Annotated in this window: 54 protein-coding genes, 1 tRNA gene and 1 other RNA gene (1 of these 56 only partly in view); 40 read left to right on the forward strand and 16 right to left on the reverse strand. The window is 65.8% G+C overall.

All coding sequences use genetic code 11. The annotated features are described in order from the left end of the window. The 5 genes from AAG612_RS00005 to AAG612_RS00025 form a co-directional block, all read right to left on the reverse strand. The coding region (locus AAG612_RS00005; protein WP_342505990.1) for a hypothetical protein at positions 1-1,875 on the reverse strand (1,875 nt) is incomplete at its 3' end. A 52-nt stretch (positions 1,876-1,927) separates the two neighbouring features. Continuing rightward, positions 1,928-3,082, reverse strand: coding sequence for a beta-barrel domain-containing protein (locus AAG612_RS00010; protein ID WP_342505993.1), 1,155 nt, complete (start codon positions 3,080-3,082; stop codon positions 1,928-1,930). Positions 3,083-3,092: 10 nt separating this feature from the next. Further along, entirely contained in the window at positions 3,093-5,255 is a 2,163-nt protein-coding gene (locus AAG612_RS00015) for an ATP-binding cassette domain-containing protein (RefSeq protein ID WP_342505995.1), read from the reverse strand. After that, complete coding sequence (locus tag AAG612_RS00020) at positions 5,213-6,556, reverse strand: TolC family protein (RefSeq protein WP_342505997.1); 1,344 nt, start codon at positions 6,554-6,556, stop codon at positions 5,213-5,215. Before AAG612_RS00020 ends, AAG612_RS00015 begins: the two co-directional genes overlap by 43 nt. 108 nt (positions 6,557-6,664) lie before the next feature. After that, positions 6,665-7,699, reverse strand: a complete 1,035-nt coding sequence (locus AAG612_RS00025) for a CDP-alcohol phosphatidyltransferase family protein (protein ID WP_342505999.1) — start codon at positions 7,697-7,699, stop codon at positions 6,665-6,667. A gap of 112 nt (positions 7,700-7,811) precedes the next feature. Here AAG612_RS00025 and AAG612_RS00030 point away from each other — a divergent pair, with 112 nt between their 5' ends. Further along, entirely contained in the window at positions 7,812-8,681 is an 870-nt protein-coding gene (locus tag AAG612_RS00030) for a CDP-alcohol phosphatidyltransferase family protein (RefSeq protein ID WP_342506001.1), read from the forward strand. Here the strand turns inward: AAG612_RS00030 and AAG612_RS00035 are convergent. Next, positions 8,654-9,778, reverse strand: a complete 1,125-nt coding sequence (locus AAG612_RS00035) for a glycosyltransferase family 4 protein (protein WP_342506002.1) — start codon at positions 9,776-9,778, stop codon at positions 8,654-8,656. The genes AAG612_RS00030 and AAG612_RS00035 overlap by 28 nt on opposite strands. 250 nt (positions 9,779-10,028) lie before the next feature. Here AAG612_RS00035 and AAG612_RS00040 point away from each other — a divergent pair, with 250 nt between their 5' ends. From AAG612_RS00040 to AAG612_RS00085, 10 genes are read left to right on the forward strand one after another with little or no spacing between them, the layout of a single operon-like run. Next, entirely contained in the window at positions 10,029-11,135 is a 1,107-nt protein-coding gene (locus AAG612_RS00040; protein ID WP_342506004.1) for an inositol-3-phosphate synthase, read from the forward strand. Continuing rightward, complete coding sequence (locus tag AAG612_RS00045) at positions 11,132-11,905, forward strand: phosphocholine cytidylyltransferase family protein (protein WP_342506006.1); 774 nt, start codon at positions 11,132-11,134, stop codon at positions 11,903-11,905. Before AAG612_RS00040 ends, AAG612_RS00045 begins: the two co-directional genes overlap by 4 nt. Next, complete coding sequence (locus AAG612_RS00050) at positions 11,902-13,128, forward strand: glycosyltransferase family 4 protein (protein WP_342506008.1); 1,227 nt, start codon at positions 11,902-11,904, stop codon at positions 13,126-13,128. The genes AAG612_RS00045 and AAG612_RS00050 overlap by 4 nt, the downstream gene beginning before the upstream one ends. Continuing rightward, the gene (locus AAG612_RS00055; RefSeq protein ID WP_342506010.1) at positions 13,116-14,216 is read left to right on the forward strand and encodes a KpsE/RkpR family capsule polysaccharide export protein; all 1,101 of its coding nucleotides are present in this window, start codon (positions 13,116-13,118) and stop codon (positions 14,214-14,216) included. The genes AAG612_RS00050 and AAG612_RS00055 overlap by 13 nt, the downstream gene beginning before the upstream one ends. Continuing rightward, entirely contained in the window at positions 14,213-15,031 is an 819-nt protein-coding gene (locus AAG612_RS00060) for an ABC transporter permease (protein WP_342506014.1), read from the forward strand. The genes AAG612_RS00055 and AAG612_RS00060 overlap by 4 nt, the downstream gene beginning before the upstream one ends. Continuing rightward, positions 15,028-15,726, forward strand: coding sequence for an ABC transporter ATP-binding protein (locus tag AAG612_RS00065; protein WP_342506016.1), 699 nt, complete (start codon positions 15,028-15,030; stop codon positions 15,724-15,726). Before AAG612_RS00060 ends, AAG612_RS00065 begins: the two co-directional genes overlap by 4 nt. Positions 15,727-15,755: 29 nt before the next feature. Then, positions 15,756-16,628 (forward strand): class I SAM-dependent methyltransferase, encoded by an 873-nt coding sequence (locus tag AAG612_RS00070; RefSeq protein WP_342506018.1) that lies wholly within the window; start codon positions 15,756-15,758, stop codon positions 16,626-16,628. 14 nt (positions 16,629-16,642) lie between these two features. Continuing rightward, positions 16,643-17,959, forward strand: a complete 1,317-nt coding sequence (locus AAG612_RS00075; protein WP_342506020.1) for a glycosyltransferase family 4 protein — start codon at positions 16,643-16,645, stop codon at positions 17,957-17,959. Continuing rightward, entirely contained in the window at positions 17,959-19,137 is a 1,179-nt protein-coding gene (locus AAG612_RS00080; protein WP_342506022.1) for a polysaccharide biosynthesis/export family protein, read from the forward strand. The genes AAG612_RS00075 and AAG612_RS00080 overlap by 1 nt, the downstream gene beginning before the upstream one ends. 9 nt (positions 19,138-19,146) lie before the next feature. Beyond that, complete coding sequence (locus AAG612_RS00085; protein ID WP_342506024.1) at positions 19,147-20,211, forward strand: YeiH family protein; 1,065 nt, start codon at positions 19,147-19,149, stop codon at positions 20,209-20,211. Here the strand turns inward: AAG612_RS00085 and AAG612_RS00090 are convergent, their stop codons facing one another. After that, entirely contained in the window at positions 20,212-20,688 is a 477-nt protein-coding gene (locus AAG612_RS00090) for an Lrp/AsnC family transcriptional regulator (RefSeq protein WP_342506027.1), read from the reverse strand. 108 nt (positions 20,689-20,796) lie between these two features. On the opposite strand from AAG612_RS00090, the gene AAG612_RS00095 reads away from it, so the two are divergent. The 5 genes from AAG612_RS00095 (at position 20,797) to AAG612_RS00115 (ending at position 25,244) form a co-directional block, all read left to right on the forward strand. Next, positions 20,797-21,033: a DUF6356 family protein gene (locus AAG612_RS00095; RefSeq protein WP_342506029.1), complete on the forward strand. Its 237-nt coding sequence runs from the start codon at positions 20,797-20,799 to the stop codon at positions 21,031-21,033. 101 nt (positions 21,034-21,134) lie between these two features. Further along, positions 21,135-21,545 carry a hypothetical protein gene (locus AAG612_RS00100; protein ID WP_342506031.1) on the forward strand — a complete coding sequence of 137 codons (411 nt, stop codon included), beginning with the start codon at positions 21,135-21,137 and terminating at the stop codon, positions 21,543-21,545. 92 nt (positions 21,546-21,637) lie between these two features. Further along, positions 21,638-22,654 carry a glycosyltransferase family 2 protein gene (locus AAG612_RS00105; RefSeq protein WP_342506033.1) on the forward strand — a complete coding sequence of 339 codons (1,017 nt, stop codon included), beginning with the start codon at positions 21,638-21,640 and terminating at the stop codon, positions 22,652-22,654. Positions 22,655-22,669: 15 nt separating this feature from the next. Continuing rightward, positions 22,670-24,331 (forward strand): hypothetical protein, encoded by a 1,662-nt coding sequence (locus AAG612_RS00110; protein WP_342506035.1) that lies wholly within the window; start codon positions 22,670-22,672, stop codon positions 24,329-24,331. 1 nt (position 24,332) lies between these two features. Next, complete coding sequence (locus AAG612_RS00115; RefSeq protein WP_342506037.1) at positions 24,333-25,244, forward strand: hypothetical protein; 912 nt, start codon at positions 24,333-24,335, stop codon at positions 25,242-25,244. A 9-nt stretch (positions 25,245-25,253) separates the two neighbouring features. On the opposite strand, the gene galE is transcribed toward AAG612_RS00115, so the two are convergent. Together galE and AAG612_RS00125 are read right to left on the reverse strand one after the other, a co-directional pair. Beyond that, the gene (gene galE, locus AAG612_RS00120; RefSeq protein WP_342508563.1) at positions 25,254-26,285 is read right to left on the reverse strand and encodes a UDP-glucose 4-epimerase GalE; all 1,032 of its coding nucleotides are present in this window, start codon (positions 26,283-26,285) and stop codon (positions 25,254-25,256) included. Between the two features lie 124 nt (positions 26,286-26,409). Then, entirely contained in the window at positions 26,410-27,411 is a 1,002-nt protein-coding gene (locus AAG612_RS00125; RefSeq protein WP_342506039.1) for a diguanylate cyclase domain-containing protein, read from the reverse strand. A gap of 361 nt (positions 27,412-27,772) precedes the next feature. On the opposite strand from AAG612_RS00125, the gene AAG612_RS00130 reads away from it, so the two are divergent. The 4 genes from AAG612_RS00130 (at position 27,773) to AAG612_RS00145 (ending at position 33,744) form a co-directional block, all read left to right on the forward strand. Next, positions 27,773-28,357, forward strand: a complete 585-nt coding sequence (locus AAG612_RS00130; RefSeq protein WP_342506042.1) for a response regulator transcription factor — start codon at positions 27,773-27,775, stop codon at positions 28,355-28,357. Between the two features lie 99 nt (positions 28,358-28,456). After that, positions 28,457-29,668 (forward strand): acyl-CoA dehydrogenase family protein, encoded by a 1,212-nt coding sequence (locus tag AAG612_RS00135; RefSeq protein ID WP_342506043.1) that lies wholly within the window; start codon positions 28,457-28,459, stop codon positions 29,666-29,668. 14 nt (positions 29,669-29,682) lie between these two features. Beyond that, a complete protein-coding gene (locus AAG612_RS00140) occupies positions 29,683-30,747 on the forward strand; it encodes an acyl-CoA dehydrogenase family protein (RefSeq protein WP_342506045.1) in 1,065 nt (354 codons plus the stop codon). A gap of 255 nt (positions 30,748-31,002) precedes the next feature. Further along, positions 31,003-33,744 (forward strand): TonB-dependent receptor, encoded by a 2,742-nt coding sequence (locus AAG612_RS00145; RefSeq protein ID WP_342506047.1) that lies wholly within the window; start codon positions 31,003-31,005, stop codon positions 33,742-33,744. 113 nt (positions 33,745-33,857) lie between these two features. Here AAG612_RS00145 and AAG612_RS00150 read toward each other — a convergent pair whose 3' ends face one another. Together AAG612_RS00150 and AAG612_RS00155 are read right to left on the reverse strand one after the other, a co-directional pair. Beyond that, positions 33,858-34,151: a GNAT family N-acetyltransferase gene (locus AAG612_RS00150; RefSeq protein WP_342506049.1), complete on the reverse strand. Its 294-nt coding sequence runs from the start codon at positions 34,149-34,151 to the stop codon at positions 33,858-33,860. A gap of 192 nt (positions 34,152-34,343) precedes the next feature. Continuing rightward, positions 34,344-34,420 (reverse strand) — tRNA-Pro (locus AAG612_RS00155). A gap of 240 nt (positions 34,421-34,660) precedes the next feature. On the opposite strand from AAG612_RS00155, the gene yajC reads away from it, so the two are divergent. The 3 genes from yajC to secF are packed head-to-tail and all read left to right on the forward strand — an operon-like array spanning position 34,661 to position 37,594. Continuing rightward, entirely contained in the window at positions 34,661-34,978 is a 318-nt protein-coding gene (gene yajC, locus AAG612_RS00160; RefSeq protein WP_342506052.1) for a preprotein translocase subunit YajC, read from the forward strand. 18 nt (positions 34,979-34,996) lie between these two features. Next, complete coding sequence (gene secD, locus AAG612_RS00165; RefSeq protein ID WP_342506054.1) at positions 34,997-36,595, forward strand: protein translocase subunit SecD; 1,599 nt, start codon at positions 34,997-34,999, stop codon at positions 36,593-36,595. 18 nt (positions 36,596-36,613) lie between these two features. Further along, positions 36,614-37,594 (forward strand): protein translocase subunit SecF, encoded by a 981-nt coding sequence (gene secF / locus AAG612_RS00170; protein WP_342506056.1) that lies wholly within the window; start codon positions 36,614-36,616, stop codon positions 37,592-37,594. A 51-nt stretch (positions 37,595-37,645) separates the two neighbouring features. On the opposite strand, the gene AAG612_RS00175 is transcribed toward secF, so the two are convergent. After that, positions 37,646-38,833 carry a glycosyltransferase gene (locus tag AAG612_RS00175; RefSeq protein ID WP_342506058.1) on the reverse strand — a complete coding sequence of 396 codons (1,188 nt, stop codon included), beginning with the start codon at positions 38,831-38,833 and terminating at the stop codon, positions 37,646-37,648. 2 nt (positions 38,834-38,835) lie between these two features. After that, a complete protein-coding gene (locus AAG612_RS00180) occupies positions 38,836-39,408 on the reverse strand; it encodes a helix-turn-helix domain-containing protein (RefSeq protein WP_342506060.1) in 573 nt (190 codons plus the stop codon). Between the two features lie 101 nt (positions 39,409-39,509). Here AAG612_RS00180 and AAG612_RS00185 point away from each other — a divergent pair, with 101 nt between their 5' ends. Next, positions 39,510-39,989 (forward strand): DUF6456 domain-containing protein, encoded by a 480-nt coding sequence (locus AAG612_RS00185; protein ID WP_342506062.1) that lies wholly within the window; start codon positions 39,510-39,512, stop codon positions 39,987-39,989. A 130-nt stretch (positions 39,990-40,119) separates the two neighbouring features. After that, a complete protein-coding gene (locus tag AAG612_RS00190; protein ID WP_342506064.1) occupies positions 40,120-40,701 on the forward strand; it encodes a glutathione binding-like protein in 582 nt (193 codons plus the stop codon). Here AAG612_RS00190 and AAG612_RS00195 read toward each other — a convergent pair. After that, entirely contained in the window at positions 40,698-41,273 is a 576-nt protein-coding gene (locus tag AAG612_RS00195; RefSeq protein ID WP_342506066.1) for a uracil-DNA glycosylase family protein, read from the reverse strand. The genes AAG612_RS00190 and AAG612_RS00195 overlap by 4 nt on opposite strands. Further along, positions 41,270-43,090 (reverse strand): ABC-F family ATP-binding cassette domain-containing protein, encoded by a 1,821-nt coding sequence (locus AAG612_RS00200; protein WP_342506068.1) that lies wholly within the window; start codon positions 43,088-43,090, stop codon positions 41,270-41,272. Before AAG612_RS00200 ends, AAG612_RS00195 begins: the two co-directional genes overlap by 4 nt. Before the next feature lie 102 nt (positions 43,091-43,192). On the opposite strand from AAG612_RS00200, the gene AAG612_RS00205 reads away from it, so the two are divergent. From AAG612_RS00205 to ffs, 11 genes are all read left to right on the forward strand, one after another. After that, entirely contained in the window at positions 43,193-43,921 is a 729-nt protein-coding gene (locus AAG612_RS00205; RefSeq protein ID WP_342506071.1) for an SIMPL domain-containing protein, read from the forward strand. 108 nt (positions 43,922-44,029) lie between these two features. Continuing rightward, a complete protein-coding gene (locus AAG612_RS00210) occupies positions 44,030-44,365 on the forward strand; it encodes a hypothetical protein (protein WP_342506073.1) in 336 nt (111 codons plus the stop codon). A gap of 120 nt (positions 44,366-44,485) precedes the next feature. Further along, the gene (locus AAG612_RS00215; protein ID WP_342506074.1) at positions 44,486-45,163 is read left to right on the forward strand and encodes a response regulator transcription factor; all 678 of its coding nucleotides are present in this window, start codon (positions 44,486-44,488) and stop codon (positions 45,161-45,163) included. After that, positions 45,114-46,664: a sensor histidine kinase gene (locus AAG612_RS00220; protein WP_425341818.1), complete on the forward strand. Its 1,551-nt coding sequence runs from the start codon at positions 45,114-45,116 to the stop codon at positions 46,662-46,664. The genes AAG612_RS00215 and AAG612_RS00220 overlap by 50 nt, the downstream gene beginning before the upstream one ends. A 112-nt stretch (positions 46,665-46,776) precedes the next feature. Then, complete coding sequence (locus AAG612_RS00225; protein ID WP_342506076.1) at positions 46,777-47,799, forward strand: polyprenyl synthetase family protein; 1,023 nt, start codon at positions 46,777-46,779, stop codon at positions 47,797-47,799. A gap of 95 nt (positions 47,800-47,894) precedes the next feature. Continuing rightward, a complete protein-coding gene (locus AAG612_RS00230) occupies positions 47,895-48,299 on the forward strand; it encodes a hypothetical protein (RefSeq protein ID WP_342506078.1) in 405 nt (134 codons plus the stop codon). Positions 48,300-48,312: 13 nt separating this feature from the next. Then, positions 48,313-48,531, forward strand: a complete 219-nt coding sequence (locus AAG612_RS00235; RefSeq protein WP_342506080.1) for a helix-turn-helix transcriptional regulator — start codon at positions 48,313-48,315, stop codon at positions 48,529-48,531. Between the two features lie 63 nt (positions 48,532-48,594). Beyond that, positions 48,595-51,045 (forward strand): ATP-dependent helicase HrpB, encoded by a 2,451-nt coding sequence (gene hrpB / locus AAG612_RS00240; protein WP_342506082.1) that lies wholly within the window; start codon positions 48,595-48,597, stop codon positions 51,043-51,045. A 109-nt stretch (positions 51,046-51,154) separates the two neighbouring features. Beyond that, positions 51,155-51,433 carry an ETC complex I subunit gene (locus AAG612_RS00245; protein WP_342506084.1) on the forward strand — a complete coding sequence of 93 codons (279 nt, stop codon included), beginning with the start codon at positions 51,155-51,157 and terminating at the stop codon, positions 51,431-51,433. Positions 51,434-51,440: 7 nt separating this feature from the next. After that, complete coding sequence (gene bla / locus AAG612_RS00250) at positions 51,441-52,328, forward strand: class A beta-lactamase (RefSeq protein ID WP_342506087.1); 888 nt, start codon at positions 51,441-51,443, stop codon at positions 52,326-52,328. Positions 52,329-52,357: 29 nt separating this feature from the next. Beyond that, positions 52,358-52,452, forward strand: an RNA gene (gene ffs, locus AAG612_RS00255) — signal recognition particle sRNA small type. Between the two features lie 13 nt (positions 52,453-52,465). Here the strand turns inward: ffs and AAG612_RS00260 are convergent. Next, complete coding sequence (locus AAG612_RS00260) at positions 52,466-53,026, reverse strand: hypothetical protein (RefSeq protein WP_342506090.1); 561 nt, start codon at positions 53,024-53,026, stop codon at positions 52,466-52,468. An 83-nt stretch (positions 53,027-53,109) separates the two neighbouring features. Between AAG612_RS00260 and AAG612_RS00265 the strand changes: the two genes are divergently transcribed. The 4 genes from AAG612_RS00265 to lon all read left to right on the forward strand — a co-directional run. After that, positions 53,110-54,945: a DNA polymerase III subunit gamma/tau gene (locus tag AAG612_RS00265; RefSeq protein WP_425341819.1), complete on the forward strand. Its 1,836-nt coding sequence runs from the start codon at positions 53,110-53,112 to the stop codon at positions 54,943-54,945. After that, positions 54,942-55,283, forward strand: coding sequence for a YbaB/EbfC family nucleoid-associated protein (locus AAG612_RS00270; protein WP_342506094.1), 342 nt, complete (start codon positions 54,942-54,944; stop codon positions 55,281-55,283). Before AAG612_RS00265 ends, AAG612_RS00270 begins: the two co-directional genes overlap by 4 nt. Positions 55,284-55,314: 31 nt before the next feature. Next, positions 55,315-56,193, forward strand: coding sequence for a hypothetical protein (locus tag AAG612_RS00275; protein ID WP_342506096.1), 879 nt, complete (start codon positions 55,315-55,317; stop codon positions 56,191-56,193). Positions 56,194-56,356: 163 nt separating this feature from the next. Beyond that, positions 56,357-56,637, forward strand: the start of a protein-coding gene (lon, locus tag AAG612_RS00280) for an endopeptidase La (protein ID WP_342506098.1). 2,116 nt of this gene lie beyond the right edge of the window; the window shows 281 of its 2,397 coding nt (coding positions 1-281); the start codon lies at positions 56,357-56,359; its stop codon lies beyond the right edge, outside the window.

A 56,637-nucleotide genomic window follows, 5' to 3' on the forward strand; every position in this document is an offset into this window, starting at 1 on the left:
GCGGGCGAAGCGTTCGTAGTCCCCGTGATAGCGGATACCCGCCGCTGCAGCTGCGATGGCGGGCGATACGCTGCCGAAGAATGCGGCGACGATTCCGGCGACGGACAGCACGCGTTCGCTGATGAAGGGGAATCGCGGGATGTAGGACAATCCGTAGAGGACCACTAACGCGAGGACGAAGATGATCGAGAGGGCGATGAACCTCTGGCCGAGCTTGTCGAGGCTCTTGTGGACGTTCTGCAGCCGCTCGGCATTTTTGGCGTGATAATCTTTCTGGCCGACGACAACGCCCTTCAGCGCGGTGCCGATGGTCGCCAGTCGGTCGGGGGTCAGCCGTTCGTTCGGCACGTGGGGCAGTGTGGAAACCGCATTCGCGAAGCGAGGCGACCACGCGTGTTCCGATCTGTCGCTTTCGTCCGCATCGCCCCATGAAGGCGCGGAGCTTCGCCCGGAAAAGCCGATCCACGAGAGGGCCTTTGCCCCGCGCAGCATCTCCGCCACGAAGCGCGCGTCCAGCCATCGGCGATGAACCGCCAGCCCGCGCAGCGGTGCGGTCTTCTCGGAAACCCGCATCCAGATGAACAGCGCGATCGAAAGCGTCGCCAGCTCCCCGATCGCCGCGATCAGTGTCCAGTTGCGGAAGATCAGCGATAGCGCCGCGATGAAGATCGCCATTGCCGATAGGCTGAAGATCGCAATGTAGCTGGAGCGGTAGAGGTGCCCGAGCCGCGTACCCACCTTGTCGGCGAACCCGAAGTAAGGCGCGATGGCCGCGTCCGATGCGGTCGCCGCCACGATGGCCTCGCGGCTGGTATTGCCACGCGGGGCATCTTCGACCGGAGCGGGGGCGGCCGAATATTTGTCGTCCGGCCAATCGGGCATCGACAGGACGAAGAGGCTGGGCAGCGTGAGCCAGTTCTTCACTCGCGCGGCCAAAGACCGGTTTCTCGCCGCGGGTTTGCGGAGCAGCCGGACCTGCGGCTTGTAGGTTCCGCGCGACAACAGCCCGATGGTGCTGGCGTAAAGCACCGAGGTAGTCCCGGGCTCGACCTGTCTCTTGCCGATACGCCACTCGCGCACCCGTTCCCGCGAAGAAAAGCGGCGGATCGCCTCAGCCGAAGCGTCGTTGCCGCCCAGCATCACGCTATGCGCGGCAGCCTCGATCGCGCGCGCTGCTCCATCGCTGGTAAGGTCGGACGCATCGTCGATCATCTGACGACGCGATGTTCCGGGTTGGGGCACGATACTCCTGATGCGGAGATCGTCGGGATCGATCCAGATCGTCGGCACGCCCTCTGCACCGGTTTCGGCTACGACATCCGCCGTCCCGCCGACCCCGGCGGCCGGCTTGCCGCGCCAGACCGCGATCAGCAGATCGGCCCGGCGGACGAGGATCTGCCCAAGCGTACGATAGCGCCGGGCCTGCCACATCTGGTCGAACGCGTTGTCCGGCGCGCCATCTTCGCCAGTGGCTTGCCAACGCCAGTCGGCCAGTTGGAGGACCGGCACCCCCGCCACAATCGCCTGATCGACGACCGCAATGCGCGCCGGATCGTCGAATGTCTGCGCGTAATCCTCCCTCGCAAATGGAAGAACCGCTTCGCGCTGCCAGGCAGGGTCCGCCGACGCAGCGTCCCACGCAATCCGGTCCGCGCCTTCTGCGAGCGCGGACACGAAGCGAAACTGCCTTTCGCGCTCCGCATCGGGCCATTCGGTCGCGCTGTCGGTTACCGCGCCTTTGGCGACCTTCAGCAGGTTGGCAATGGCGGCGCGCAGCGCATCGCGCTGCTCGTCGGGGATCGCGCGATGCCCGGTGATCGCGACCGTAAAGACCAGCGGCGGGATCAGGTCGGGCTCAGCCGTCTTATCGGTCATGTCCATGCGCCCCCCATGCGCCCCCCATGCGCCCCCCTTGCGTCACGCCGGCCTAACGTTCCTGCATCGACTGGCGCGAGGTCTTGAGGATCGGTTTGGTGATGTATTCCCACACGGTCTGCGAACCGGTGAGGATTTCGGCGGTCGCGGTCATGCCCGGCTGAAGGTCGACCGGACGGCTCGCTTCCTGCTGCGTCATGTTCGACGTGTCGACTTCCAGATTGACGCGGTAATAGGTGTTGATTGTGCCGTCGTCGCGCTCCTCGGCCAGCGTGTCCGGGCTGATGAACACCACCTCGCCATCGCCCGAACCATAGACCGCATTGTCATAGGCATCGAAATTGACGCGCGCGCGCTGGCCCAGCTCGACGAAGGCGATGTCGCGCGGGGGAACCTGCGCCTCGACGATCAGCCGTTCGCCCGTGGGTACGATCTGCAGCACCTCGTCGCCGGGGCGCAGCACGCCGCCCACGGTCGTCAGGCGCACGTTTTTGACGATCCCGTCGGTCGGCGCGAGCAGGCGGGTGCCTTTCAGGCTGTCGTCGCGCTGGGTCAGGACCTGTTCGGCCGCGACAAGGTCTTCCTCGGTCTGCGCGAACTCGGTCTGCAATTCGCGGATATATTGCGCGCGGACATTCGATATCTGTCCTTCGGTTTCGGAAATCGCACGCTCCATCCGGATGATTTCCACCGGCGCGACATCGCCCGAAGCGACCAGCGGGCGGTGGAGGTTCAGCTCTTCGCGCTGGAGCGCGGCGGTTTCGCGCAGCGCGTTGATCTCGGCGGCCAGAGCTGCCTGGCGACGCCTGAACAGCTGGCGCTGGTTGGCGACGAATTCGGGATAATCGCTCAGGCTGGCGGGGAAGTTGAGCGGCTTGTCGAACAGCTCGGCGTCGATCCGTGCCATCCGGCTGCGCAGCGCGGCAACCCGCGCACGCGATTCCTCGAGGCTGGCGGCGAGCTGCACCTCGTCCAGCTCGATCAGCACCTGGCCCGCGCGCACCCGGTCACCCTCGCGCACATTGATCGCGCTGATGACGCCGCCTTCCTCGCTCTGCACCACCTGCACGCGGGCGAAGGGCACGACTCGCCCCTGTGCGCGGGTCACCTGATCGAGCTCGGCCCAGAAAGACCATGCGATGAAGCCGATCAGGCTGACGCTGATCGCGATGATGATCCAGTGGGCGGGGCGAAGCGCGCGCATCATGTGTGTTTCCTCAAGACGCCTGCCGCCCGATCGAACGCGAGGTGACCGTGCCCGCCGGAGGTTCGGCTTGCGGCTTTTGCGGCACCTGCCGGGCGACGAATTCGCGCAGGATGTCGCGCGCGGGCGCATCGCTCAAAATCTTGCCGTCCGCCATCACAAGCGCCCGATCGAATCGGCTGAGCAGCGGCATCTTGTGGGTCACCATCACCAGTATGGAATTCTCGTCCAGCTGAGCGTCGATCGCGTCTAGCGCGGCGGTTTCGGTATTCTGGTCGAGCGAGGAGGTCGGCTCGTCCAGCAGCCAGACCTTGGGCTGCGCAAGGAGCAGGCGGTTGATGCCCACAAGGCTGCGTTGCCCGCCGGAAAGGCCGCGTCCGCCCTCCTGTATCTGCATTGCGAGGCCATCGGATTGCGCGGCGATCACCTGGTCGAGCCGGGTCTTGCGGGCGACCTCCATGATCGCCGTATCGCTCACATCGCCGATGCCCATCGCCAGATTGTCACGCAGAGTGCCGTTCACCAGCCGCGCGTCCTGCGCGACATAGCCGACATGGCGACGCGCGATGTCGTCCGCTACCTGCGCGAAATCGAGCCCGCCCAGCAGCACGCGGCCCTCGATCGGGGTGTAGAGGCCCGAAAGCACCTTGAGCAGCGTCGATTTGCCCGACCCGATCCCGCCGATCACCGCCACCCGCTCGCCCGGGCGGATCGCCAGCTTCTCGACCTCCAGCGATGGGCGCTGTGCCTTGGGATAGGCGAAGAGCACGTTCTGCACATCGAACCCGCCCTCGATCAGATCGGGGCGCAGCGCGCCCGCACGGCTCGCCGGGTCGATCGGAAGGCTCATGATGGTATCGAGCGCCTGAAGCGAGGAGCGGGCATAACCCCACTGCACGATGAGATTGGGCATTTGCGACACCAGCGGGCCGTTGATCCGCCCCGCGATGATCGAACAGGCGAGCAGGGCGCCGGTGGTGATCTGCCCGGTCGCGGCGAGGTATGCGCCCCAGCCCATGATCGCGACATAGGATATCTGCTGCAGCGTCGAGAACAGCGAGCCCGCGACGGCCGAGGCTTTCTTGACCGGCAGTTCGTAGTGGTTGATCTCGCGCACCAGCGTGTTCCAGCGGGCCATCATGAACCAGCCGCCGCGATTGGCGCGGACGGTCTCGCTCGCATCGAGCGACTCGACCAGCATCCCGTTCTTGCGATTGCCGCTCAGCTGCGCGCGGTCTGCGCCCTTGCGGATGACGAGAGAGAGGAACAGCGCCAGCAGCAGCGCAATCGGCAGGCTGATGATCGGGATGATCGCCAGTTGCCCGCCGATCATCGCGATCACGAAGATGAAGAACAGCGCGAAGGGCAGGTCGGCGAGGAGGAAGAGCGAGCCCGAGGACATCACCTGGCGCACCTGCTCCTGCCCGCGCAGCTGCGCCGCCATCGTACCGATGCCCGGCGGTCGCGCATCGAGCCTGATCGCCTGCGCGCGGGCAAAGAAGAACTCGCTGACCTCGGCGTCGATATCCTGCGCCTCACGCTCGATCAAAAGCGCGCGCAGGGATCGCAGCGTCAGGTCGAGGACCAGCGCGAAGCCGACGCCGACGGTCAGCACCAGCAGGGTGTCGAAGCTCGCGAGCGGGATGACCCGGTCGTAGAGCTGCATCGAATAGAGCGAGGTGGCGAGCGTCAGCAGGTTTGCGAACACCGTCGCCAGCCCGGCCATCACGAGAGGCTGCTTGCGCCGCATGATCGCGCGCCAGAACACCGAGCCCGCGCCGCCTTCGCCGCTCGCCAGCGGATCGGGCACGGCGAGCGAGAAGAAGTGCTGGCGACCGTCGTAGGTCAGCGCGGATCGCCGGCCGGCCATGTCCAGCGCGTGTTCGCTGCTCCACTGCCGCGCGACCGCCCAGCCTGCGTCCGGGTCGTACACGACCAGCGGGAACTGGTCCGGGCGCGGCTTGCCCTCGATCTCGCGCGCCGGTTGCCAGCCGAGAATGCCGGTTACGACCGACAGGCCCTCGACCCCGTCGGGCAGCGAGGCCTCGCGCAATTCGGCGTTCCAGTGCGGCGATAGCTGCTTGCCGATCAGCCGCGCGTAATTGCGGATTGCGCCTTCGATCGTGCCACTGCTCATCGTGCCAAAGCTCCCGAACTGCCCGGTTGCCAGCGGCATGTGAGCGCGAGGATGCGTGCCGTGCTTTCGGCTGCGACCACCCGCGCGTCGGCTTCGGACAATTGCGCGCTGGCTGCCTCGCGGGTCGCGTTCATCACGTCGAGCCAGCTGCGCCGCCCGGCGATGAACTGGCGCTTGTAACTCTCGATGATCTCGGCCGCCGTATCGACCGCAAGCACGCCCGCCTCGACCCGCGCGGTGGTCGCGCGGACCAGCACGTAATCGCGGCGCAGCTGTTCGCGCAGGCGCCGTTCCGCCTCGCCGAATTCGGCGATCGCGCGCTGAATGCGTGCGTCCGCCGCGTCGACCGCGCGGAACTGCGACAGCCCCGCGCCGAACTGTGCGCGCAATACCACCGCCGCGCGCGTGCCGGTGATCTCGTTTTGCGAAAGCTGGAGCACGACCTCGGGCCATACGTCGGACCGGGCGATGCTGCGCTGGGCGCGGGCGACGTCGACCAGATCGGTGAGCGCGGCAAGCTCGGGACTGCAGGCCAGCGCCTCGTCCAGCGCGACCGCTTCGGGCGGCAGCGTCTCGACCGCGCTTTCCAGCGGCAGCACTGGACGCACATCGTCGAGCCCGCTCAGCACCTGCAGGCGGACCTGGGCGCTCTCGCGCGTCTCGCCAGCAATCGCGCGGTCGAGCTCTACCTGCGCGGTGCGCGAGCGGCCGAGCGTCAGGTCGGCGCGCGGCGAGACCTGCTGATCCACCCGGCGGCCGATCGCGGCAAGCAGATCGCGATGCTGGCCGAGGCTCGCATCGAGAATGTCATAGCGGGCCTGCGCGCGGACATAGTCGTAATAGGCCTGGACCACCCGCAGCACGATATTGTTGCGCGCTTCGCCCAGCCGATCCTGCCCCGCGCGCAGGTTGGCAGCGGCGCGTTGGATCTCGCCATCGACCCGGCCGCCCGACCAGATCGGCTGTTCGAGAACGGCGTTGAGGGCAAGACCGTCCGTATCCGCGAAGGACGATCCTTCGGTGGCGGCGAGAGCCTCGATGCTGGCGCGTGGCAGCCGCAATTGATCCGCACCGCGCTTGTCGGCGGCGAGCGCGGCGGCTTCGGCCTGCGCCGCGCGCACCTGTGGGTGCGTATCGACCGCGAGCCTTGCCGCCCGGTCGAGCGGATCGGGAATGGCAACCGGCGGCGGGGCGTTAGCGCGCGCAACCGGATCGTCGAGAGGGCCGTAGGCTACGGGCGCGGGATCGTCGCGCGGCGCCGGCTCCGCGTCCTGCGCAGTGAGCTGTGCCGCCGGGTGAACCAGCAGCGTTGCAGTCAGCAATAAGGCAACAGCGCGCATGGGAGGCCTGGAAATCCGCTGGGCCGCGACAGCGGGCCTTCCGGCTCGCTGGGCGGGTTTTCAGCGTGAGGGTTACGCGAAGAAAGGTTTCGCGACAACATGCTAGGCCTATCGCTGTTCGGATGGGGGTGCGGGGGCCGGGCCCTGTGAAGCGTTGCGGCCCGGGCGCAGCACCATCGCGCAGGTCGCGGCGAACCAGCCCGCTGCGACCGTGGCGAAGGTGAACAGCAGCAGGCTCGCTCCACCCAGCAGGATCGCTATGCAGGCGGCGAGGGCGTAGAAATCGCGCATCGTGACCCACACGAGCCACTGGCGGATGCGCGAGGGCCGCGCGCGAACCCGGCTCTTAAGCGCATCGAAGGTGAAGTCTCCGCCATCCCTGCGCGACTGGAGGGCGAGCAGCGCGCTGCCCGTCGCCAGCAATGCGAAGCCGATCCCGCCCGCGATCCCGGCCGCTTCGGCGCCGCGCGTGTAGAGATTGAAGCTCACCCCCGCGATGAAGCTCAGGTTTGTCGCGGCATCGGTCACGCTGTCCATCATCGCGCCACGAGCCGAGCTGCGGAAGGTCGCTCGCGCGATCTCGCCATCGACCCCGTCGACGATCGACGCGAGCTGGAACAGGATCGCTCCGGCAATCAGTCCGGTGGCTCCGCCGAGGAACAGCGCGAGCGCCATCGCCACGCCGATCAGCGCGGCGAGCAGCGTCGCGTGCCACGGCCTGGCGCCGGGCCAGCGCAGCAGGATGCGCGTCATCGCCTGCGAGACGGGGCGGTTGAGATGGCGCGAGACGATGCCGTCGCCGGGCTTGCCGGTCGCCTTGACGATCCGGCGTGCCCAGAGGCGCAGATCGGGAATGTCGAGCGGGCGCTGGGTCTTGCCGCAGAGCGGCAGCCGATAATGCTCCGCTCCGCCCACCTCGGCCGGGTCGACCGCCCGCCAGCGCAGGCCGGGTACGAGGCGATCGATTTCGTGCCGGCACCGCGCATCCGCTCGCCAGCCGCCCTCGACTGTGACCAGAATTTCCCGCGAGGGATCTTCTGCGAATTCCCGCAAAGCCCGCGCCGCAGCAGGGATGCCCGCCACATCATGGTTCGCCGCCCGTTTGCTGGCAAAGAGGATCGCGATAGGGGCGGGGGATATCATGATTGCGGTTCTTGAGGCGGTTCGGCTTGCAAAAGCGGTGAGGGCAAGGTGTGGAGGGGTGCAGCGCTTAGCGCAAGCATGCCTCAAACCTCGATACCGAAACGCCGCCGCCATGATCGAACCATCCCAGCCCGCTCCGCCGTCGCGGATTCGTGCGCTCCAGCATCCGCTGGACCGGGTGCTCTATCATCCGCTGGCCGACCGGCTGGCCCGCATGCTCGTGCACACTGCGGTCACGCCGACCATGGTGTCCTTCGCAGGCGGTCTCGCGGTGGTGCTGGCGGGAGTCGCCTATATCCAGCCATGGTGGCCATGGAGCGTGCTTGCCGGGCTGTTGATCCACATGAGCTGGCATGTGTTCGACGGCGCGGACGGCGCGCTGGCGCGGATGACGGGGCGCGCGGGCCCGGCGGGCGAAGCGATCGACGGAGCGTGCGATTATGCAGGCCATGCCGTCCTCTACCTGACCCTGGCGCTCGCATGGCTCGACCGAACCGGCTGGTGGATCATCGCGCTCGGCAGCGTGGCCGCCGCAAGCCGGATCGTGCAGGCCAATTTCTACGAAGTCCGGCGGCGCCAGTTCATGGCATGGGTGCATGGCGTCCCGTGGTTGCGTAGCGCCGATGTCGGGCCTGCCGTGCCGCTCAGGGGGCTTGTTCGCGCCTATCTGTGGCTGGCAAGCGTGCTCACGCCCGACGACATGCGGATCGACCGGCTGGTCGCCGACCCGCTGCATGGCGCGCCGACCCGCGCGGCTCTGGAGGCTCTCGGCCCCTCGCAGATCAGCGGAAGTTCACTGCTTGGCGCCAATATCCGCACGCTGGCGCTGGGCGCGGCAATGGCGGCGGGCTCGCCCGTGTGGTATTTTCTGTACGAGATCGTGGTGCTCAACATCGTGCTCGTGCTGGCGATCCGGCGGTCCAAGCAGGCGCTCGATAGGGTCGGTCCCGCCGATCAGGCTTCGGCCAGCACCTCTCTATAGAGTGCGAGGTTCGCCTTGGCGAAATCCTCCCACCGCAAGTCCTGCGCCCGCTTGAGGCCGCGATCTTTCAGGTCCGCCGCGAGCTTTTGGTCCTCGACGACCCGGTGAAGGGCGGCGGCTATCGCGCCGGTGTCCCCTGGATCGACCAGCAGCGCCGCGCCCCCGGTCACCTCGGGCATGGCGGACAGATCGCTGGTGACGACCGGGCATCCGCTCGCCATCGCTTCCACCAGCGGCAGCCCGAAGCCTTCGCACAGCGACGGGTGGAGCAGCGCGAGCGCGCCATGATAGAGCGCTGCGAGTTCGGAATCGTCCATCGGCGGCAGGAAGCGGACACGGTCCGCGACGCCGAGGCTCGCGGCAAGCCGAGCCAGCCCGGTGCTGCCAGACCCGCGCCGCTGGACCAGGACGAGCACGATATCCCCCCGGTCTGCAAAGGCTCTGGCAAAGCCGCGCAGGGCATTATCGTGGTTCTTATAGGGGGCGAACTGCCCGACGGTGAGGATGTAGCCGGCTTCCCGCAGGCCCCGCCTGGCGAGGCGGGCGGGATCGGCGGGGCGAGGCGCGAAGTCCTCCGACACGCCGGGCCGCGCGGTAACGGTCCGCTCCGCCAGCGCGGAGTCTCTCGCGATGATCGCATCGCGGGTGGCGTCGCTGACCGCCAGGATCGCGTTCGAGTGGCGCAGCGCATGGCCAATTCCATGCCTATAGAAGCGCCGCTCCACCTGGCCCCACAGCCCTGGATTGCACCATTGCGGGTGATCGAGCCACATCAGGTCGTGGATCGTGGTGACGCATGGCATGGCCAGCCCGTGCGGCAGGATGTTCGACGGGGCGTGAAACAGATCGACATCGCGCAGGTCGACCCGCTGGGGTAGCCGCCACATCGAAGTGGGCCCGTTGCTCTCGAAACCGACCGGGATGTCGCGGGCATTGGCGGCGGTCGAGAGTGGGCCGGGATGCGTGCGATGGCGCAGAAAGCGGAAATCCAGGTCCGGTGCGAGACTCGGCAGATGATCGACCAGCGCCTGCACCACGCGCCCGATCCCGCTCGGGCGGTTTCTGATATAGCGGCAATCGAGGCAGATGGTCGGCATGTGGCAATTTTCCGACAAGCGGTGGCGATTGCATTGTCGGGAACGCGCAGGGTCTGCGCAAGAGGTTGGAAATCGCGCAAATGCCGATATGGGAAAGGCTTGGCGTTCGCAGCGCACATCGAAGTGGATATGCTATGCTGCCGCGTTCGAACGCACAGTCTCCCGGTCGAACCCTTCGGTGCGACTGCGGGACCATGGACAATGCCGGCCAACCCGACGTGGCACAGGACCGGATCTAGGTAGGACAGGAATGTCGCCAATTCGTGTGGCCCTCGTCGGCATCGGGAACTGCGCCAGCTCGCTGGTTCAGGGAACGCAATACTATGCGCGCAATCCCTCGGCCCCGGGCATGATCCATCGCGCTATTGCAGGCTACGAGGCGAGCGATGTCCAATACGTCCTCGGCATCGATGTCGATTCGCGCAAAGTGGGCCACGACATCGCCGACGCGATCTTCGCGGAGCCGAACAACACGACCGTCTTCTGCGAGGATATTTCTGCCACGGGCGTGCGCGTCATGCGCGGCGCGGTGCTCGACGGTGTCGCCCCGCATATGGCCGAGGGCGGGGCGCGCGGCTTCTCGATCGCCAACGGACCCGATGCGACTCGCGAGCAGATCGTGGCCGCGCTGCGCGAATCGCGGGCCGACATCCTCGTCAATTTCCTGCCCGTGGGATCGCAGGAGGCTGCCGAGTTCTACATGGAATGCGCGCTGGAAGCGGGCGTGGCGGTGGTCAACGGCATTCCGGTTTTCATCGCGAGCGATCCCGAATGGGAGGCGCGCTTTCGCGAGCGCGGGCTGCCGATCATCGGTGACGACATCAAGGCGCAGGTCGGCGCGACCATTGTCCACCGCACGCTGATCGCGCTGTTCGAAGAACGCGGCGCGAAGGTGGAGCGAACCTATCAGCTCAACACCGGCGGCAACACGGACTTCATGAACATGCTCGACCGGCAGCGTCTGGCGAGCAAGAAGGTCTCCAAGACCGAAGCCATTCAGGCGGTGCTGGCCGACCGGCTTTCGGACGAGAATATCCAGATCGGTCCGTCGGACTTCGTCCCGTGGCAGAAGGATAGAAAGCTTGGCTTCATCCGGCTCGAAGGCAAGCAGTGGGGCGAGGTCCCGATGGATATCGAAATCCGCCTTTCGGTAGAGGACAGCCCCAATGCCGCAGCCTGCGTGATGGACGCGATCCGGATCTGCAAGCTCGCGCTCGACCGGGGCGATGCGGGCGCGCTGGTCGGGCCGAGCGCGTATTATTGCAAGCACCCCCAGCAACAACTGGCCGAGGACGTGGCCGGCCGCATGCTCGGCGAATACCTCGCCAGTGACGCGCGGGCCGTAAAGGTCGCGTGACGAGCCGCGCAGGTGTGACCGATGCCCTCGTGCTGGCTGCCGGATATGGCAGCAGGCTGCGCGAGGTTGCCCCATGCAAGCCGCTGGCGAAAATTCACGGTGTCTCGCTGATCGAGATCGCGGTTCGTCAGTTGGCCGGGGTCGGGGTTCGGCGCGTAACGGTCGCGACGGGCTATCTCGCGGACGAGATCGAGGCCATGCTCCCTGTCATCGCGCGGCGTGCGGGTATTGCGGTGGAAACCCGGCGAGTGCCGGATTGCCGCCAACCCAACGGGCATTCGGTGATCGCGGGAAGCGCCGGTTTCGATGGCAGGTATCTGCTGGTGATGGCAGACCATATCCTGTCGCACGATCTCCTGTCTGCGCTGGTCGCGAATGCTCCCGCAGATGCCGACGCGGTGCTGGCGATCGACCGGCGGGTCGCTTCGCCGCTGGTCGATCCGGACGATGCGACATGGGTGCGGCTGGGGAAGGGCAACGCCATCGCACGGATCGGCAAGGGGCTCGATCATTATGATGCGGTGGATTGCGGCGCCTTCGTCGCCGGTCCCGGGCTGTCCCGAGCCATCGCTGCCGCCATCGGGAACGGGCAGCCGGGCTCGCTCTCCGACGGCATGCAGTTGCTCGCCGGGCAGGGGCAGGCGAGAGTGGTCGATATCGGCGATGCCTGGTGGATCGACGTCGATGACGCAAAGGCGCTGCGGCTGGCCGAGGCGCAGGTTGGCGAGCGGTTGCCGCAGGTGTTCGATACCAAGGGCGCGGAGGCGTGAGCGGCACGATCCTTCTCGATGTGACGCGCATGGCGGCGTGGCGCTGGATCGGTCGCCCGCCGACCGGGCTCGACCGGGTCTGCGAAGCCTATGCGCGCCATTTCGCGCCCGAAGCGCTGGCCGTCCTCCAGATCGCGGGGCATGCCCGGGTGCTCGACCGTCGTCGATCCGCGCGTCTGTTCGACGCCTTCGAAGCCCCCGCCGGGGCGTTCCGCAGGAATTGCGCACGCCTCCTCGGATCGCCGCAACGCAACCATTCGGTGGGTGGCGACGCCGTCTATCTCAATGTCGGCCACTCGGGCTTCGACCGCGAGGCTCACTGGCATTCGCTGGCGGGGCTGGCTGCGAAGCGCGTCTATCTGCTCCACGATCTGATCCCGATTGCGCACCCGGAGCTGACCACCGCGCACAAAACGGCGCGTCATCGCGGCAGGGTGCGCAAAGCGCTGGCGCGGGCGGACGGGATCGTTGCCAATTCGCAGGCGACGGCCGACGGCCTTGCGCGGTTTGCGCAGAGCCAGGGCGTGCCGCCGCCACCGATCCTCGCTGCGCCGATAGCTGCGCGGTCGTTGCCGCAGGTAAACCGGACCTCGACCGGGCGGCCTTATTTCCTCTGCATCGGGACGATCGAGCCGCGCAAGAACCACGCGCTGCTGCTGCGCGTGTGGTCTCGTCTGATCGAGCGGATGGGCCATGAAGCGCCGCAGCTGGTCATTGCCGGCAAGCGCGGCGCGAGCGCCTCGGCGATCCTCTCCGCGCTCGAAGGCGATGGGCGGTTGCGGGATATCGTGACCGTGCGGTCCGGCCTTTCCGATAGCGATCTAGGCACCTTGCTGGCAGGTGCGCGCGCCCTTGTATTCCCGACCCTCGCCGAAGGGTTCGGGCTGCCCGTCGCCGAAGCGCTGCAGGCGGGCGTGCCCGCCATCGCGAGCGATCTGCCCGCGCTGCGCGAGGTGGGGCAGGGCATCCCGGCGCTGCTCGATCCTGCCGACGAAACCGCATGGGTCGAGACGATTGGCACCTATTGCGGGCAGAGCGCGGATCGCGACCGCCAGCTGGCTGCGATGGCGCAGTTTCGCGCCACGACATGGGCCGATCATTTCGCGAGCGTCGAGGAATGGCTGGCCAAGCTTCCCGCCCGGCGGCTAGACCGGCGCGAGGGGGGCAGTGCAATGCGCACGCCCATGGGGGATTCGACGCAGGATCGGGCATGGCAGTGTTGAACCGTCTGAAGGCTATCAGCCCGCTGTTCCTCGTGGTGGTCCTGCTGCCGACCCTGATCGCGACGGCCTATTTCGGATTGCTCGCCGAAGACATCTACGTCTCGGAATCGCGCATCCTCGTGCGCAGCCCGAACAAATCGGATATTTCTCCGCTCGGGTCGGTGCTCGGCTCGGGTGCGCTGACCGGCGCAAGCGAGGAACGCAATGCGGTCCGCGAATTCCTGCGTTCGCGCGATGCGCTGACCAAGATCAACCGCGATGGCTTCGTGCGCGAAGCCTATGGCAATGGTTCGATATTCTGGGGCGACCGCTTCGGTCCGCTCACCGGCGACAGCACCGAACAGCTCTACGAATATTTCCAGAAGAAGATGACTCTGGAAGACGGGGACGCCGCGCTGATCCTGCGTGTGCGCGTGGAAGCGTTCGATCCCGAGGATGCGAGAACCATCAACGAACGGTTGCTGAGCCGATCCGAAGAGCTGGTCAACGAACTCTCCACCCGCGCGCGCGACGATGCGATCGCCTTCGCCCAGCTCGAAGTGGCCGAGGCGCGCGAGCAGGCGCGCGGTGCCTCGCTGGCGCTGGGGCGTTTCCGCGATTCCGAGCGGATCATCGACCCCGAGCTGCAGGCGCGGGTCGGCTTGCAGACGATTTCGCAATTGCAGGAAGAGCTGATGGCCGCGCGCACCCGCCTGCTGCAATTGCGCACCTACACGCCGCGCGCATCGCAAATTCCGTTCCTGCAGACCCAGGTCCGCGAGCTGGAGCGCGAGATCGCGAAGGAAACCGCGAAGATCGCGGGCGGATCGGGCTCGCTCTCAGCGAACTCGGCGCGCTTTCAAGAATTGCAGCTGGCCTCGCAGTTCGCCGAGCAGCAACTGACGATCGCGCTGTCCTCGCTGCAGGAGGCACGGGCCGATGCGCGCCGCAAGCAGGCCTATATCGAGCGGGTGGCAGAGCCTTCGCTGCCCGACCATGCGACCGCGCCGCGCCGGTTTCGCGGCATTCTCGCCACCCTGCTGCTCGGCCTGCTGGCGTGGGGCGTCCTCTCGATGCTGCTGGTCGGCATCCGCGAGCATCGCGAATGAGCGATTCTGCTGCCTCTCCCACACCTTCGCCTGCGCCTTCTTTGGGCAACAGCCTGCGGGTCACCCGCCGGGTGCTCGGCGCTTTGCTCGTGCGCGAGATGCTGACCCGTTACGGGCGGCACAATATCGGCTTCCTGTGGCTGTTCGTGGAGCCGATGATCTTCACGCTGGGTGTCACCGCGCTGTGGACGGCCACCAAGACGATCCACGGCAGCGACCTGCCGATCGTGGCCTTCGCGCTGACCGGCTATTCGAGCGTGCTGCTGTGGCGCAACATGCCGGGCCGCTGCATCGGAGCGCTGTGGGCCAACCTGTCGCTGATGTATCACCGCAACATCAAGGTGCTCGACATCTACCTGGCGCGGCTGTTGCTGGAATTCGGCGGGGCGACGATCTCGTTCGCGACACTCTCGGTGCTGTTCATCGTGATCGGCATCCTCGATCCGCCGCAGGACATCATCCAGGTCGCGACCGGCTGGCTGCTGCTCGCGTGGTTCGGCGTGTCGGTTGCGATCCTTCTCGGCGCATTGTCGCACGAGAGCGAGCTGGTGGAGAAGCTGTGGCATCCATTCTCCTATCTGCTGTTCCCCCTTTCGGGCGCGGCCTTCATGGTCGCCGCGCTGCCGCCCTTCGCGCAGGAGATCGTGCTCTACATCCCGACGGTGCATGGCGTTGAATATGTGCGCGAGGGCTGGTTCGGCCTGCGCGCCCGCGCGGTCTACGACCTGCCGTTCCTGATCAGCGTCAATCTCGTGCTGTCGGTCGCCGGGCTGATCGCGGTGCGCTGGGTCTCGCGCAGGGTGGTGCCCGAATGATCCGCGTGCGCGACCTGCATAAATCCTATCGCACACGCTTCGGCACCAATCACGTGCTCAAGGGCATCGGCTTCGATCTTGCGATGGGGGAGCGGCTGGGCATTCTGGGCCGCAACGGCGCGGGCAAATCGACCATGGTGCGCCTGATCAGCGGGGCCGAGCGCCCGACCTCGGGCAGCATCGAGAGCGATCTGTCGATCTCCTGGCCGCTCGCGTTCGGGGGGGCATTCCAGGTCCAGCTGACCGGGATCGACAATATCCGTTTCATCAGCCGCATCTACGAACAGGATTTCGAGGAAAACCTCGCCTTCGTCGAGCAGTTCGCGGAGCTTGGCCCCTATCTGCGCGAGCCGGTGCGGACCTATTCGTCGGGCATGCGCGCGCGGCTCGCCTTTGCCATCTCGATGATCATCGAATTCGACTGCTTCCTGATCGACGAGATCAGCGCGGTCGGCGATGCACGCTTCCACGACCGCTGCAATTTCGAGCTGTTCGAGAAACGCGCCGACCGCGCGATGATCATCATCTCGCACGATGCCGCCTATGTGCGCGACCATTGCAACCGCTGGGCGATTCTGCACGATGGCGCTCTGAGGCACTACGACGATTTCGAACTGGCCTATGCCGATTTCAAAGAGCTAATCGGGTGGAAGCCGCCGCCCGGCTGGAACGAATTGCAGGTATCGACGGCCTGATTTGCGGCCTGACTTTTGGAAAAGCAGACATGATCAGCAAACTCTTCAAGAAGCCGCAGGCCAAGACGCCGCCGAGCCTGGCGGTGTCCGATGTAACCGCGCCGGAGCCCAGCCTGTGGGAGCCGGTGTCGCAGGCGTGCACACAGGCGCAGATGGAAGAGCCGCATTATTCGCACTGGTGCTCGCTCATCCGCGAAGCCCCGCGCATGCACCGCAAGCAGTGGGAATTCGCCTACATTCTCCAGGCCCTGCACATGCACGACATGGTGGAGGAAGGCCGCCGGGGGCTGGGCTTCGGCGTTGGCAGGGAACCGCTGGCGGCGGTCTTTGCCAATCGCGACGTCGAAATCCTCGCGACCGACATGACCGCCGAGGCGGCAGCCGGGGCGGGCTGGATCGCGACCAACCAGCATATCGATTCCAAGCTTTTGCTGAACGAACGCGGGATCTGCGATCAGGAGAAGTTCGACCGGCTCGTCGATTTTCGCTTCATGGACATGAACAAGATCGACCGGTCGCTGCATGGCCAGTTCGATTTTACATGGTCGGCCTGCGCCTTCGAACATCTCGGCTCGATCGCGCAGGGACTCGAATTCGTGGCCAATTCGGTCAAGTGCCTCAAACCCGGCGGGATCGCGGTGCATACGACCGAATTCAATTGTTCCTCCAACGACGACACGGTCGACAACAATCCCACCGTGCTGTTCCGCAAGCGCGATTTCGAGCAGTTGGAGCAGCGCTTGCGCAAGAAGGGCTGGGAGATCGAGTTCAACTTCAATCTCGGCGACAAGCCACTGGACCTGTATGTCGATGTGGCGCCGTTCAAGGATAACCAACATCTCAAGCTGCAGATCGAGGAATACACGGTGACCTCGTTCGGCATCCTCGTGCGCAGACCCTAAGGCAGTCGTACCGCGTGAGCACGATCCTGATCGACGGGTATAATCTCGGCCTCGAGAAAGGCACCGGGGTTGCGACCTATGCGCGCAATCTCAGTTACGAACTGCACGAGATGGGCCACCGGGTCGCCGTGCTGTACGGCAACCGGGGCTCGCCCAATCGCGACGATCTGCTGAGCGAGATTGCCTTCTTCGACGGCCCGGTGGAGCGGAACCGGCTGATCGAGCTGATCGACAGGGCGCGGCAGGCGCTGCGCAGCCCGCTCGATTACCGGGCCCATCGCGTGCCCGTCACCGGGCGGGTGGAGGCGCGCAGCTTCTCCGCGCGGCTGCCGTTCTTCGATGCGCTCTACAACGCCAACGAAATCTTTCATAATGCGCACGGTGCCTACTGGCTGTGGGGCCGCACGGTCGGCGTTCGCATGCCGGATCGGCCCGATTTGGCGCACTGGACCTATCCGCTTCCGGTCCACATTCCCAAGGTGCCCAACATCTACACGATGCACGACCTCGTGCCGCTCAAGCTGCCGTACACCACGCTCGACAACAAGCGGCGCTATCTCAAGCTGATGCGCCTGCTCGGCGCGAAGGCCGATCACATCGTCACCGTATCCGAGAATTCGAAGCGCGATCTGATCGATCTGATCGGCATCCCCGAGGAGAAGATCAGCAACACCTACCAGTCGGTCCAGATACCCGCGAGGTTTCGCGACAAGCCAGAGGAACAGGTCGCCCGCGAGGTCGAAGGGGTGACCGGCTTCGGCTACCAGGAATACCTGCTGTTCTGGGGCTCGCTCGAACCCAAGAAGAACCTCGGCCGCATGATCGAGGCCTATATGGCGAGCAAGGTGTCGACCCCGCTGGTCATCATCGGCGCGCAGGCATGGAAGGCGGAAAAGGAACTGGCGCTGCTGAACGAGGGCGACCCCGAAAAAGGCATCGTCTCGGCGATGGAACGCAGGCGCGGCGCGCGCAAACGGATCGTCCGGCTGGACTATGCGCCTTTCGGCCTGCTGGTCAGCCTGATCCGGGGCGCGAAATTCGCGCTGTTCCCTTCGCTTTACGAAGGGTTCGGCCTGCCCGCGCTCGAGGCCATGTTGCTCGGCACGCCGGTTGTCTGCTCCAACACCTCTTCGCTGCCCGAGGTGGTCGGCGAGGCGGCGCGGATGGTCGACCCCTACGACACGCAGGCGATCACCGCCGCCATCCGAGAACTGGACGCCGACGCCGATCTGCGCAGCGAACTGAGCGCGCGCGGCATCGCGCAGGCACAGCTCTATAGCGCAGAAAATTACCGCGACCGCCTGCATCGCGTGTATGAGCGATTGCTGTGATGACCCACCGACCTTTCCCGCGCCTCGGCGCGCCCCTGTTGCTTGCGGTGGGAGCTTTGACGCTCGCGGGCTGCTCCTCTTTCGGAGCGGCAGGGCCGAGCACGCGCGACATCCGCGCGGCGGGCACTGCCCACGATCCGGCGAGCGACATCCTGATCGTCGATCTCGACCGTCCGGTGGCCGGGCGCATCGCCGACCTGACCGAGCGGCGCAGCTTCGCCAATGTGTTCGGCGATACCCTCGTCGCCGCGCCGTTGATCGAGCGGGGCGACCTGATCGCGGTGACCATGTGGGAAGCGCCGCCCGCCGTCCTGTTCGGCACCAGCGGCTCTTCGCGACCGTCCGAGGACCCGATGGTCGCGTCGAGCACGAGCCTACCCGAACAGCGGGTGGACGAAGACGGCGCGATCGCCATTCCCTTCGCGGGCAGGGTACAGGTGGCGGGGCGCACGCCTGCGCAGGTCCAGCGCGAGATCGTGGCGCGGCTGCGCGGCAAGGCCAACGATCCGCAGGCGATCGTGCGGCTGGTCGACAACCAGTCGAGCAATGTCACCATTCTGGGCGAAGTCGCCAATTCGCGCCGCGTGCCGCTGAGCGCGCGGGGCGAACGGCTGCTCGATATTCTTGCCCAGGCCGGTGGCCCGACCGAGGATGTCGACAAGGTCACCATCCGCCTGACGCGCGGAACCCGCGCGGAAACCATGCCGCTGGAGGCGGTGATCCTCGATCCCACGCAGAACGTGCCGCTGCGGGCGGACGACGTGGTGACCGTGATCCACCAGCCTTACAGCTTCATCGCGCTGGGCGCGGTGCAGCGCAATGCGGAGGTGCCGTTCGAGGGCGGGGGGCTGAGCCTCGCGCAGGCGCTGGGCCGGATCGGCGGCCTGCGCGACGACCGCTCGGACGTGCGCGGCGTGTTCGTCTTCCGCTTCGAAGACCTGGGCGCGCTACCGCCCGAGCTTGCCGCCAGCGCCAGTGCCACGCGCGATGGCCGGGTGCCGGTGATCTACCGGCTGGACCTGTCGCAGCCCGCCGGGCTGTTCGTGGCGCAGGATTTCGCGATGCGCGACGACGATGTGCTCTACGTATCGAGCGCACCGGGCGCGGACCTCCAGCGCTTCATCGCGACGCTGACCAGCTTCGCGCTCTCTTCGATCGCCATCGGCAATTCGCTCTAGCGGGGCGGGATGAACGCGCAGAAGCCCGAATTCTTCGCCGGCGACCTGTTCGGCGAACTCTATCAGTCCGATGCGGTGCCCGCGCGGCGCAAGCTGCGCGAGTTCGTGCCGGGCCTGCTGCTGTGCGCGACAGCCTCGCTCGCTGCGGCCACGCTGTCCGACACCTACGGTTTCCCCGTCATCCTGCTGGGCCTGCTGATTGGCCTCGCGCTTAGTTTCGTGAGCGAGGTGGAGGTGACGGCGCCGGGGCTCGATTTCGCCTCGCGCCACTTCCTGCGCGCCGGGATCGTGTTGCTGGGGCTGCAAGTGACCTTTGCGCAGGTCGGCGCGCTGGGCTGGGCCGCGTTCGGCGGTCTGCTGCTGGTGATGGCCGGAGCCTTCGCCGCCGCGCTGGTGACCGCGCGGATGGTGGGCGAGGGGCGCGAGGCTGGCGTGCTGGCGGGCGGCGCGACTGCGATCTGCGGCGCCTCGGCGGCGTTGGCACTCTATGGCGTAATTGGGCGCGAACGGCTGGACCAGGCGCGTTTCTCGGTCACGCTGGTTGGAATCGCCGTGGCGAGCGCGATCGCGATGCTCGCCTATCCGACCATCGCGCGGATCGCTGGCTTCACCGACGCGCAGGCGGGTTTCCTCATCGGTGCGGCGGTGCATGATGCGGCGCAGGCGATCGGCGGCGGCTACAGCTATTCCGATGCCGCGGGCGCCAGCACGACGGTGGTAAAGCTGGCGCGGGTCGCGATGCTCGGGCCGATCGTGATGCTCGCAGCCCTGTGGCTGGGGGCCGCAGACGGGAGCAAGGGCGGCTCGATCTGGCAGCGAGTGGCGATGCCGTGGTTCATTGCCGGGTTCTTCGCGGTGCTGGTGGTCAACAGCCTGGTCACGGTGCCCGCCGAGTGGCGCGAAACCGCGCTCGACATCTCCAAGGGGCTGCTGCTGGCGGCGGTGACCGCCACCGCGATGCGTTCGCGCATGGCGCTGGTTCTCGCAGCGGGGTGGAAGCCGCTGCTGCCGGTTGCGGTGGCAAGCTTGGTGTCCTTCGTGCTCGCCTTCGTGGTGGCGCTGTCGGTGGTTTAGCTAGGATGGACGCGGGAGCGCGGTGGTGTGCTTCATCCGCTCCATCGAAAAGCTTGCCGTGACATCGGCCAGCCCGGGCACCTTCTCGATCAGTCGCTGATAGATGCGGTCGTAATCCGCGATGTCGCGCACCTGCAGCGCAAGCATGTAATCGATATCGCCCGCCATCCGGTGGCATTCGACGATCTCGTCGATCGCGGCGATCCCGTCCGAGAACGCCTTGAGCCACTCGGGGTCGTGGTGCTTGGTGCGGATGGCGACGAACACCGTGGTGCCAAGGCCGACCTTGGCCGCATCGAGCAGCGCGACCCGTTTCTCGATGATCCCGGCATCCTCCATCCGCCGGATTCGCCGCCAGCACGGGTTGGTCGACAGCCCGACCTGCTCGCCGATCGCATGGACGGGGAGCGAGGCGTCGCGCTGGAGAATATCAAGGATCGCCCAGTCTATGGGATCGAGTTGCATATCATTGGCCATTGTTGGGATAAACTATTCGATAAGAGCGGATTTGGCGAGACATTTGGGATTTCATTCGCCTCGCCGCGTCATATCATCCCGCAAGCGCAGCATAAGATGGGACACGACATGATCCGCAGGGCCTTTACCCAGCATCCCGCCTCGGTCGGGGAGAGCTATTTCGAGCATTTCGTCCATGCATCGGGCTTCGGCTTCCGCATGATCCTGGGGGGCATCGCCTGCATGCTGCACGGCGTGCTGCCCTTCCTGTTTGTGAAGACCGGCAGCAAGCAGATCGAGACGCTACATGGCCGCATGGTGGTGAACCGCAGCAAGCTGCCCCAGCCAATCGACTTCGTTATCTAGGGAGCGTGGCCTGTTAGTGTGCTAATGAGAATGAGTTGCATTTACATATCATGCAAGGTGGGCTAGCTTCGATTCGACGCCAGCAAGGGAGCACCACCATCATGGCCTTCGATCTCGACCTACTGACCAGCACGCCCGATATCCGCAGCGTTGCGCCGATCCATGCCAGCCTGGTCCGCGCGCTGCGCTACACGCATGTTGCTCGTCGCGGGCGGGCCTTTTGCTGCGACGATCTGGCCGAACAGCTCGGCGCGCCGCTGGCGGTGCATGCCTTTCTGGTCTTTCTGGACGAGGCGGGGCGGGCGTGGCCCGAACCGATCGCGCTCAACCCGCCCTGCCGCAGCCGCATGAGCTACGACGAGATGCTGCTGGTCGACTGCGCGACCGCTGCAGCGAAGAACGACCGTGCCTCGTTCGACGACTTCCTGCGCGACATGCTCGATTCCTCGCGGCGGCAATCGGTTTGGAACGCGGCGCGGCGGCTGATGGCGCGGATGTCCGTCTCCAGCTGAGCCGCGCGGGTCAGCTTCGACGCGAGGCAGAATTTACCCGGCGGTAACCATCGCGCGCCTAGACCGGGCTCACGCGAAGGGGCCCCGCTGACGTGAAACTGATCATCCAGATACCGTGTTTGAACGAGGAGGAGACCCTCCCGCAGACGCTCGTCGATCTTCCGCGCAGCATTCCGGGCATCGACAAGGTCGAGATCCTCGTCATCGACGACGGCTCGACCGACCGCACGGTCGAGGTCGCGCGGCGTTTCGGCGTTCATCACATCGTCGAGAACGGCACCAATCGCGGCCTCGCGCGCAGTTTCTCGCGCGGGATCGAAGAGGCGCTGCGCCAGGGCGCGGACATCATCGTCAACACCGATGGCGACAACCAGTATTGCGGGGCGGACATTGCCAAGCTGGTCGCGCCGATCGTCGCGCGGCAGGCCGACGTGGTGATCGGCGACCGGCAGACGCGCAAGATTGCGCATTTCTCGCCCTTCAAGAAGCTCCTTCAGCGGCTCGGCAGCACGGCCGTCTCGACACTGGCGGGCACGCGGGTGCCCGATGCGGTATCGGGCTTTCGCGCGATCAGCCGCGAGGCCGCGCTCAAGACCAATATCGTCTCGCCCTTCAGCTACACGATCGAGACCGTCCTGCAGGCCGGTCGCAAGAACATGAAGATTGTCTCGGTCCCGGTCGGCACCAATGCGAAGACGCGCGAGAGTCGCCTGTTCACCAACATTCCGAATTTCGTCACCCGCCAGCTCAAGACGCTGCTGCAGATGTACGTGATGTATTCGCCGCTGCGCGCCTTCTGTACGCTGGGGCTCGTCCTCGCGGCGGTCGGCATTGCGCCGATCCTGCGCTTCATGTGGTTCTATTTCAGCGGTGACGGCACGGGCCACCTGCAATCGCTGGTGCTGGGCGGGGTGCTGTGCGTGATGGCCTTCATCGCGTTTACCGCCGGGCTGCTGGCAGACGTGGTCAGCCGCAACCGGCAATTGCTGGAGCTGACGCTGGAGAAGGTCCGGCGGCTGGAGCTGGCGCAGGGCGAATCCGTTCCGGCGTCGACGGAAGAACCGGACACCACCGTGATCGAACCCGCCTCGCTGCGCGCGCAGGGCTGAGCGATGGGAGCGGTCATGGCCGATCCCGCGGTGCATGCTTCGCCCAAGCGGCTGCCCGCCGTGCGGCAATCGGTCTACGCCTTCGCCGCGCTCGCATTCGTGGCGCTGCTCCAGATCGTCCTGTTGACGCAGAAGGGCATCAACTGGGACGAATTCTTCCACCTCACCGAAATCTACCGGTTCCGGCAAGGCACGCTGGACCATCCGATGCAGACCTTCTGGGTGCGTCCGCTGGCCTGGGTGATGGATGTGGAGGGGACTTCGGTCGATCACATCGTCCTGATCCGGGCCTTCATGCAGGCCGCCGCGCTGGCCACTGCTGCCGGGATCTTCGCGGTGGCACGCCGTTTCGCCGGGCCGACGGCCGCGCTGCTGTGCGCCTCGGCGTATCTTTCCGCCGGCTATGTCTTCACGCAGGCCTTTGCCTATCGCGCCGATCCGCTCGCCGCTGCATGCCTCGTGTGGGTGCTATGGATCGTCGGGGCGGAGCGACTGTCCTGGAACAAGGTCGCACTGGGCGCCGGGCTGACCGCGCTGGCAGGCCTGTTCACGGTGAAAAGCGCTTTCTGGATCGTGCCCATCGGCGGCTACGCGCTGTGGGCGCTCTGGCCGATCCCCCGGCAGGAACAGCTCGCGCGGGTCGCCAGGCTGGCGGTTCTTGCAGGTGGCGGCGCGGCGCTGTTCGCGATCGCTCTGGCACTGCATGGGGCAGGACTGCCAAGCGACACGGCGGAGGCATCGGCCAAGAGCCTCAATTCCGCAGGCTCGGTCGTGTTTTCCGAAGGGCTCTTCCCGCAGGGGCACTTCCTGCTGCGCCAGATCGGCATGGGCTTGCCCTTTGCGGCGCTGGCCTTGCTGGCCGTGGCCGAGTGGCGCAAGCAAGACGGTTCCGCGCGTACTCTCGTGCTGCTCGCAGGGCTTTACGGCATGCTGCTGACTCTGGCGGTCTATCGCAATGCCTACCCCTATTACTTCGTATTCCTGTTGCCGCCGGTCGCGATCGCGCTGGCGCCGCTGCTCGACAAGATGACCGCACGGGGGCGCGCGCCGCTCTATGCGCTGATCTTTGCCGCCAATGCCGCGATCCTCTTCATGCTCGACCCCGCCGAGCCGCTGCCCAACCAGCGGATCGTGCAGGAGGGCGTGCGCGAAGTCTTTCCCGAACCGGTGACCTATGTCGATTTCAGCGGGCATATCGGCGACTATCCGCGCGCGGTCGATTTCATGACCTCCGGCTGGGGGCTGAAGAACTATCGTGCGCGCGGTGTGCCGGAAATTAGCGAGCGGGCGCAGCGTGAGCCGATCCCGCTGTTCATCGACAATCACTGGGTTCTGCACGCCGCCGTCACCGGCGAGCGCGCGCCCGAGGAGCTGCTGCCCGAAGACGCGCGCTTCATTCGCGAGAACTACGTGCGCCACTGGGGCCCGATGTATGTTGCGGGCAAGCGAATCGCGGCCGATGCAGCGACCATCCGGATCGAAGTGCCCGGAACATACACGATTGAGGATGCGCCGGTGACGATCGCCGGGCGACGATACGAAGCGGGCCGCACGATCGTGCTGCCGCGCGGACAATACCCGGTCGTGGCGAAGGATCCGGCAACGCTGCGTTGGGGCGATCACCTCCCGCAGCCCGGCATTGCTCCGCCGCGCGGCATGATGATGTCCGAATATTAGCATGCGGCCGCTCGACCCTTCGCAGTTTTTCGGCGGCGAGACCTCGCCTGCGTCGCTTGCGACCCGTTTCCTGCCTTCCATCGGCTGGATGCGGGGTTTCCTCGCGCGGCATCGGCGGATCATGCTTGCGCTTGCCGGCGTGCTGTTCGTCGGCGGATTCGCCTGGGCGCTCGCCAGTGCGGACATCGCTTTCTCGACCATCGCGTGGAACTGGGTGGGCGGCGCGATTGCGCTGGGTTTCGCGGGGGTCGTCCTCAACGGGCTCGAACTGAGCGTGTCGGCCAAGGCCATCGGGCGCCGTTTCCCTGCGGGCGAGGCGATCCATCTTTCGAGCGTGGGCATCCTGTCCAATCTCCTGCCCGTTCCCGCCAGCGCGCTGGTGCGCGGCGCGGCGCTGGTGGCGCGGGGCGCGACCCTCGCGCAGAGCGGGCGCATTCTTCTGTATGTCGGACTCCTGCGGCTGGCGGTTGCCGGGGCGATTACCGGCGCGGCGCTGCTTGGCGGGCCGCTGGGCCTGCCGGTCTTGGCGGTGAGCATGCTGGCCAGCGCAGCGCTGGTGGCCTTGCTGATTCGCACCGGCGGCCTCGCTTGCGCTGCCGGGCTGCTTGCACTGCGGATCGGCATGCTGGGAATCGTCGCGGTCCAGCTGCTGCTGTGTTTCCGGGCGCTGGGCGCGGATGCCGGGCTGGCTGACGCCGCGCTCCACGCGATTGCGCCGGTCGTCGGCTCGGCGGTCGGTATCGTGCCGGGCGGGCTGGGAGTATCCGAAGCGATCGGAGCCGCCCTCGCGCTGCTTGCCAGCGCATCGCCTGCGATGGCGTTCGCCGCCCTCGCGCTCAATCGGATTGCGGGATATGCCTGCGCTCTGGCAACGGTTCTGGGGTTCCAGCTGCGCGGGGCCTTCGCCCGCTAACCCAAGTGCTCAGGCAGCCGAGCGGCGGATCGCGGGAAGCTTGTCTTCCCACGCCAGCGCGTGCTCGATGATCGTTTCCAGCTGATCGAAACGCGGGGCCCACGGCAGGCTCGCGCGCAGCCGCGAGCTGTCGGCGATCAGCATTGCGGGGTCGCCTGCCCGGCGGCCTCCGAAAATGCGCTCGATCTTGCCGCCGGTCACCTTATCGACCGCGTCCAGCACTTCGAGCACCGAGAAACCGCGCCCGTAGCCGCAGTTCATCGTCATCGAGCTCCGCGGATCGGCGATCAGCGCGTCGAGCGCCAGCACATGGGCCGCCGCCAGATCGCTGACATGGATATAATCGCGCACGCCGGTGCCATCGGGCGTGTCGTAATCGGTTCCGAACACGCTCACCGCGTCGCGCTTGCCCAGCGCCGCCTCGACTGCGACCTTGATCAGGTGCGTCGCCCCGGCGGTGGACTGGCCGGTGCGGCCCTGCGGATCGGCGCCCGCAACGTTGAAATAGCGCAAAGCGCAGAAGTTGATGGCGTGCGCGGCTGCCGCATCGGCGAGCATCTGCTCGGTCATCAGCTTCGACGAGCCGTATGGATTGATCGGCACGGTCGGCGTCTGCTCGGTAACCGGAGACACCTCGGGCACGCCATAGGTCGCGGCAGTCGAGCTGAACAGGATATGCGGCACGCCCGCGTTCACCGCCGCCTCGATCAGACCGCGGCTCTTGCCGGTGTTGTTCTCGTAATAATACAGCGGCTTCGCAACCGATTCCGGGACGATGATCGAACCGGCGAAGTGCATGATCGCGCCCGTATTCTGCTCTGCGAAGATTCGCGCGAGCAGCGCGGTATCGGCGATGTCGCCTTCGTAGAAGGGAACATCGTCGGGTACTGCGAAGCGAAAGCCGGTTGAAAGGTTGTCGATCACCGCGACCGGGCGGCCCGCATCGCGCAGGGCATGCACGGCATGGCTGCCGATATAGCCTGCCCCGCCGGTGACGAGGACGGGCACGGCTCCGCCGCCACCGATCCGCGCGATACGCATCTGCGCAGCGTGCTGCGGCTGGCCGGTCGGAGAGGGTCGCTCGCCATTCATGGCAGCCGGTTTAGGCCACCACCTCTTTCCAAGTGTTTAAACCGGTGCGCGCAATTTCGCGCTTTTTCGCGCCTCAGTCGTCGTCCAGATCGCGCGCATCGGCGAGCACGACGGTGCTGTTGTGTTCCAGCATCGCGCGTTCGTGCGCCAGATCGGCCGCGCGCATCGCTTCGGACGGGTTGGCGAAGTCGAACACATGGGCGATGCCGACATGCATCTCGATCATGCCCAGCGTCTTATTGGAGAACTTGTCGTGCCAGCGGCGCAGCGACAGGTCGATGATGCTCTGTTCGAGCACCTCCTGGAACTGCGAGATCGTGATCCCGCGCGCAAGCATGATGAATTCGGACGCCGACTTGCGCGCGCTATAGCACTCGCCGCGCGTCGCGTGCGACAGCGTGCTGGCAACGCGTTCCATCAGGCGCGTCGCGGTATGCAGCCCGTGGTCCTGCACGATCCGGTCGATCCGGCTGACCGAGCAGATCGCGACGGAAAGCGGCTCCACCTCGTTGCGGGCGATCCGGAAATTCTCGTTCAGCGCGACCTCGAACTGCGCGCGGTCGGGTAAGTTGGTCCGGATCGCGGGCGTATCGGACTGCGGGGCCGCTTCGCCATCGTCGTGCCGACGGCGCGATTTCGTTTCGGCTTCGGCCTGGTCGAGATCCTCGCGATAGGCGCGCGCCGCGCGGGCGACGTCGCGCACCATGCGTTCTTCCTCGCTGCCGATCTTGTCGGACAGGAAGCCGAGGTTCTGGGCGAGCTGGTCCATCCGCCCGGTCAGGCGGGCAAAGGCATCCTCGGCTACCAGCGGGGCGGGCGTTTGACCCGGCGTGCCGACGGCACCGCTGCGGCCTTCATGGATAGAGACGATATTGCCTTCGGGGGTGGAATAGGTGCGCCAAAACGCCTTGATGAGGCTTTCGAGCGTCAATCCCTCGCCGGACTGGACGATGACGTCGGCGATGCGGTCCATCGCCTCGCGCACTTCGCTCGCCAGAACCGGCCCGACGTCCATCGGCTGCTCGCCGTGAACGTCGTGGTTAAACTGCTGAGCCATCCCGAGCCCGTGCGGCATGATCGTTTCCCCCTGTATCGCACACCAGAACGGCGCTGCGAGGCGGTTTTATAGGGCGCAATTCGTAACATTTGGTCACCTTGCGGCGCAGCACGCCACGGCGTCCATCAGGGTTAAATCGAGGGCGCTTTGGGGTCGATCTTCGTCCGTAATGGAGCAAGCCGGTTCCGCGCGGTTACCTAAGGGGGAAACCCTGGTGACGCGAATCCGCGTGCCCGAGAATGCTCCACATCCGCAGTTCCTCGTATTTCTGCGGAACGCATAAACGCGGATGCTCAGCCGCAAGGGTCGGTGGTGGCCCGGGGCAGGGGAGTGTGAGGAGATGCATGAGCAGCTGGGATTGATCGAGCCGGACAGGGACATGCGATCGCGGATCTTGCGCGAGCTGGCCGGGGCCGGGATCCATGCCGAAGCTTTCGAAGGCGTGGCGCAGTTCGTGCTCTATCGCCGCGGGGGCGGATACCCCGTGCTTGCTGCCGACGATCGGGTCGACGCCTTGTCCATCCGGCGCGAACTCGCCCGCCACGGCGAGTGGCAGCCGGTCATTGCGTTTTCGAAGGAGCCTTCGCCAGCGCGGATCGTCGAATTCCTGCGCGGCGGCGGATATGACTATCTGGCAGAACCGTTCGACATGGGCGTGCTCGGGCGCAGTCTCTCGCTGCTCGATCAGGGGCGCACCCCCTATTGCGTCGCGCGATGCCGCGCTGCCGCCGCGCGGCTGAAGCTGGACGGTCTTTCGCCGCGCGAGGCCGAGGTACTGGGCCATATGGCGCAAGGACGATCGAACAAGATGATCGGGATCGAGCTGGGGATCAGCCCGCGCACGGTCGAGATCCATCGGGCCAACATGCTGTCCAAGTTGGGCGCGGATTGCTCCACCCAAGCGCTGCGGATGTATTACGAGGATGCGCTGCTCAACGCAGAAGCATCCGCGCCGACCGGCTGATTACGGCCGGGCGTTAACGTTCTCCCGACAAAGCCCTTTACGCGAGCGTAAGGGTAAGCCTAGTGTGGCGCGCATAACCGACTGAATGGGAGAGATGTTATGGCCAGTGCGGCCGCACCCGATGCCAAAAGCGATCTGGAAGCTTTTCGCGAAGAAGCGCGCGCGTTTCTTGCCGAGAAATTCCCGCCCGAGCTGCGCGGGAAGAATAATATCCTCAGTTCGGTCGAGGAAGCGGGGGAAGAGAGCCCGGCGGAAAAGGCCTGGCGTATTGCCATGGGCGAGAAAGGGTGGGGCACGCCCACCTGGCCCAAGGAGTATGGCGGCGGCGGGCTGACCCGCAAGCAGGCGCGCGCGCTCGAAGAAGAAATGGCCAAGGTCGGGGCGTGGAACCCGATCGGCGGGATGGGCGTGATGATGCTCGGCCCCACGCTGCTCGAATTCGCGAGCGAGGAACAAAAGCACGAGCATATCCCCCCGATCTGCAAGGGCGAAGTGCGCTGGTGCCAGGGCTATTCGGAGCCCAACGCCGGGTCCGACCTCGCCAATCTCCAGACGATGGCGGTGCTCGAAGGCGATCACTACGTGGTCAACGGCCAGAAGACGTGGACCAGCGGCGGCCAGTGGGCGGACAAGTGCTTCTGCCTCGTGCGCACCAGCCGTGCGGACAAGCACAAGGGCATTTCCTTCCTGCTGATCGACATGCATGCGCCCGGCGTCGAGGTGAAGCCGATCAAGATGATTTCGGGCATGAGCCCGTTTTGCGAAACCTTCTTCACCGATGTGCAGGTTCCCAAAGAGAACCTCGTCGGCGAGGAGGGGCAGGGCTGGACCATCGGCAAGCGCCTGCTGCAGCACGAACGGACCAATCTTTCGGGCGGGGGCGCGCTCGCCGCGCTCAATGCCCAGCCGTTGCACAAGGTTGCCGAACGCTACATCGGGCTGGGCCCCGACGGTAAGCTCGCCGATGCGGAGCTGCGCACGAAGATCGTCGATTTCGAGATGCGCTGGAACGCCTTCCTGCTCACCGCGCGCCGCGCGATGGAGGAAAGCAAGGCCACCGGCGGCGTGTCCGATATCAGCTCGATCCTCAAGAAGTCGGGCACCAAGCTGGGTCAGGAACGCGCCGAGCTGATGATCGAGATCATGGGGATGCGCGGGCTCGGCTGGGAAGGCGAGGGCTTCGAGCAGAAGGAGCTGGACGGCACGCGCGCGTGGCTGTTCGGCAAGGCGACCACGATCTACGGCGGATCGACCGAAATTCAGAACAACATCATCGCCAAGCGCATCCTTGGCATGCTGGACCACCAGTAAGGGGAGCGGGACTCATGGCAGTACTCAACGAAGAGCAGGAAATGCTCCGCGACATGGCGCGCGAGTGGACGAAGAACGAACATCCGGTGGGGGCCTGGCGCAAGGTGCGCGATGCGGGCGAGCCGTTCGACGCCGAGGCGTGGGGCGAGATGGGCGAAATGGGCTGGGCGGGGATCATCATCCCCGAAGAGCACGGCGGCACCGATTTCGGCTGGCTGAGCCTGGGCCTGGTGATCGAGGAACTGGGCAAGTCGCTCGCCGCGAGCCCCCTGATCGCCTCCGCGCTCGCGGCGTCGGCGATCGTATTGGGCGGCAGCGACGAGCAGAAGAGCGAATACCTGCCGCGCTTCGCGACCGGCGACCTGATCGGCACGCTCGCCTTCGACGAAGGCCCACGCCACACCGGCCTGAGCGTCGGCACGAGCGTTCACGACGGGCGGCTGACCGGAACCAAGGCCTTCGTTCACGAGGCAAGCCGGGCGGACCTGTTCGTCGTGCTCGCGCAGGACGGCGTCTATCTGGTCGAGAAGGGCAAGGGGGTCACGCTCTCGAAGCGCTCCATGGCCGATATGCGCGACCATGCGGAAGTGGACTTCAACGATGCCCCGGCACACAAACTGGCCGGTGGCGGCAGCGATCTGGCGCAGAAGATCCTCGACCGTGCCCGCGTGCTGACCGCAGCCGAAATGCTCGGCATGTGCCAGGCGGTGTTCGACACCACGCTCGATTACCTGAAGCAGCGTGTGCAGTTCAATCAGGTGCTCAGCACCTTTCAGGCGCTCCAGCACCGGATGGCGGACCTCTATACCGAGCTGGAGATGACCCGCTCGGCGGTCGAGGGCGGGTTGCAGGCGATCGACAGCGGCTTCGCGGTAACCGAGGCTGCGGCGCTCGCCAAAACGCGGGCGAACGAGGCGCTGCACCTGATCAGCCGCGAAGGCGTACAGCTGCACGGCGGGATGGGGATGACCGACGAATACGATGTCGGTTTTTACCTGAAACGCGCCCGTGTCCTGGAGGCGTCGTGGGGCTCCAGCGGTCACCTGCGTGACCTCTATGCCACGCTGAAGTCGTATTGACGCTACGAAATTGCGGGCTTCGCGATATTGTGTAACGCAACTGCCACAGGCGGTCTTCGAATGATGCGGTAGCTTGTAATCCTGCGTCGAAAGGCGCAAAATGCGCGTGCTTGGGAGAAGGCAATTCAACGCGGCGATGTCCCGAAACGAACGGGCGCGCTGCTTCGGATGAACGACACGGAAGGCATGTTTGCGCCTGCCGTGCGGACAGCCTGACTCCCGTTGCGAGACGAATAAAAGTGAACGGGAGATACCATGAAAGCCAAACTCACTCGCTCGATCGCGCTCGGCGCGCTCGCCGGAAGCCTGGCGATGCCGCATGCCGCCGCGCTCGCGCAGGATAGCGCGGAGCCGCAGACGGCCACCGAAGACGTCGCTGATCAGCTGAACGAAGGTCCGACCATCGTCGTGACCGCCCAGGGCCGGACGCAGGAATTGACCGACGTGCCCGTCGCCGTGAACGTCGTTTCGGCGGAAGAACTGCGCAATTCGGGCGCCGCCGACATCCGCGAACTCAACCAGGTCGCGCCGTCGCTGCTCGTTTCCTCGACCGGTAATGAATCGAACGGTTCGGCCCGTATCCGCGGCATCGGCACCGTGGGCGACAACCCCGGCCTCGAAAGCTCGGTCGCGGTGTTCGTCGATGGCGTCTATCGCTCGCGCTCGGGCAATGCGTTGAGCGAGCTCGGCCCGATCGACCGGGTCGAAGTGCTGCGCGGCCCGCAGGGTACGCTGGGCGGGCGCAACAGCTCCGCCGGCCTCATCAACATCTACACCGCACCGCCCGAATTCGAATTCGGCGGATACGGCGCTTTCACTTACGGCAACTACGATGCGATCAAGGTCGAGGGCGGCGTCAACCTGCCGCTCGGCGAAACCCTCGCAGCGCGCGTCGACGGTGTCTATTTCGAGCGTGAGGGCTTCTACAACGACGTCGTCAACGACGTGAAGGTGAACAACCGCGATCGTTACCTCGTGCGCGGCCAGCTGCTGTTCGAACCGTCGGACACGATCTCGGCCCGCCTGACGGCCGACTATTCGAAGAAGGACGAGGCGTGCTGCGCCGCGACCTTCGTGCAGCCCAGCTTTGCACCGCTCGCCCGCCTGGCAGACGACGTGCCGCCGGTCTCGGCCGAAGCGAAGTTCGACTATCCCGGCTCGAACACGGACCCGCTGACCAGCACGTCGAACCCGATCGTGCCGATCCTGCTGGCTCTCGGCCAGAACCCGCTTGCGCTGACGCAGGACACCTTCAACCGCGACATCTATGTCAGCGCCGGCCGCAGCTATGCGGGCGAGACCGAAGACTATGGCGTCGGGCTCGAACTGAACTGGGATCTGGGCGGCGCGGAGCTGACCTCGATCACCGGCTATCGCGAATATTCGAACTTCCAGGCGTCGGACACCGACTACACCCAGGTCGATATCCTCTATCGTGCGCCGGGCGAAAACGCCGGTGCCCGCGAGTTCAGGACCTTCAGCCAGGAACTGCGCCTGCAGGGCGAAGCCTTCGACGGCACGCTCGACTGGCTGATCGGCGGCTACTTCGCCAACGAAAAGCTCGAAACCCGCGACAACCTTCGTTTCGGTACGCAGTACGGCGCCTTCGCGCCCTGCCGCGTGGTCAATGCGATCAATACCGCGCTGGCCAGCCCTTCGTCTTCGGGCTGTATCTCCGCAGGTGGTCGCGCAGTGGTCGCTCCGCTGCTCGGCCCGGCATCGCCGCTGATCTTCGCCGGGCTCGATAATCTCGCGACGATCAACGATCTTGGTTCGACGACCGATGTCTATAATCAGGAAAGCAACAACTTCGCGGTCTTCACGCACAACATCATCAACATCACCGATGCGTTGAACCTGACCCTCGGCGTTCGCTACACCAGCGAGACCAAGGACTTCGACGCGGCCTTCGGCAACGACAACACGGTGTGCCCCACCAACCGCGCGCTGCTTTCGCCGCTGCTCGGTACGGCAGCCGACGCGCTGGCGAGCGGTATCATCTCGCTGTCGTGCCAGGGCAACAGCACCTCCGAACTGGACGGCGTGACGCTGTCGGACAGCCGGGACGAGGACGAGTTCACCGGAACCGCGGTGATCTCTTACAAACCAACCGATCGCCTGCTGACCTACGCCAGCTATTCGCGTGGCTACAAGGCGGGTGGTTTCAACCTCGACCGTTCGGCACTCCAGACGAGCCCGGTGGTCGGCAACCCGGCAATCACCGGCGATACGGCGAACCTGCAGTTCGGTCAGGAAACGGTCGATGCATTCGAAATCGGTGCCAAATACGATGGACGCAACTTCACGCTGAGCCTTGCTGGCTTCTACCAGGAGTTCTCGAACTTCCAGCTGAACACCTTCAACGGTTCGGCCTTCGTGGTTCAGAACGTCAATTCCTGCGGCACCGATCTGAGCGGCGCCGATCAGGACGCCAGCGCGGCGACCGGTTCGTGCAACCCGGACGATATCCAGCCGGGCGTCGTCGCCAAGGGCGTCGAGGCCGAGCTCAGCTTGCGCCCGGCACGCTACCTCACCACCAATTTCGGCCTGACCTATGCCGATACCAAGTATGAGGACAATCTGATCGGCGACGATTCGGGCGCTCCGCTCGATCCGGCGCTGCGTCTGCTGCCGGGCGACAATCTGTCGAACGCGCCGGAGATCACCGCGACCGCATCGGTCTCGTACACTCCGCCGCTGGGTGACAGTGGGCTGAGCGGCCTGTTCTACCTGAACACCCGCATGACCAGCGACTACAACACCGGCTCGGACCTGCTGTACGGCAAGGAACAGGACGGCTTCATTCTGGTCAATGGCCGCATCGGCGTGCGGGGCCCGGACGAGAAGTGGGCGATCGAAGTGTGGGCCCAGAACCTGTTCGACCAGGACTACACCCAGGTTGCCTTCAACACGCCTTTCGTGGCCGAGCAGCAGACCTACTCTGCCTACCTCGCCGAGCCGCGGACCTACGGCGTCACGGTGCGCGCGGGCTTCTGATCGCGAACACCTGACCAATCGAAGAACGGCGCGGGGGCAACTCCCGCGCCGTTTTTTGTTTAGTTCCGAATCCGGCGGTAGGTGCGGCCGCGCGAGAGCGTGCCGCAACCGGATCAGTCGACCACGTCCGCCCAGTCGGGGTGGCGCTGCGCCTGCGCCTTGAAGAAGGGGCATAGCGGCACGATGCGGAAACCCTCTGCCCGCGCATCGGCAACCACCCGCTCTGCCAGCGCTGCGCCGACTCCCCTGCCGCGCAGGCTGTCGGGCACGCCGGTATGATCCACGATGACGAGGGTGGGGCTGGCACGCGAAAAGGTCAGCTCGCCGACCTCGTCGAATCCCTCTACCTGTGCGACGTAAAGCCCCTTGGTATCGTTGCCGACGCGGTTGATCGTGATTGCTGCCATGTCGGCGGCGCTTACCCGATCGGGGCGACAGCGCAAGGCGGGGCTGCAAGAGGAGGGTATCCGCCGAGCCAGAGAAGGCAGGCTCAACCTGCGCCGTCTGCGACTCCGAAGTCGCAACTCCACGTCCGGCCAAGCCGGTTCGATAGCCAGCGGGCGGAGGATGCGAGGTGCGGAAAAGGGGGAGAATTCCACTGGTCGGGAAGACAGGATTCGAACCTGCGACCCCCACACCCCCAGTGTGATGCGCTACCAGGCTGCGCTACTTCCCGAGCAGTGGAGCGGGGCCTATAGGCGCGCGAAGCGCTGCTGGCAATGCCCCCTTTGCGCGCTTTGCAATGCATCGTCCGGCAACCGTGCGAGCAAGATTGCTCTCGCCCACCAACACTGCTAGTCGCGCGGGTCACGACGGCCCGGGAGGGGCGGTGGCAATTCGTTTCGCAGCGAAACTTGCACTCGTCATCCCAGCTCTCCATCTCGACCATTCCAACGTAACAGGCACCCGGATTTCCATGCTCGATCTTATGACCGCCGCAGCAGCCAGCGGCGATGCGCCCCCGGCCTGGCTTCAGTTCCTGCCCTTCGTGGGCATGATCCTGATTTTCTGGTTCCTCATCATCCGTCCGCAGATGAAGCGGCAGAAGGATCATCAGGAAAAGATCGGCGGCCTCAAGAAGGGCGACCGCGTGGTCACCGCCGGCGGACTGATCGGCAAGATCGTCGCCGTGCGCGACGATGAAGTCGATGTGGAACTGGCGCGCGACATGCGGGTAACGGCGGTGAAGAGCACGATCGGCGACGTGATCCTGCCCAAAGCCAGCAACGACTGACCCAGGAAGACCTGAGAGATGCTGGATTTTCCTCGCTGGCGTAAGATTTGGCTGTGGGGCCTGACGTTCATGGTGGTGCTGTGCGCCATCCCTTCGTTCTTTGCCGCCCTCGGCGTCGCCTACCCCGACGAACTGCCCGAGCCGACCGTCAATCTCGGCCTCGACCTCGCCGGCGGGAGCCACATCCTGCTCGAGGCGGAGCCCGAACAGGTCGCGGCCCAGCGCCTTCAGAACATGGAAGAGAGCGTGCGCACCGCGCTGCGCGACGCCGACCCCGAAATCCGCATCGGCGATGTTTCGACCGCGAATGGCCGCCTGTCTTTCATGCTCGAGGATACGAGCGAGATCGACCGGACGCGCGAAATCCTGACGCCGCTGATGAACGGCCAGGGGCTGACCCGCGAATGGGAACTGACCGTGGTCGACACCAGCCGCGTGGTGCTCACTCCCAGCCAGCAGGCGATCGATACCGCCGTGACGCAGGCGATGGACAGCGCGACCGACGTAGTCCGCCGCCGGATCGACGAACTGGGCACGCGCGAACCGACGATCATCCGCCAGGGCGATACCCGGATCGTGGTCCAGGTGCCGGGCCTGCAGGACCCCGAACAGCTCAAGGAACTCCTCGGCCAGACCGCGCGGCTCGAATTCAAGCTCGTCGATCTGGATGCGCTCCCCAATGACGTGGCGCAGGGCATTGCCCCTCCGGGCAGCCAGATTTTCCCTTATGCGGAGGGTACTCCGGGTGAGGGCACCAATATCGCGGTGCGGCGCCTCGGCGGGATCCAGGGCGACAGCCTTACCGGCGCACAGCCGGGCGTCGATCCGCAGACCAACGAAAACGTGGTCAACATCCAGTTCGACCAGCAGGGCGGCCAGCGCTTCGCCCAGCTGACGACGCAGAATGTCGGCAAGCCATTTGCCATCATCCTCGACGGCGAAGTCCTGTCCGCGCCCAACATCAACGAACCCATCCGGGGCGGTGGGGCGCAGATCTCAGGCAGCTTCACTGCCGACAGCGCCAATGCCCTGTCGATCTCGCTGCGCTCGGGCGCGCTGCCCGTCGATCTCGCGATCGTCGAGGAACGCACTGTCGGGCCGGATCTTGGCGCGGACTCGATCCGTGCGGGCCTGATCGCCATGGGCGTCGGTTCGCTGCTCGTGGTCCTGCTGATGATCGCGACCTACGGGCGTTTCGGCGTCTATGCGACCGCTGCACTGGTCATCAACGTCACCATGATCCTCGGCATCATGGCGATCCTCAACACCACGCTGACGCTGCCGGGCATCGCGGGCTTCGTGCTGACCATCGGCGCGGCGGTGGACGCCAACGTGCTGATCAACGAACGCATCCGGGAAGAGCGGAAGCGCGGGCGCAAGGTCGTGACCGCGGTGGAGAACGGCTATCGCGAGGCGAGCCGTGCGATCTACGACGCCAACATCACCAACGCCATCGCGGGTGCGCTGCTGTTCGCCTTCGGCTCGGGGCCCGTCCGCGGCTTCGCCATCGTGCTGCTGATCGGCCTGGTCACCAGCGTGTTCACCGCCGTCATGTTGACCCGCATGTGGGTCGCCGACTGGCTCAAGTCCGCGCGTCCGCGCGACATCAACATCTGACGGGGAACGGGATACATCATGAAACTTCTGAAACTCGTCCCCGACGATACCAACATCAAGTTCCTGAGATGGCGGGTACCGTTCTACATCGTCAGCCTGATCCTGATGACGCTCAGCTGGGTCGCCGTGTTCACCATGGGCCTGAACTACGGCGTGGACTTCGCCGGCGGTCAGGAAATCCGCGCCACCTTCGTGGGCCAGCAGGAAGCGCCGATCCCCGAAATTCGTGACACTGTGGCGGGGTTGCCCGACACGGGCGATCCGGTTGTCCAGCGCTTCGGCGCCGAGAACGAGGTCTCGATCCGCGTCAAGCTGCCGCCCGAAGCGGAAGGCGACAAGGAGTTCGCCGACCGGCTGACCCGCGAGATTACCGACGCGCTCGACAGTGAATATCCCAACATCCGCATCGACGGTGTCGACAGCGTGTCGGGCAAGGTTTCGGGCGAATTCCGCACGGCCGCCCTCTACGCCCTGCTGGCCGCGATGGCCGCCATCGCGATCTATATCTGGGTCCGTTTCGAATGGCAGTTCGGCGTGGGCGGGCTGTTCGCATTGTTCCACGACGTGTCGCTGACGATGGGCTTCTTTGCGGTGACGCAGCTGGAATTCAGCCTGCAGATCATCGCCGCGATCCTCGCCATCATCGGCTATTCGCTGAACGACACCATCGTCGTCTACGACCGCATCCGCGAGAACCTGAAGAAGTTCCGCAAGATGCCGGTGCCCGAACTGCTCGACCTGTCGGTCAACGAGACGCTGGCACGCACCATCATGACCTCGCTGACGCTGCTGGTCGCGCTGATCCCGCTGCTGCTGATCGGCCCGGCGAGCCTGTGGGGCATGGTCGCGGCGATCACGCTGGGCATCTTCGTGGGCACCTACAGCTCGGTCTACATGGCCGCTCCGCTGCTGATCTGGCTCGGCGTGTCGAGCACCAGCTTCGTGCCGCAGGAAGACAAGGCGGATCAGCAGGCAAAGGTCGCCCGGGGCGAGGCCTAGGGCTTCTTGCCAGACTGTCGCCACGGGCAGTCTGGCAGCACGCCCGGCGGTTCAGCCGATTACTTTGGCATAGAGCCGGGCGAGCGCCTCGGCGTGTTGCGCCCAGCCGAAGCCTTCGACCACCTGCGCTGTCTCGGCGCGCGTGGCAGATTGTCCGAGCACCATCTGCACGCCGCGCGCAATCGCTTCGGGTTCGCGCGCCACGATCAGCCCCGCCGCAGGCCCGCGCACCAGCTCGCGCGCACCGCCGGCGTCGGCGATGACGATCGGTGTCCCACACGCCAGCGCCTCGACCCAGGCATTGGCCAGCCCCTCGCTCGCCGAGGGCAGCACCATCGCATTGGCGGCGCTGAGCACCAGCGGAAGCAGATCGTGATCGAGCGAGCCGAGCAGGTGGACACGGGCTCCAATCCCAAGCCCGTCCGCCAGCGTGCGCAGCTTCGCCTCGTCCGGCCCCTTGCCCACCAGCAGCAGCCTGGCATCCGGCAGGTCCACCAGCGCGCGCAGCACCAGCTCTTGCCCCTTGCGCGGGATCAGCGCGCCCACGCTGACGAGGATCGGCTCCTTCTCGCCCAGCGGCAGACCTAGCTTTTCGCCCAGCATCCGCCGCAGACTCTCGTTCTGGAGGGGGCGAAAGCGGTCGCGATCCAGCCCGGTGTAATGGATCGCGATTTTCTCGCGCGCCATGCCCAGCGCGGTCATGTCGTCCGCCAGCGCATGGCTGACCGCGAGCAGCTGGCTGGCATTCTTGGCGGCTGCAAGCATCGCGGTCTTCGCGTAGCCTTTGCTGCCCCAGTAATGAATATCCGCGCCGCGCGCCTTGATCGCCAGCGGCAGGTCCAGATCGCGCGCAATCGCGGCCGCGGCGGGCCCATCGGGATAGAAGAACTGCGCATCGACCATGTCGAAGGCTTGCGCGGCGTGCAGCCTGCGCGCCAGCGGTAGCACGGCGCGGGCGATCAGGCGCGGATTGAACCGCCCGCCAACCTTGGGGATGAGCGTGAAGCGCGGGCGATGAACTGACACCGCGCCGCGTTCCTCGTTCACCGTCGCATCGGCCAGCGCACGATACTCGCCCGCGAGGATCGGCGGCAGGCCGATCGGATTGATGACCGTAACCTCCCAGCCATCGCGCGCGGCCAGCGCCTCGAGCGAATGCGACACGAAGGTGCCGAAGCGCGGGCGGGCAGCATTGGGATAGAGGGTGGCGAGCGAGAGCAGGCGACGCGCGGGTTTCATGGTCACAGCGGGCGGACCAGCGTTTCGGCCACCGCAAGCCAGGCGGGATCTTCGACGATCACCTGCTTTCGGCCCGGTTCGGGGGGCAGCAGCGCGAGGCGGCCCGGTTCGCTATCGACCAGCCGCCCGAAGGCGAAGCGACCCGCGCGGCGCGGCACCAGCACGTCGCGGTTGATCGCGCGCCCCGCCTCTTCTGGCGCAAGCTGGCGCAGCCACAGCTGGTCGCCCTTGCGAAAGGCACCGGTGCTGGCGATCACCTCCATCACGAGCCGCGTACCGGCGGTGCCCATCTCGTCGGGCGGTACTGCGTCGCGGGATTTCTGGAGCGCGTGCGGGCCATCATCGTCGAGTGTCGCGACGATCGCGGTTCGCCCGGCCTGTTCCGATCGCACGAGCTGTTCCGGGTCGATGCCGAGCGCGGTCCCGATCCGCTCCATCCATTTGAGCGAGAGGTTACGCGTTCCCGTCTCCAGCCGGCCGATCGTCTGCGCACTCGTGGGCGGGTCGCAGGCGGCGGCGAGATCGGCGAGCGTCCAGCCCTTCTGGCGGCGAATATCGCGGATGCGGTTGATCATCGTCGGGTGGCTCTCTTTCACCGATATGGTGAAATGTCTTTCCTACAGACATCCGCTTTTGGCAAGCGCGCGGCTCTTTTAAAAGATGGGAGAAACGGCGCATGGCACGCGAACTTGCAGAACGCGAATTGACGAGCGAGGGGCCGAAACGCACGGGCGAGGGCGGCGTGCGTGCGCGGCGCCGGTCGGTCACGGTGAACCTCGCCGAAAGCCCCTTGTCGTGGCTGCACGCGCGCGGCCACCTGAGCGACCGGCTGTTCGACGCGGGCGAGCGGCTGCGTGCCGACTACGAGAAGGCGCAACTCAGCCCGTCGGTTACGATGCGGTGGGATCCGGTACGGATCAAGGGCGGGCCCGATGCCGGGCTTTCACCGACCGAACGGCAGATGGCCGCCAAAGCGCGTTTCGACGGCGCGCTGGCCGCTGCGGGCAGCGGGCTGTCCGACGTTTTGTGGCGCGTGGTGTGCGCGTGCGAGAGCCTGCCCGCAGCCGAACGCGCGCTGCAATGGCCCGCGCGGTCGGGCAAGCTGGTGCTCAAACTTGCGCTCGAACGGGTGGCCGATTTCTACCGCATAAGGTGAGGCGGTTTTTTTGCTTCAGGACACTGTGTCAGGTGTGTCAGGCCGTCGGCGCCCATCGCGGTCTTGCGCGGATCGCGTGGGCGTCTGCGCCGTTGTTGGTGCAGGACACGCAACCCGAGGAAACCCGACCATGAAGCTCTATTTTTCGTCCGGCGCCTGCAGCCTCGCCAGCCACATCGCCCTGATCGAGAGTGGGCAGTCATTCGAGGCGACCAAGGTCGATCTCTCGCAGCACAAGACCGAGAATGGCGAGGATTTCTACGCGATCAGCCCGCGCGGCTACGTCCCCGCGATCGTCACCGACGACTTCGGCCTGCTGACCGAGAATGCAGCGGTGCTGCCATACCTTGCGCAAGCCACGGGCACGCTACCCGATGGCGAAGCGCACTTCCGGCTGCACGAGTGGATCGGCTTCATCGGGACCGAGATCCACAACGCCTACGGCCCGCTGTTCGGCGGGGCCGAGGGGGATGCCAAGGACAAGGCGAAAGATACGGTGGCGAAGAAATACCAGCTCGCCGAAACGCTGATGGATGGCCGTAAGTGGTTGGTGACGGATGGTCCGACGGTGGCGGACAACTACCTGTTCGTGACGCTGCTGTGGGCGAACAAGTTCGGGATCGACGTGCCGCAGTCGCTGGTCGACTACCGCGAGCGCAATCTGGGCCGCGACGCGGTCAAGAAAGCGATGGCCGACGAAGGGCTGGGTTAAGCCAGCGCCTCGCGCACGCGCCGCCGCACTTCGGGGACGAGTTCCGCTTCGAACCACGGATGCTTGCGCATGAACATGGTGGAGCGCCACGAAGGGTGCGGCAGCGGGATCGTGTCGCCGAAGCTGCGCCAGTCGGCGACCCGGTCCGCCATGCGCGCGTTGCGCGTCTCGGGCAGGTAGCGTTTCTGGGCGTATGTGCCGACCAGCAGCGTCAGCCGGTCCTGAGGCAAGGTGGCGAGCACGCGCTCGTGCCACAGCGGCGCGCATTCGGGGCGGGGTGGCTTGTCGCCCCCGCTGGCCTTGCCGGGGTAGCAGAAGCCCATCGGGACGATCGCCACGAGCGCCGGGTCGTGCAGCTGGTCGCGGGTCAGCCCGGTCCACTCGCACAACCGCTCGCCGCTCGCGTCGTCCCACGGGATGCCGCTGGCGTGGACCTTGCTGCCCGGCGCCTGCCCGACGATCAGGATGCGGCTGGTGGCGGAGAACTGGGCAACCGGGCGAGGTTCGAAGCCGAGTGCGGCCTCGCAGACCCGGCATGCGGCGATCTGGCGGTGGAGTTCCCGGGTGCTCAACCCTCGACCCGCTCCGCGAGTGTCAGCCAGCGCTCTTCCGCCGCATCCTTCTCGCTTCGGGCATTCTCGACGCCCTTCGAGATGGTGGCGAAGCGCTGCGGGTCCTTGGAATAGAGCTCGGGATCGGAAAGGATTTCCTCGCCCCTCGCGATGGCCAGCTCCAGCTCCTCGATACGCTCCGGCAGCGTATCGTAATCGCGCTGGTCCTTGAAGCTGAGCTTGTCCGCACGCGGCGGGGGAGGGGGCGCGGCAGGAGCAGGTTTGTCCTTCGCCGGAGCCTTCGCCTTGCCGATGATGGGCGTGCTGCGCTTGGCGACCCAATCCTCGTACCCGCCCGCGACCACATCGACCTTGCCCGACCCGTCGAGGCCGAGCGTCACCGTCACGGTACGGTCGAGGAAGTCGCGGTCGTGACTGACGATCAGCACGGTGCCCTCGTAGTCCGCGATGACCTCCTGCAGCAGGTCGAGCGTTTCGAGGTCGAGATCGTTGGTCGGTTCGTCGAGCACGAGAAGGTTGGATGCTCGCGCGAACTCGCGCGCCAGCAGCAGGCGCGACTTCTCGCCGCCAGACAGGATGTCGATCTTGGTGTCGACGATGCCCGGGTCGAACAGGAATTCCTTGAGGTAGCCCTGCACATGCTTGCGCGTTCCCCGCACGTCGATCCAGTCGCCGCCTTCGGCCAGCACCTGGCGCACGGTCTTGCCTTCGCCGAGCAGGCTGCGCTGCTGGTCGATCATCACGCCGGTCAGCGTCTTGGCGATTTCGACGCTGCCGCTGTCCGGCTCAAGCTCGCCGGTCAGCATCTTGAGCAGCGTCGTCTTGCCCGCGCCGTTCGCTCCGACAATCCCGATCCGATCCCCGCGCTGGATGCGCAGGGAGAAGTCGCGGATGATGGTGCGCTCGTCGCCTTCAGGTGTCGGATAAGATTTGCTGATCTGGTCCGCGACGATCACCGACTTGCTCTTGAAGTCCTCTGCGGTGGCGAGCTTGAGCTTGGCGGTGCCGCTGGTGTCGATCATCGCGGCGCGCTGTTCGCGCATCTTGTAGAGCGCTTCCAAGCGCCCCTGGTTGCGCTTGCGCCGCGCGGTCACGCCGCGCTCCAGCCAGTGGGCTTCCAGCTTCAGCTTGGCGTCGAGCTTTTCCGCCGCGCGCGCTTCCTCGGCATAGACCTGCTCTTCCCACGCTTCGTAACCGCCGAAGCCGACTTCCTTGCGGCGGATGGTCCCCCGGTCGAGCCACAGGGTCGCGCGGGTCAGGCGCTTGAGGAAGGTGCGGTCGTGGCTGATGACGATGAAGGCGCCATTATAGCGGTCGAGCCAGCTCTCCAGCCAGTCGATCGCGGCGAGATCGAGGTGGTTGGTCGGCTCGTCCATCAGCAGCAGATCGGGGTCCTGCGCCAGCGCGCGGGCAATCTGCGCGCGGCGCCGCTCGCCCCCGCTCGCGCCCTTTGCCTCGCGGCTCATGTCGATGCCGAGCTGGCCTGCGATGGCTTCCACCTCATGCTCGGCAGGCGGGTTCTCCCCACCGAGGGCGAAATCCATCAGCGTTTCGTACTCGGAGACATCGGGGTCCTGCTCCAGCACCACGATCCGAGTGCCGGGCTTCACCTTGCGCTGGCCCTGATCGCCTTCAAGCCGGTCGTCGATCAGCCGGAACAGCGTGGTCTTGCCCGCCCCGTTGCGGCCGATCAGCGCCAGCCGGTCGCGCGGGGCCACGTGCAGGTCGATATTGTCCTGGTTCGGGCCGCCGAACAGCCAGCGCCCGCCCTGCTGAAGGCCGAGGTTTTCCAAGGAAAGGATCGGAGGTTGCGCCATGGTTGCCGCGAGTTAAGGCGGCAGCGCCTATCGAACAAGCCTTCCGCGTCCGCTCCGCACCGATTAGGGGTGGATGCACACGTATCCTGTTGGAGAACCTCGATGATCCGCCAAGCTATCATGCCCGCCTCGATCGCTATCGCCGCGCTGGCCGCCACGCCATCGGTTGCGGCGGACGTCCAGATCCAGGCCACCGGCCCGGTGATCGAGCTTGTCGTCAGCGAGCGGGTGGAGGTCGAGCCGGACGAGGTGACGATCAGCGCGGGCGTCCAGACCGAGGCGATGACCGCGCAAGAGGCGCTGTCGCAGAACTCGACGCAGATGCAGCGCGTGATCGACCGGCTGAAGTCGCTCGGCATCCCCGAGCGCGACATTCAGACCACGCGGATCAATCTGGGCGCGCGCTTCGATTACGATCAGCAGACGCGCCGGCAGGTCTTCCGTGGCTACGAAGCGTCCAACCAGGTCAGCGTGAAGCTGAGCGATACGGAGAGTGTGGGCGAAGTGCTCGATGCGCTGGTGCAGGCGGGGGCAAACAACATCAACGGGCCGAGCTTCTCGATCTCCGACGATACCGAGCCCAAGGCCGAGGCGCGTCGCCGAGCGATGGAGCGCGCGCGGATGATGGCGTTGGATTACGCGCGGGTTGCGGGCTATTCGAACGTTCGCGTGCTCCAGATTTCGGAAAGCGTCCAGGGGCAGGCGCGCGAGATGTACTCCGCCGACAGCATCATGGTGACCGGTTCGCGCGTCGGTGGCGCTCCGCCAGTGCAGCCCGGAATGGTCGAAACCGGGGTGACGGTGTCGGTGACCTACGAGGCAGTGAACTGAGGCGCCGATTATGGCGAGCGTTCATGAAATAAGGCGGAAAGCTGAACGATTGGTGCTGGCCAGCATTCAGAGGTCATTCAATGGCTTCCGGGCATCTGAGGTAAACATATGAAACCGATCATCGCCCCCCTCCTGCTCGGTTGCGCCATTGTCGCAACGCCCGCTCCCGCGCTTGCCCAGAGCAATCCGGCGCAGGACGCCGCGCGGCGCGATACGCAGTCGGGCAAGGCGCTTCCCCTGCGCCAGCTTGAACAGATCGCCTTCCGCGCATTGGGCGGGCCGCTGTGCTCCAATTCACGGAACGACGGGAATTGCTACGAATATCTGGGCTTTGCCTATGACCCGGTCGCCATGGCCTACCGTTTCCGCTTCATCCGCAAGAGCGTGGTGATCGATATCGACGTGGACGCCCGCACCGGCCGCGTGATCGGACGTTCGCGCTGAGGTTTCTGGCGGTAAGGAAGGGCTTGTTGTTGACGATGATGCGCCATCCGCTCCAAGGAGCGAGCGTGTTAATGACGCTGGGGCAAATGACGCTGGCCAAATGACAAGGACAAGACGCCGATGCGCATCCTGATCGTGGAAGACGAGCCCACGCTGGGCGAACAGCTCAAATCGACGCTCGAACAGAACGGCTATGCCGTCGACCTGTCGACCGACGGGGAAGACGGGCATTACCTCGGCTCGACCGAGGATTACGATGCCGTGATCCTCGACCTCGGCCTGCCCGAGATCGATGGGCTGACCGTGCTCGGCATGTGGCGCAAGGAAGGCCGCAGGTTCCCCGTGCTGGTGCTGACCGCGCGCGACAGCTGGAGCGACAAGGTCGCCGGGCTCGATGCAGGCGCGGACGATTATCTCGCCAAGCCGTTCCAGACCGAGGAACTGATCGCCCGCCTGCGCGCGCTGATCCGCCGTGCTTCGGGCAATACCAGCAGCGAACTGACCGCCGGCGACGTGCGGCTCGACACGCGTTCGGGCCGCGTCACGCGCGGCGGCGATCCGGTGAAGCTGACCGCGCAGGAATACAAGCTGTTGAGCTACCTGATGCACCACAAGGGCAAGGTCGTCAGCCGCACCGAGCTGATCGAGCATATCTACGATCAGGATTTCGACCGCGATTCGAATACGATCGAGGTCTTCGTCACCCGCATCCGCAAGAAGCTGGGCGCGGAAGTCATTACAACGATACGTGGCCTTGGCTACAGCCTCGACGACCCCGCCGACGCGCCCCGGGCCTGACGGCGCGCCTGAGGACGCGGCCGAGGCTCGGCCTGCGCCAAGCGGCGACGGCAGGCCTGCGCCCCGGCCCGGCAGGCGCGACCCGCGTGCGCCCGACCGGGTCGCGGGCGAGGCTTTCGAGGAACGGCCGCGTGATTTCGTGGCGCCGCACACCGGCAGCCTGACATGGCGCGTGATGGCGATTTCCGCGATTTGGATTGTCGTTCTGCTCTTGGGGGGGGGCCTCGCGCTCGACCGCACGCTCACCAATCTAGTTGAAAGCAATTTCGACACCCAGCTGAACAACAACCTGAACGCGCTAATTGCATCCGCCGAGGTTCAGCCGGGCGGACAGGTTTGGCTGATGCGGCCCATGGGCGACCAGCGGTTTCTCGAACCCAATTCAGGCCTTTATTACCAGATCAGCCCTTCCGGCGAGCCTGTAACGCTGGATAGCGATTCAGTGAATCCGTCACGGTCGCTTTGGGTTCAGGCGCTAGACCTGCGTCCCTCAGCTAAAGACGAAGTCGTCAATTACGACAGCATGCAGTTCAAAGAAGAGCCGCTGCGAATTGCGCAGCGTGATGCGGTTCTCCCAAGGAGTGACACCTTGTGGACCTTCGTGATAGCGTCCTCCCGCGAGGATATCGACGAACAGATCGACCGGATCCGCCGGATCCTCGTCATCAGTTTCGTGATCCTCGGGCTGGGCCTGATGGTGCTGGTGCTGTTGCAAAGCTATGTCGGCCTGCGCCCGCTGCGCCGCATCCGGACCGCGATCCAGAACATCCGCACCGCGGGCAGCAACCGGGTGACCGCTCCCCTGCCGCTCGAGGTCCAGCCGCTGGTGCAGGAATTGAACATGCTGCTCGAACATTCGGAGCGGCAGGCGGAAGAGGCGCGGACCCATGCCGGCAACCTCGCGCACGCGCTCAAGACCCCGCTGACCGTGGTCAACAACGCCGCGACCGCCCACGCGCCCGATCTGGCCGATACCGTGATCCGCGAGGCGCGCACGATGCGCCGCCATGTCGACCACCACCTTGCCCGTGCCCGCGCGGTGGGCCGCCGCGCGGTAGGCCATGCGCAGACCCCGGTGCGCGACAGTGCGGAAGCCGTGCGCCGTGCGGTCGAGCGGCTCTATCCCGATGTGCGCTTCGACATCGACGGATCGCACGAAGCCAAGGTCGCGATCGAGCGACAGGACCTCGACGAAATCCTCGGCAACCTGATCGAGAACGCGGCGAAATACGGCGGCGGCAGCGTGTTCGTGACGATCGATGCCGAGCCCGAGGATAGCCGCTGCGTCATCTGGATCGAAGATGACGGGATGGGTATCCCCGAAGAAAAGCGGATCGAGATTTTCGATCGCGGCGCGCGGCTCGATACCGGCAAGCCGGGCACCGGCCTCGGCCTCGCCATCGTGCGCGATGTCGGCGAGATCTACGGCGGGGCGGTGGAATTGGCGGAAAGCGAGGACCTGGGCGGGTTGCTCGTCCGGCTCGCTCTGCCGCGTGCCTGATGGGGAAGCGCTGTGCGAGTGCCCCGATGCACCGCCCAATTCGACTCTACGCAACTCCGCATGTCCGTTATGCGCTTGAAATGATCGGTCAGCTTGGCCATTGCGCTGCCGGATGACTGCCGAGATCGTCCCTCTCGCCCGCGCGTCCGGCGCCACCCAGGCCTCGATCGATGCGATGCTGTCGCTGACCGCGCCAGGGCTCAACGCCGTGAACGCCGTGATCCTCGACCGGATGCAGAGCGAAATCCCTCTGATTCCGCGCCTCGCCGGGCACCTGATCTCGGGTGGCGGCAAGCGGTTGCGGCCCATGCTCACGCTCGCGGGGGCAGAGCTGGTCGGCTACCAGGGCACGCGCCATCACAAGCTCGCCGCCGCGGTCGAGTTCATCCACACCGCCACGCTGCTGCACGACGATGTGGTCGACGGCAGCGAGATGCGCCGGGGCAAGGCCGCCGCGAATATCATCTTCGGCAATCCGGCGACCGTGCTGGTCGGCGATTTCCTCTTCAGCCGCGCGTTCGAACTGATGACCGAGGATGGCAGCCTGCGGGTGCTGAAAATTCTCTCTTCCGCCAGCGCGATCATCGCCGAGGGCGAGGTCGCCCAGCTGACCGCGCAGCGCAAGGTCGCCACCAGCGAACAGCGCTATCTCGACATTATCGGCTCCAAGACCGCCGCGCTCTTCGCGGCCGCCAGCCGCATTGCGGCAGTGGTTGCCGAATGCAGCGAAGCGGAGGAGCAGGCGCTCGACGATTATGGCCGCAACCTCGGCATCGCATTCCAGCTGGTCGACGATGCGCTGGATTATTCGTCCGACGCGGCGGAGATGGGCAAGGACCGGGGCGACGATTTCCGCGAGGGCAAGATGACCCTGCCCGTGATCCTCGCCTATGCGCGCGGCGACGCGGAGGAGCGGAAGTTCTGGGAGGCCGCCATCCTCGGCCACCGCACCTCCGACGAAGACCTGGCCCACGCGGTATCGCTGGTGGAACGCCACGACTGCGTAACCGCCACTCGCGACCGCGCCCGACACTTCGCGCAGATGGCCGCCGACGCGCTGTCGATCTTCCCCGACGGCAAGGCGCGCGAGGCGATGGTCGAAGCCGCGCACTTCGCGGTGGCGCGGGGGCATTGATACCTGCCTGGCCGGGGATAATGTCGAAAATATTCGACATCCTGTAAGGAGTCTCCTATGTAGAAGATATTCTACATAACGGAGGAGATTCGCACATGTCGTTCAGGGAAAAATCCGCATGGGTCATGGGAGCGATCATGCTCGCCACCGGGCTCTGGTATGCCACTTTGGTCGCGCACGCGCCGCACGCCCCGGTGATCGGTCCGCTGATTCCCTACGTGCTCGCGGTGATCGTGCTGTCGATCGTCGCGCAGACCGTACTCGCCATCGCGTCTCCCAAGGAGGCGAATGCGCCCGCTGACGAGCGGGAGCGGGCCGCGATTGCTCTCGCAGGCAAATGGTCGGGCATCGTGCTCGGCGTGCTGGCAATTTCCGCTTGCTTCACCTTCGTCGTGCTGCCCTCTGGCACGATGCTGTTCCATCACGTCATCGGCGCGCTGATCGTGGCGCAGCTGGCCGAGTATATCTTCCAGATATACTTCTTCCGCCGCGCGATATGATGGACGAAGGTCGATGAGCAAACGTCCGCCGATTACCAACCGTGTGCGCGATCTGCGCGAGGAACACGGCAAGCTCAGCCAGGCCGCGCTGGGCGAGGCGGTGGGGGTTACCCGCCACACGATCATCGCGATCGAACAGGGGCGCTATTCCCCCAGCCTCGAAACCGCGTTTCGTATCGCGCGACTATTCGGCGTGGGCGTTGAAGACGTGTTCGGCTGGGAAGGTGAGTGATCCAGGGGCCTGCGATCACCGCGAGCCTTCGCAGGAGCGTACGCTTGGGTTAGGGGCGGTGCCGTGTCCGAAGGATCGAGCCTCCCCATCCACGCCGTATTGCCGGAGCTGAAGGCTGCGATGCGCGACGGGCCCAACGCGGTGCTGATCGCGCCGCCGGGGGCGGGCAAGACCACGGCGGTTGCGCCCGCGCTGCTTGAGGATGACTGGTGCAGCGGCGAGATCCTGCTGCTCTCTCCCCGCCGGGTCGCCGCGCGCGCTGCGGCGGAGCGGATGGCGGCGATGCTGGGCGAGAAGCCGGGCGAAACGGTCGGCTACCTGACGCGGCTCGACTCCAAGCGATCGGCAAAGACGCGCATCACCGTGCTGACCGAGGCGATCTTCCTCAATCGTATCGTCGCCGATCCCGAACTGCCGGGCGTCTCGGCGGTGTTGTTCGACGAAGCGCACGAGCGCCATCTCGACAGCGATTTCGGCCTCGCGCTGGCGCTGGAGACGCAAGGCGTGCTGCGCGAGGATCTGCGGTTGCTGGTGATGTCGGCGACGCTCGACGGAGAGCGGTTTGCGGGGCTGATGCGCGGCGATCGTCTTCGGACACCGGTGATCGAGAGCGAGGGGCGCAGCTTTCCTCTGCGAATCGAATGGCTTGGATCGAGCGGCGTAGACCGGTTCGAGGATTCTATGGCGGACGCAGTCGTAACCGCGTGGCGGGCCGAGACGGGCGATATCCTCGCCTTCCTCCCCGGCGTGCGCGAGATCGAGCGGGTCCGCGAGCGGCTGGCGGATCGGCTGCGCGGCGCGCTGATCCTGCCGCTGCACGGGCAAGTCGATCCGGCAGGCCAGCGCGCCGCGATCCGCCGCGATCCGGAGGGCCGCCGCCGCATCGTGCTCGCCACCGCGATAGCCGAGACTTCGCTGACGCTGGACGGCGTTACCGTAGTGGTCGACGGTGGTCTCTCGCGCCGGGCGGAATATGACCGCGCAGCGGGCGGCAATCGGCTGGTGACGGTGCAGGCGTCGCAAGCCTCGGCCACACAGCGCGCTGGGCGGGCGGCACGGCAGGCACCGGGGGTGGCTTACCGGCTTTGGGCCGAGGCCGCGCATCTCGGGCGCCCGGCGTTCGAGCCGTCCGAAATCGCAACCAGCGATCTTACGCCACTGGTGCTGACGCTGGCGAAATGGGGCGAGAGTGATGCTGCCAATCTGCAGTGGCTCGATCCGCCGCCAGCTGCCTCGCTCTCGACCGCGCGGGACGAGTTGCGGGCGCTCGGCGCGCTCGACGATGATGGCAGGATCACGCCTCGCGGCGAGGCGATGGCGGCGCTCCCGCTCGATCCGGCGAGTGCGGCGATGGTGCTGTTCGGTTCAATGCATGGGGAGGGCGAGCGCGCAGCGCGGCTGGTGCTGCTGTTGCAAGAGCGCGGGCTTGGTGGCCGTGGAGAGGATCTGGAGGTGCGGCTGTCTCGCTGGAAGGCAGAACGGGGAGGCCGCGCCGAGGCGAGCCGCAAGCTGGCAGCGCGGTGGGCGAAGGCAGCTGAAAAGCTGACGGAAGGTGCGAGACGATCCGTCCCACCTCTCGCCGTGATCCTCGCCGCAGGACGCCCCGGTTTCGTGGCGAAATGCCGCGACGGATCGGGCGAGGAATGGCTCGCGGCGAACGGGCGCGGATATCGGCTCGATCCCACCTCACCGGGGGCGCGGGCGCAGTATTGCGTCATCGGCGACGCACAGGGCAGCGCACAAGGCGCGCGGATCACGGCTGCGGCGCCTTTCGAGGAAAGCGACCTGCGCGAGTGGCTCGGCGACCGGATCGAGTTTCACCGCACCTTGCGCTGGACCGGCGATCGGGTCGAAGCACGCCGCGAGGAGCGGCTGGGGGCGCTGGTCCTTTCGCGCGGGCCTGACCCGGCGCCCGACATTGATGCGGTGCAGGCGCTGCTTGTGGAAAAGGCTCTGGAAAAGCTGGGGGAAGGGCGAGGAGAACTCCTCCCGCCCGACCTCCTCGCGCGGGCGCGCTTTGCCGGGATAGGCGGCCTGTCGCCCGAAGCCCTGCGGCAAAGCGCAGACCTGTGGCTCGCCCCGCTGCTGGCCGGTCGCCGGGATCTCGGCGTGGGCAAGGGCAAGCTGGTCGATGCGCTGCTCGGCATGCTCGACTGGAACGAGCGCCAGCGGCTGGACGAGGCTGCCCCGCGCGAATTCGCCAGCCCCGCCGGTACGCACCACGCGATCGACTATACCGGCCAAGACGCGCCCGCCGTAGAAGTCCGCGTACAGGCGCTTTACGGCCTCGATTCGCATCCGATGATCGGCCGCACACCCCTGCTTCTGAAGCTCACCAGCCCGGCCGGGCGGCCCGTCCAGGCGACGCGGGACCTGCCTGCCTTCTGGCGCGGAAGCTGGGCGGATGTCCGCAAGGACATGAAGGGCCGTTACCCCAAGCATCGCTGGCCCGAGAAACCCTGGGCCGAGGTCGCGAGCTTGAAGACGAAGAATGCATTCGACAGGTCGGGTTAGTTGACTTCCGAGCCTTAGGCGAGGCAAGGGCGACTGCCCGCCCGAGCTTTTGCGAGGAAGCCAGGGCGGACTCATGTCCGCCGTCCGGCGATTGAGGGACAGAACAGAAATGCCAGCACGTATTTACCAGCGACCCAAGAGTGCGATGCAGTCCGGCAAGGCCCGGATCGATGAATGGGTGCTCGAATTCGAGCAATCCGAGGCACGGCGCGCGGACCCGTTGATGGGCTGGACCGGATCGGGCGACACGCAGGTGCAGGTGCAACTGACGTTCCCGAGCAAGGACGATGCGAAGGCTTATGCCGAGAAATACGGCATTCCGGCGCGGGTCCATGCGACCCCGCCCAAGAAGCTCAAGCTGCAGGCCTACGCGGACAATTTCCGCTGAACGGATTGTGAAAGCCCTGGCAGCGGCGATTGCGTTGGCGCTGACCGGTTGCGCGGGCCACCCGGCGCCGGCCGCGCAGGCATCCGCTTCGAGCGAACAGCTCGCCGCGCGAATTACCGAGGTGGAGACCGCTTCGGGTGGGCGGCTGGGGGTCGCGCTGTATTCACAGAATGACGGCCTCGTTTTCTCCCATCGCGGGGCGGAGCGCTTTGCCATGTGCTCGACCTTCAAGCTCGCGCTTGCGGCAATGGCGCTCGATACGCCGGGCTTGCGCGATGCGCGGCTCGACTTTGGAGAGGACGATCTCCTCTCCTACGCCCCCTACGCGCAGAAACGTGCAGCCATCGGCTGGATGTCGGGCATGGAGGCTGCGCATCATGCGGTGACGCTGAGCGACAATACCGCCGCCAACCTGCTGCTCACCAAGCTTGGCGGGCCGGACGCCTTTACCGCCTGGCTGCGCGAGATCGGCGACGAGGTGACCCGGCTCGACCGCAACGAACCCGCCTTGAACGAGAATGCCCCGGGCGATCCGCGCGATACGACTACGCCCGATGCCATGGCCGGGCTGGTCGGCAGTTTGCTGTGGAGTGATCGGCTTCCCGCGGCAGACAGAGCCATCCTGCGTGGGTGGCTGGTCGAAACGCCCACCGGCATGGCGCGCCTGCGGGCCGGGCTGCCAAAAAACTGGAACCCGGGCGACAAGACCGGGACCTGTGGTGGTGAAGCGAGGGCCGAGGTCAATGATATCGCAGTCTTCGAGACGCCCGACGGAACGCGCTATGTTTTGACCGCATTTCTCGATCGTCCGACCGGGAGCACTGCGGAGGCCGAAGCTGGGCTGGCCGATGCCGCGCATGCGATTGCCGAGTGGATCCGCGCAGGCGGCGCTTGAAATCTTCCCTCTGTTCCGCCATGTGGCGGGCGGGAGTCGGGTGGACGTTTGCGTTCGCTCACCGGGTCAGGTCCGGAAGGAAGCAGCCCAGGTGAATTGCGGCGGGTCGCTCGGCTCCTTTTTTCTTCCGATTCGCTTTAGTCCTCGCGCTGGCGTGCCGCGTGCGCGTTCGCCGCGCGCTCCAGCATGATGAGCATCGGCTCGGGACGCAGATCGTCCCGTACGCAGAAAAGCGAGGTCGTCCACAGGCCGCCGTCCGCGATCAGCCAGAGTCGCGTGGAACGCCCATCGACCAATATGTCCTTGTAGAAATGGCGCGGCCCCGTGCGCATCGGCGGGGCGTCGCTATAAGCGGACCAGCCCGCCTGCGGTGCCACCGTCAGCAAGTGCCGGGCGAGCGCGGCGACGTCGACGTTATCCGTGGTGATCGCCTTGTAGCGCAGGGTGTGAACCGCCCGGCTCTGCGGCGATACCCATCGTTCGAAGACGGTGAACGGCCCGATATTCGTCTCGAGCGCATAGGCCGGAGAAGACCAGTCGGATTGCCGCACGATCGGCCGGTCGATTTCCCCCTCGCCGAAGGGCCCCGCCAGCCCTCCTGCAGGCGAACACATGGCATCGATCTGTGGCTGTCCCAGGTCGGCGAGTGGGCCCGGCATGGCGAGCGAGAGGGCGAGGGAGATAGCGGGCGCAAACAAGGGCAAGGCTCCGATTTCGACTGGCCACGCCCTTATTTGTCGCGGCCCTTCGACAAACGCGATTGCACGTCATACATTGCTGCATGATGACCGATCCCGATAGCGAACTTCACGACCTGGAAGAGACTGCTCCGACCGCTGCCGAACTCGAAGCCGCGGGGCAGAATTCGATGTTCGGGGCATCGGGACCGAAGCCCGAGTCTGCCACAGAGCCCGATCCGGTCTCCGCATCGGCTCCCGCCGCCGATCCCGCGCAGCCTTACCGCGTGCTGGCCCGCAAATACCGCCCGCAGACCTTCAGCCAGCTCATCGGGCAGGAGCCGATGGTCCAGACGCTGGCCAACGCGATCCGGCGCGACCGGCTGGCGCATGCCTTCCTCATGACCGGGGTGCGAGGGGTGGGGAAGACCTCCACCGCGCGGCTGATCGCCAAGGCATTGAACTGCATCGGGCCGGACGGCGAGGGCGGGCCGACCATCGATCCGTGCGGTGTATGCGAGCCGTGCCGCGCGATCGCGGAGGGCCGCCATATCGACGTGATCGAGATGGACGCGGCCAGCCATACCGGGGTCGACGACGTGCGCGAGATCATCGAGGCGGTCCGGTATGCCGCGGTCAGCGCGCGTTACAAGATCTACATCATCGACGAAGTCCACATGCTGTCGCGCAATGCTTTCAACGCCTTGCTCAAGACTCTTGAGGAGCCGCCGAGCCATGTGAAATTCCTTTTCGCCACCACCGAAGTCGACAAGCTGCCGGTCACCGTGCTCAGCCGCACGCAGCGCTTCGACCTGCGTCGTATCTCGACCGAGCGGCTGGCCGAGCATTTCGCATGGGTCTGTTCGCAGGAGGGTGTCGAGGCCGAGCCCGAGGCGCTGGCGCTGGTCGCGGCAGCGGCCGAAGGGTCGGTCCGCGACGGGCTCTCGATCCTCGATCAGGCGATCGCGCATGCCGATCTCGAAGAAGGGGAGGGCAATTCGAGCAAGGTCACCGCCGCGCGCGTACGCGACATGCTGGGCCTTGCCGATGCAGGCGCGCAGCGGCGCCTGCTCGGCTGCATCCTCGCAGGCGAGGCCAGGCCCATGCTGGACGCGGTGGCGGACCAGTATGCACTGGGTGTCGAGCCGCTGGCGCTGATGCGATCGCTGATGGAGATCGTCCACCGCATCACCGTGATGCAGGTGGGCGGCGCGATGCCCGATCTGGCGGGCGAGGAAGAGCGCGGCCAGCTTTCCGACTGGGCCGAGCGGCTGACGCCTGGTCAGCTCCACCGCCTGTGGCAGCTGCTCCTGAAGGGCTATGACGAGGTCAAGACCGCGCCCGATCCGCTGGTTTCGGCGCAGATGGCGCTCTTGCGGCTGATCCATGCCGCCAATGCGCCCGATCCGGGTTCGCTGGTGCGGAAGATGGAAGAGCTGGCGAAGGGCCTTCCGGCGCCTGCCGCCGATGGCGCTCCAGCCGCTTCCGCCGCTGCGCCGAGCGCTCATGCAAACGGCGGCGCAACGCTGCAGTTGGCCCCCGCTTCCCCCGACTTCGCGGCGCTTGTCTCGAAGGTCGAGGATGCGGGCGAATATATCGCGGCCAGCATCATGCGGCTGCAATTGCGGGTGGTGTCGCTGGAAGATGGTGCGATCACCTTTGCCCGCGCGCCCGAGTACAAGGACAAGATCGAGGCCGAGTTGCGAACCGCGCTTGCGCGGGCCACGGGTCGCAGCTGGGTGCTGACCGAAGTCAGCGATCCCGCCGCGCCGCCGAGCCTGGCGGAAGCCGCACAGGCCGAGGCCGCGGCACTGCGCGATGCGATGGAAGCCCACCCCCTTATGCAGGCCGCGCGTGCGGCCTTCCCCCAGGCGGAACTGCTCGACGAGAAAGAGCAGGGCACCGCCGCCAACTCCCGCCAATGGAGCAAGCAAGCATGAAATCGATGGAAGAAATGATGGCCGCCGCGCAGAAGGCCGCCGAGACGATTCAGAGCCAGATGGGCGATGTCCAAGCAAAGCTCGACTCAATCGAGGTAGAGGGCTCTGCCGGGGGCGGTCTGGTGACCGTCAAATGCACTGCACGCGGCCGGATCATGGGCGTCAATATCGACGACAGCCTGATGAAGCCTGAAGAGAAGCACATGGTCGAAGACCTGGTTGCCGCCGCGTTCAACGATGCGCGCGGCAAGGCGGACCGTGTTTCGAACGAGGAAATGCAGAAGATGCAAGGCAGCATGGGCCTGCCGCCGGGGTTCAACCTGCCCGGCATGGGCTAATTTCCGAACGTTGCATTTGGGGGGGCGGAAGATGATCAGGGCGTGCGTTGTTGCAGGTTTGGTAGCGGCGATTTCGGTGCCGACGCTGGCGCAAGATCCGGCGCCCCCAACCCTTTCGCCCGTCGGACCCTGGGCTCTCGAATACGATGACACGTCGTGCGCCTTGTCGCGCAACTTCGGCGATGCTGAAAATCCTGAACGGCTGGAACTGCGACAGTACGCGCCCGGAACGCCGTTTCTCGGTACGGTTTCGAGCCAACGCCAGCCTGCCGAAGAGCTTAAGGCGCACTTCCGTTTCCTAGGCACCAACGCGGGCAGCAGTCGAGGCGCATCGTGGAGTTTCGAGTCGCCCGGCGGCGGTCACGGTGTAAGCATGAAAGTCTATATCGGCGGCCCGGGGAATGGAACAAGACTCGCATCGGAAGATGCGGAGCGTGACGCCTATGAGCAATCGATTGAAGAGCTTTCGATCGCCGGAGCGTTTGCCGATGATTACATCTTGAAGGTTGAATCGATGCATGCACCCTTGTCGGCGATGCGGGACTGCATGATCGACCTGATGTCCCATTTTGGCCTCGATGGAGAGGCGCATCGCACGTTGAGCCAACGGGCAGAGATCGCCAACTTAAGCCAGAGCTGGAGAAGCCTTCGTCGGGAGCTACCCAAGGAAGTCTATGCAAAATACAACGCCGGCTTGCTTCCAGTGCTGGTCTTCCTCGACGAGACCGGCGGGGTCACGGGGTGCAGGCGACTGATGCCGCTGGGGACGGACGCCGAGATTGCGTCATTATGCGGCGCTCTGAGCAAATATACCAAATTCACTCCGGCCAAAGCTGCCGAAGGCAAGCCGATAAAGAGCTTGAAGGTGGAAGGCGTTTACCGCGTTCGGACGGCTGCCACGGGGGGCTGAACTCAGGCCGCCCTGGTAGGTGGTCGGCCTTCAGCATTCGCAATCCTACGCACGAGCGGATTCTGTCGGCATCTGCCGGGCAGGCATTGCGAGGCATGGACTTGCGACCCATATTCCTTCCCAAGGACGGGCGCGCGACCAATCCGCGTGCTAAAAGATACATATGACTCAGCGTTTTCCGCTTCTCCCGCTTCGTGACATTGTTGTTTTTCCCGGCATGGTGGTGCCGATCTTCGTGGGGCGCGAGCGCTCCGTGGCCGCACTGGAAGCGGCAATGGAAGGCGAAAAAGATGTCTTCCTGCTCGCCCAGATAGACCCTTCATGCGATGAGCCGGGCGGCTCCGACCTCTATGACGTGGGCGTGGTCGCGCAGGTGCTGCAGATGCTCAAGATGCCCGACGGCACGGTTCGCGTGCTGGTCGAAGGGCAGCGCCGCGCGCATCT

The sequence above is a fragment of the Citromicrobium bathyomarinum genome (assembly GCF_038594605.1).
GTDB lineage: Bacteria > Pseudomonadota > Alphaproteobacteria > Sphingomonadales > Sphingomonadaceae > Alteriqipengyuania > Alteriqipengyuania bathyomarina_B.

Bases quoted from the DNA above. Each gene is read 5' to 3' on its own strand.
- AAG612_RS00215 (WP_342506074.1), top strand. From the start codon at position 44,486: ATGCGCATCCTGATCGTGGAAGACGAGCCCACGCTGGGCGAACAGCTC.
- AAG612_RS00010 (WP_342505993.1), bottom strand. From the start codon at position 3,082: ATGATGCGCGCGCTTCGCCCCGCCCACTGGATCATCATCGCGATCAGC.
- yajC (WP_342506052.1), top strand. From the start codon at position 34,661: ATGCTCGATCTTATGACCGCCGCAGCAGCCAGCGGCGATGCGCCCCCG.
- AAG612_RS00035 (WP_342506002.1), bottom strand. From the start codon at position 9,778: ATGCCGACCATCTGCCTCGATTGCCGCTATATCAGAAACCGCCCGAGC.
- AAG612_RS00175 (WP_342506058.1), bottom strand. From the start codon at position 38,833: ATGAAACCCGCGCGTCGCCTGCTCTCGCTCGCCACCCTCTATCCCAAT.
- AAG612_RS00210 (WP_342506073.1), top strand. From the start codon at position 44,030: ATGAAACCGATCATCGCCCCCCTCCTGCTCGGTTGCGCCATTGTCGCA.
- AAG612_RS00180 (WP_342506060.1), bottom strand. From the start codon at position 39,408: ATGATCAACCGCATCCGCGATATTCGCCGCCAGAAGGGCTGGACGCTC.
- secF (WP_342506056.1), top strand. From the start codon at position 36,614: ATGAAACTTCTGAAACTCGTCCCCGACGATACCAACATCAAGTTCCTG.
- AAG612_RS00125 (WP_342506039.1), bottom strand. From the start codon at position 27,411: ATGCCGCACGGGCTCGGGATGGCTCAGCAGTTTAACCACGACGTTCAC.
- AAG612_RS00015 (WP_342505995.1), bottom strand. From the start codon at position 5,255: ATGCCGCTGGCAACCGGGCAGTTCGGGAGCTTTGGCACGATGAGCAGT.
- AAG612_RS00135 (WP_342506043.1), top strand. From the start codon at position 28,457: ATGGCCAGTGCGGCCGCACCCGATGCCAAAAGCGATCTGGAAGCTTTT.
- AAG612_RS00070 (WP_342506018.1), top strand. From the start codon at position 15,756: ATGATCAGCAAACTCTTCAAGAAGCCGCAGGCCAAGACGCCGCCGAGC.
- AAG612_RS00055 (WP_342506010.1), top strand. From the start codon at position 13,116: ATGGCAGTGTTGAACCGTCTGAAGGCTATCAGCCCGCTGTTCCTCGTG.
- AAG612_RS00110 (WP_342506035.1), top strand. From the start codon at position 22,670: ATGGCCGATCCCGCGGTGCATGCTTCGCCCAAGCGGCTGCCCGCCGTG.
- AAG612_RS00020 (WP_342505997.1), bottom strand. From the start codon at position 6,556: ATGCGCGCTGTTGCCTTATTGCTGACTGCAACGCTGCTGGTTCACCCG.
- AAG612_RS00185 (WP_342506062.1), top strand. From the start codon at position 39,510: ATGGCACGCGAACTTGCAGAACGCGAATTGACGAGCGAGGGGCCGAAA.
- AAG612_RS00115 (WP_342506037.1), top strand. From the start codon at position 24,333: ATGCGGCCGCTCGACCCTTCGCAGTTTTTCGGCGGCGAGACCTCGCCT.
- AAG612_RS00235 (WP_342506080.1), top strand. From the start codon at position 48,313: ATGAGCAAACGTCCGCCGATTACCAACCGTGTGCGCGATCTGCGCGAG.
- AAG612_RS00130 (WP_342506042.1), top strand. From the start codon at position 27,773: ATGCGATCGCGGATCTTGCGCGAGCTGGCCGGGGCCGGGATCCATGCC.
- AAG612_RS00030 (WP_342506001.1), top strand. From the start codon at position 7,812: ATGATCGAACCATCCCAGCCCGCTCCGCCGTCGCGGATTCGTGCGCTC.
- AAG612_RS00230 (WP_342506078.1), top strand. From the start codon at position 47,895: ATGTCGTTCAGGGAAAAATCCGCATGGGTCATGGGAGCGATCATGCTC.
- AAG612_RS00040 (WP_342506004.1), top strand. From the start codon at position 10,029: ATGTCGCCAATTCGTGTGGCCCTCGTCGGCATCGGGAACTGCGCCAGC.
- AAG612_RS00060 (WP_342506014.1), top strand. From the start codon at position 14,213: ATGAGCGATTCTGCTGCCTCTCCCACACCTTCGCCTGCGCCTTCTTTG.
- AAG612_RS00085 (WP_342506024.1), top strand. From the start codon at position 19,147: ATGAACGCGCAGAAGCCCGAATTCTTCGCCGGCGACCTGTTCGGCGAA.
- AAG612_RS00065 (WP_342506016.1), top strand. From the start codon at position 15,028: ATGATCCGCGTGCGCGACCTGCATAAATCCTATCGCACACGCTTCGGC.
- galE (WP_342508563.1), bottom strand. From the start codon at position 26,285: ATGCGTATCGCGCGGATCGGTGGCGGCGGAGCCGTGCCCGTCCTCGTC.
- AAG612_RS00205 (WP_342506071.1), top strand. From the start codon at position 43,193: ATGATCCGCCAAGCTATCATGCCCGCCTCGATCGCTATCGCCGCGCTG.
- AAG612_RS00100 (WP_342506031.1), top strand. From the start codon at position 21,135: ATGGCCTTCGATCTCGACCTACTGACCAGCACGCCCGATATCCGCAGC.
- AAG612_RS00190 (WP_342506064.1), top strand. From the start codon at position 40,120: ATGAAGCTCTATTTTTCGTCCGGCGCCTGCAGCCTCGCCAGCCACATC.
- AAG612_RS00265 (WP_425341819.1), top strand. From the start codon at position 53,110: ATGATGACCGATCCCGATAGCGAACTTCACGACCTGGAAGAGACTGCT.
- AAG612_RS00245 (WP_342506084.1), top strand. From the start codon at position 51,155: ATGCCAGCACGTATTTACCAGCGACCCAAGAGTGCGATGCAGTCCGGC.
- AAG612_RS00200 (WP_342506068.1), bottom strand. From the start codon at position 43,090: ATGGCGCAACCTCCGATCCTTTCCTTGGAAAACCTCGGCCTTCAGCAG.
- AAG612_RS00275 (WP_342506096.1), top strand. From the start codon at position 55,315: ATGATCAGGGCGTGCGTTGTTGCAGGTTTGGTAGCGGCGATTTCGGTG.
- AAG612_RS00095 (WP_342506029.1), top strand. From the start codon at position 20,797: ATGATCCGCAGGGCCTTTACCCAGCATCCCGCCTCGGTCGGGGAGAGC.
- AAG612_RS00090 (WP_342506027.1), bottom strand. From the start codon at position 20,688: ATGGCCAATGATATGCAACTCGATCCCATAGACTGGGCGATCCTTGAT.
- AAG612_RS00080 (WP_342506022.1), top strand. From the start codon at position 17,959: ATGACCCACCGACCTTTCCCGCGCCTCGGCGCGCCCCTGTTGCTTGCG.
- AAG612_RS00270 (WP_342506094.1), top strand. From the start codon at position 54,942: ATGAAATCGATGGAAGAAATGATGGCCGCCGCGCAGAAGGCCGCCGAG.
- AAG612_RS00150 (WP_342506049.1), bottom strand. From the start codon at position 34,151: ATGGCAGCAATCACGATCAACCGCGTCGGCAACGATACCAAGGGGCTT.
- AAG612_RS00025 (WP_342505999.1), bottom strand. From the start codon at position 7,699: ATGATATCCCCCGCCCCTATCGCGATCCTCTTTGCCAGCAAACGGGCG.
- AAG612_RS00140 (WP_342506045.1), top strand. From the start codon at position 29,683: ATGGCAGTACTCAACGAAGAGCAGGAAATGCTCCGCGACATGGCGCGC.
- AAG612_RS00225 (WP_342506076.1), top strand. From the start codon at position 46,777: ATGACTGCCGAGATCGTCCCTCTCGCCCGCGCGTCCGGCGCCACCCAG.
- secD (WP_342506054.1), top strand. From the start codon at position 34,997: ATGCTGGATTTTCCTCGCTGGCGTAAGATTTGGCTGTGGGGCCTGACG.
- AAG612_RS00145 (WP_342506047.1), top strand. From the start codon at position 31,003: ATGAAAGCCAAACTCACTCGCTCGATCGCGCTCGGCGCGCTCGCCGGA.